Source organism: Actinomadura sp. NBRC 104412, assembly GCF_030269515.1.
GTDB lineage: Bacteria > Actinomycetota > Actinomycetes > Streptosporangiales > Streptosporangiaceae > Spirillospora.
Map to the genome: position 1 here is coordinate 1 of NZ_BSTM01000004.1, position 57,671 is coordinate 57,671.

Sequence of the window (57,671 nt, forward strand, 5' to 3'; positions counted from 1 at the left end):
TCGATACCCTGGCCACCGAGGTCTCCGTGTAGATGGTCTTCTTGGTCGTTGATCCATCTACCGGAGACCTCACTCATCTCCAGACACGACATGCCGACCCGGGACAAGACTTCTTAAACACGGCCTAGGTCGACGCGCAGTTCTACACCGCCGATGTGGTGGCCGCCTGCCGCCGGGCCGGAGCCTACTTTCCCATCACAACCAGGATGAACTCTTCCATCCGGCGGGCCATCGGCGATGAGGCGTGACGGCAGATCCACTACCCACCGACGTCATCGACCCCGACACCGGCGAGCTGGTCCATGACGTCCAGGTCGCCGAGATCAACACTTACACCACCCCGCTGACGCCCCCGCCCTCCGGCCACTTCAACGCCAAGGCGGACTGGCCTCGGCGGCGCGAACGGAGCCCCACGAACCCCGGCAGCGCAACTGAGAAGAAGGGCCGCTGCTCGGCCGGGGTGCAGCGGCACTTCACCGGCATCGCGGGTAAATCACCAACTGCCATGTCAGGTGTTCGCCTCCCATGTCGACCCCAACAAACAGCGGGTGCTCATCGACCGGGAGCTGTACCTGCGAGACCCCGATCACCCAAATGCGTCTATGGAACATTGATCCACCAAGCTGCTTCGTGGCCAATTTTTCGGAAAGAGCGGACATGGCCGGTAAAAGTTCATCACTTCCATGAGGAAATCAACGAAATTCCCCGGGTATTGCCACCATTCGATTCCATCGCTGACAACCACCGGCCAGTGCTCCGGTGACGAAGTCGACGTCAACCACATGCAAGAGTGACCTCCCCCGGTTACTGCCCATGGAAGCAGCCCACCGTATGGTAGACCATCAGGTAATCGTCAAATTCGAGGTAGCAGTATGTATCGAATAGACGCTTATAGTCTGCCGGTAGTTGGCAGTCCCAGCCGTGCCTCAACATCATCCCAGTCGGGTGGTGCGGCTGCGTGTTGGGCTGGCCCGATAAGCTGTTCAAGGTCTGCAATATGAGCCATGTCTCTCCACAAACCGCTCCTCCTCGGACACCACCGGTTCAAGCTTCGAGCTCGGCATCCCCACACCTATCGGCTGCCAACGAACTATTGACTCAGGACACTAGTTCGCCGGCGCAGCATCACCCAGATTCGACCTTGCTCGACGGCGGCTTTACCCAAATCGCTCGATCGGGAATTGATCGATTCGGTCGCTGCCGGGAAAATCTTTCGAGAAGATTGGGCATTGTACAGAGCCCCGCATCACATCCACAATGAAGTCAGCAAACCCTGCCGAATGCAACCACCATTCCACTCCGTCGCTAACAACTATCGGCCATTTCTCTGGAACGGGGTCGGCCATGAGCCACATACATACTTCACCACCCTCTGTCGCTCCCCACGGAATCAGTCCGCCCTGAGTGGGAAAGAAGGGAAAGGGCGGTTGCTCGCGGACGAAGTCTCCATAGTCATCGACGATGCTGATGCTACCCTGCTCCACCGCCAGCGCGTGCAGGGAGTCCAGCGCGCTGATTGCCCGTCGGCGACGCATTTCGACATCCAGCCCGGGATGATAGACCATCAGGTACTTGTCGAATTGCACGTAGCAGTACAGGTCAAAAAACCTCTTGTAGTCGATTGGAAATCGAAACCCCAGCCCTTCCTCTATTCCGTGCCAGTCGGGGGGCGCGGCCGGATGATTGGGTGGCCCGATAATACGCTCAAGGTCCGCAAAATCCGCCACAGGTCTCCACCCTCGCCCGCGAAAGCTTCCTGTTGATGACGCAGCGGTCCAGTTCGATGCCTGGTCTGCCGTCAGGATACCGCCCGCGTGCGATCAACCTGATCATATCCGGTTGAAGGTTACCTCGCCTATAAATAGGACGCGCCCAATTCACCTGCTGCCCAGCTCTGGCTGCAGTGACCACCTGCCTCTCAAGGCCACTCATGACCGGAAAGATCACCGGCTTCTGCATGCATGTCAACGTAGGCACGAAACGGTTGAGACGCTGGGCGACCGGGTGGACTGATCAGTCTGCGGACTGTTGGGCTACTTGTTTGGCCCAGCGGTAGTCGGCCTTGCCGGCTGGGGAGCGTTGCATCTCTTCCACGAATGCGTAGCTGCGCGGGACTTTGTAGCCGGACAGGTGCTTGCGGCAGTGGGCGTCCAGGTCCTTGGTGGACGGGGTCTCGCCGTGCGGCTGGATGACGGCGGCCACGCGGTGGCCGAAGCGTTCGTCTGGGATGCCGGTGACGACGGCGTCGAACACTGACGGATGGCCCTTCAGGACGGCCTCGACCTCCTCGGGGAAGACCTTCTCGCCCCCGGTGTTGATGGCCTGCGAGCCGCGCCCGTACACCGCGATGCTGCCGTCCTCGTCGACCGTGGCGATGTCGCCGGTGAGCAGCCAGCGCACCCCGTCCGCCGCCACGGGGAACGTCTTGGCCGTCTTCTCCGGGTCGTTGTAGTAGCCGCTGGCGATGTAGCCGGTGCGGGCGACCTGGCCGATGACCCCCGAGCCCGGCTTGACCGGCTGCAACGCGTCGTTCAGCACGGCCACGTCCTCGACGTCGGGCGCGAAGCGCAGGCCCTTCTCCGGCGTGGACCCGGCCACGGCCTCGGCCGTGGAGCCCGACTCGGTGGAGCCGAACCGGTCCATGATGATGACGTTCGGCAGCGCCGCCGCCAGGCGGTCGCGGACCGTGCCGGTGAGGATGGCGCCGGTCGAGGCCAGCGTGATCAGCGAGGACAGGTCGTAGGAGCCGCCCCGCTCCAGTTCCTCCACCATCGGGATCGCCATCGCGTCACCGGTGATGGTCATCGAGTTGACCTTCTCGCGCTCCACGGCGCGCCACACCTCGGCGGCGTCGAACCGGCGGACGTACACGAGGGTCGCGCCAATGAACCAGCCGATCCACGTGCCGAGCTGGGCCGCGCCGTGCATCAGCGGCGCGGCGGCCATCATCACGAGCGGACCCGAGTTGCGCGCGTTGTCCACCACGTCCTGGGGTACGCCGGGACGAGGCAGCGCCGGGTTCCAGAAGCCGAACAGCAGGTTCTTCAGGGTCCACATCACGCCCTTGGGCATGCCGGTGGTCCCGCCGGTGTAGATGATGTAGGTGTCGTCCTCGGACCGTGGACCGAAGCCCCGGGTGTCCGGCTGCCCCGCCAGGGCCTCCTCGTAGGTGACCGCGCCGGGGATCGACGACTCACCGCCCACCACGATGTAGTGGCGCAGGCCCGGCACCTCGGACACGGTCTCCGCCACCCGCTCGTCGAACTCGGCGTCGTACAGCAGGGCCACGCTGTCGGAGTCGCGGTACAGGTACAGCAGCTCGCTCCTGACGTACCGGTAGTTGACGTTGATCGGCACCGCCCGGATCTTCAGCACGGCCAGCAGCGCGATCGCGTACTCGACGCAGTTGTACATCTGCATGGCGACGTGCCGGCCGGGTTCCACGCCGACCGATTCCAGGTGGTGCGCGAGCCGGTTGGCCTCCGCGTCCAGCTCGGCGTAGGTGAGCCGCCGGTCGCCGCAGACCAGCGCGACACGGTCCCCGACCGCGTCGGCGACTCCCTCGAAGAGATCGGCGTGGTTGAACTCCATCGGAATCCGCCTCCGGAGATCAGGGGTGGGTTTCGGGGTCTTCCGTCAGGGCCGCTCCGAGCCGACGATCCACATCGCGAAGAACTGCGAGCCGCCGCCGTAGGCGTGGCCGAGCGCGCGGCGCGCACCGTCCACCTGGTGCTCCCCGGCGAGCCCGCGCACCTGGAGCGCCGCCTCGGCGAACCGGATCATCCCCGACGCGCCGATCGGGTTGGACGACAGCACGCCGCCCGAGGCGTTCCAGGGAATGTCCCCGTCCAGCGCGGTCGCGCCCGCCTCGGTCAGTTTCCAGCCCTCGCCCTCACCGCAGAACCCCAGGTTCTCCAGCCACATCGGCTCGTACCAGGAGAACGGCACGTACACCTCGGCGCAGTCCAGCTCGCGGCGCGGATCGGTGATGCCGGCCTGCCGGTACACGTCCGCCGCGCAGTCCTTGCCCGCCTGCGGGCTGACGGTGTCGCGTCCCGCGAAGGCGATCGGCTCGGAGCGCATCGCGGTGCCGTGCACCCACGCGGGCCTGTTCGGGGCCATGCGCGCCGCCTCCTCGGACGCCAGCACCATCGCGCAGGCGCCGTCGGAGGACGGGCACGTCTCCAGGTAGCGGATCGGCTCCCACAGCATCGGCGTCGACTCGACCATCTCGCGGGAGATACCGGGGATCTTCAGGTGCGCGTACGGGTTCTTCAGCGCGTTCCGCCGATCCTTGACCGCGACCAGCGTCCCGATGTGGTCGGGGGCGCCGGAGCGGCGCATGTACGCGCGGATGTACGGCGCGAAGTACCCGCCCGCCCCGACGACCAGGGACGTAGAGAACGGCGAGCCGACGGTCAGCGCCCAGGTGGCGTTGGACTCCGACTGCTTCTCCCACGCCACGGTCAGCACCCGGTCGTGCACCCCGCCCTGGATCAGCCCGGCCGCCACGATCGCGGTCGACCCGCCCACCGAGCCCGCCGTGTGCACCCGCATGATCGGCTTGCCGGCGGCGCCCAGCGCGTCGGCCAGGTACGCCTCGGGCATCATCACGCCCTCGAACAGGTCGGGCGCCTTCCCGATCACGACCGCGTCGATGTCGTTCCAGGTCAGACCGGCGTCGTCGAGCGCCCGTACCGCCGCCTCCCGCAGCAGCCCGGCCATCGACACGTCCAGCCGCTTGGTCTTGTAGGCGGTCTGCCCGACGCCGATGACCGCGCACGGGTTACCCATCAGTCTCCTCCCGAGAGGACGCAGACCAGGTTCTGCTGGAGGCACGGACCGCTCGAGGCGTGACCGAGCGTCCGGGTGGCCGAGCCGTCGTGGATTCGGGACGCGGCCTCGCCGATGCGGATCAGCCCGGCGGCCATCACCGGGTTGGCCGACAGCGCCCCGCCGGACGGGTTGACCGTGACGTCGTCGCCGAGCCCCAGCGCCTCCCGCAGGATCAGCTCCTCGTGCGTGAACTGCGCGTGCAGCTCGGCCACCTCGATGCCGGCGGCGCCCGCCTTCTCCGCGGCGAGCCGGGCCGCCTCCGAACGGGACAGGTCGCGGGCGCCCGGCGAGTGCGGCTCGCTGCGGTGGTCGATGCCGCGGATCCACGCGGGCCGTTCGCACAGCTCGCGCGCCCTGTCACCGGCCGCGAGCACCACCGCGGCGGCGCCGTCGGTGATCGGCGCGATGTCGTACGGGCGCAGCGGCGCGACGTCGTAGCCCTCGTCCGCGTCCGGTTCGGGCAGGTCGAGGGCGTACGGGTTGTCGCGTCCGGCGGCGCGGGACCTGGCCGCCACGGCGCGCAGGTCGTCCTCCTTGGCGCCCGACCGCTCCAGGTACGCGCGGGCCTGCAACGCGGCCAGCGACACCTGGTCGACGCCCAGCGGCGCCAGGTAGTACGGGTCGAGCTGCAACGTCATGATCTCGCGCAGCACGCCCTGCGAGGGCTTGCCGAACCCGTACACCAGCGCGGTGTCGACATCGCCGTGCAGCAGCCTCACCCACGCCTCGTACAGGGCCCAGGCCCCGTCCATCTCCACATGGCTCTCGGAGATGGGCGGCCAGGCCCCCACCGCGTCCAGTCCGGACACGAACGAGAACGGCGCCCCCGCCAGGTAGTCGTTGGAGCCCGAGCAGGTGAACCCGAACCGGGTCAGGCCCGTCCGCTCCTTGATCTCGGTGATCACCGGCGCCAGCAGCTCGACCTCCGACAGCCCGGAGTCCTCGGCGGTGTGCCGGGTCTGCGCGAACGCGACGACGGCGATGTCCGTCCGGGTCATCACACGTGGTCCTTGATCTGCTCGAAGGGGACGTCGGGCTCGTCGAGGGGCTCGAACCACTTGATGTTGGCCATGGACGCCTCCCACTCCTCGCGGGGACGCCAGGCCGCCTTCACCCGCATGCCCATTCGCACCTGGTCCGCCGGGATGCCCGCGACCAGGGCGAGCATCGGCATGCCCGCGCCGTCCAGCAGGACGTAGGCGGACACGAACGGCACCTCGGGGGCGCGCGGGTCGGGGAGGTTGTTGACCGCGAAGGTGGTGACCGTGCCGGTGTCGGGCAGCTCCACCTCCTCGGTGGTCGGCACGCCGTCCTTGGAGCACATGCCCTTCATCGGCACGATCACCTGCCCGCACACGCCGCACCGGTGACCGAGGATCCTGCCCTCGGCGATGCCCTCCAGGAACCGCTCCTGCGCCCGGCCGGCGCGCAGCCGGTACTCCACCCGGGCCGGCGCGTTGATCATGGTGACCTCGGGCAGGAAGCACTCGATGTCGCCGATCGCCCCCGTCCGCTCGGCCCGCCACTTGGGCCGGACCCGCAGCCCGGTCTTCAGGAAGCGGGGCGGCTTCGCGCCCTCCTCGAACACGCCGAGGTCGAGGGCGTGCAGCAGGGCGGTGTCCGCGCCGTCCGGGCGGACCAGCGCCCACGCGAACGGCCGGTCCAGCGGGTGGCCGCTCAGCGGCCGTCCCACCCACGACCAGGTCTGGACGGTGCCGGCCGGGCCGACCTCGACGAACTCCCCGGTGACCGCCTCGCCGGTGGCCGGGTCGTACTCGGTGGGCGGGACCAGCACCTTCCCGTCCCGTGTCCGCACCCCGACCAGGCGGCCGTCGCGCAGCTCGCTCAGGAACCGCCCGATCACCGGCCCCACCGAGCGGGTGTACCCGCCGGGGAACTCCAGGACGTGGGTGAGGGCGTCAGATGGCACGCTCGTGGTCCTTCCAGTACGGGTCGCGCAGCTTCCGTTTGAGGAGCTTGCCGTTGGGCTCGCGCGGCATCGCCTCGATGAAGTCGATCGACCGTGGCCACTTCATCTTCGCCAGCCGGCCCTCCAGCGACGACAGGATCTCGGCGGCCAGGTCCGGCCCCGGCTCGGCGCCCGCGGCCGGTTCCACGACGGCCTTGATCTGCTCGCCCCACTCCTCGTCGGGGATGCCGAACACGGCCACGTCCGCGACCTTGGGATGCATCACGATCTCGTTCTCGATCTCGGCCGGGTAGATGTTGGCCCCGCCCGAGATGATCATGTCGGCCTTGCGGTCGGACAGGAACAGGAAGCCGTCCTCGGTCAGGTAGCCGATGTCGCCGACCGTGAAGTAGTCCTTGAGCCGGTTCTTCTCCGTCTTCTCCCGGTCGCCCTTGTACTCGAACTCGACCCCGGCCATCTTCATGTAGATCGTGCCGGGCGTCCCCGCCGGGACGGGGTCGTTGTCCTCGTCCACGATGAGCAGCTCACTGATCGGCCACGCCTTGCCGACCGTGCCCGGATGCTCCCGCCAGTCCTGCGGGCTGGCGATCGTCCCGCCTCCCTCGGTGGCCGCGTAGTACTCCCAGATGCAGTCGCCCCACCAGTCGAGCATCTGCCACTTGAGCGGGACGGGGCAGGGCGCGGCGGCGTGGATCGCCCACTTCATGGACGACACGTCGTACCGCCTGCGCGTCTCCTCAGGGAGCGACACCAGCCGTTTGAAGTGGGTCGGCACCATGTGCGTGTTGGTGATGGAGTACTTCTCGATGGCACGGAGGCAGTCCTCGGCGTCCCACCGGTCCATGTAGACGAGGGTGTGGCCCATGTGCAGCGCCGTACCGCCGAACTGGGTGACGGCCGTGTGGTAGTTCGGCGACGTCACCAGGTGGGCCTGCGGGGGCTGCCCGGCGGGCGCCCCCGGCGGGATGCCGAACAGCGTCAGCAGGAAGCCCATCAGCTCGGCGCTGTCATCGGGGTCGATCCCGGCCAGCGCCCGCCGCACCCCCTTGGGACGGCCGGTCGTCCCGGACGTGTAGTGCATGGTGGCGCCGTTGCTGCGGTCCTCGGGGAGGGTGTCCGGCCGGCCGTCCACCAGTTCCTCGTACGACCGGAAGCCCTCGACCGCGCCGAACGCGAAGCGGCGGCGCGGGTCGATGCCCGACTCCTCGGCCGCCCGCGCGCCCTCCTGCGCGTACCGGTCGTGGACGAAGAACGCCTTGGCCTCGGAGTCGGCCACGATGTAGCCGATCTCGGGCCCGGTCAGATGCCAGTTGATCGGGGTGTAGTACCAGCCGGCCTGGAGCGCGGCCAGATACAGCACCAGCCCGTCCACCCCGTTGGGGACGAGGCCGCAGATCCCGTCCCCCTTCTCCACGCCGAGCGCGCGCAACCCGTGGACCAGGCGGTTGGCCCGCGAGAGCAGCGCGCCTGCGGTGTGCTCGGTCCCGTCCGGGTCGACGGCGGCGACCCACTCCGGATCGGCCTGCGCCAGCCGCCAAAAGCCCAACGACCCCATGGGTGTCTCCTCGGCGCTCGCGGTGCACCAGCAGGTGCCGGGGCCCAAAGTAGATCACGTTCTCGTTTTGCCGGGCAAGACCTGTTCGCGGCCGAGCACGATCACTAGAATCTGTTCTTGTTTTCATGCCCCCAGGGCGTCACCCGGAGGGGCCGGAGGAGGAGCGATGGCCGAACGGCTGCCCATCAGCACCGAGCACTGCACCGTCGAGCGGGACGGGCACGTCGTCGTCGTGACGCTGGACCGTCCCGAGGCGCGCAACGCCCTCAGCACGGCGATGCTGGTCGGGATGGCGGACGCGTGGGCCTACATCTCCGCGACGCCCGAGGTGCGCGTCGGCATCCTCACCGGCGCCGGCGGCCACTTCTGCGCGGGCGCGGACCTCAAGGCCATGGGCACGCCCTCGTCCGATCCCCGGGTCCGGGAACGCGCGGCCCAGATCCCCGACTTCCACTGGAAGGGCCTGCTGCGCGACGCGCGCCCGACCAAGCCGCTGATCGCGGCGATCGAGGGCTACGCCGTGGCGGGGGGCACCGAGCTGCTCGTCGGGACCGACCTGCGCGTCGTCGCCGAGGACGCGACCCTGGGCCTGTACGAGGCCAGGCGCGGCCTGTTCCCCATGGGCGGCTCGGCCATCCGTCTCCCCCGCCAGATCGGCTACGCGAACGCCATGGACCTCCTGCTGACCGCCCGCTCGGTCACCCCGTCCGAGGCCCTGGCCATGGGCCTGATCAACAAGATCGTCCCCAGCGGCGGGGCCCTGGCCGCCGCACGCGAGCTGGCCGACCAGATCGCGGCCTGCGGTCCCCTGGCCGTGCAGGCCATCCTGCGCACCTACCGCGAGACCGAGCATCTCCCCGAGGAGGAGGCCCTCAAGGTCTCCGACGAGATCGGCTGGCCGGTGATCGGCTCCGAGGACGCCAAGGAGGGCTCCCGCGCCTTCAAGGAGAAGCGCCCCGCCGTCTTCAAGGGCAAGTAAGGCGGGCGACGGACGCCCTGGCCGGACATCCGGCCAGGGCGTCAGGCCAGGGCGTCCGGCCAGGGGGCGCGGCCGCTACTCCGCCTCGGTGATGGCGTTCAGGCGCTCGATGGCCTCGACGTACTCCTCGATGAGGTCGTAGACGACCTGGGCGGCGGGCTTGACCTGGTTCATGGAGCCCACGATCTGGCCGACCGGGAAGGTGACCAGCTCGCCGTCCCCGGAGCGGGCGATCCGCGGCAGGGCGTCGGCGACCAGCATGAACTGCATCGGCATCGGGAGGGTCCCCGGTGACCGTTCGCTCTCCCACGCCTCCGTCCACGCGGTCTTGAGGAAGCGCGCGGGCTTGCCCGTCCAGGCGCGGGACCTGACGGTGTCGCGGGACGTCGCCTTCAGCAGCTTGGGGAGCGCGCGTTCGGGGGTGTCGGCCTCGTCCACGGTCAGCCAGATGGAGCCCGTCCACACGCCGTCGGCGCCGAGCGCGAGACCCGCGGCCATCTGGCGGCCGCGGCCGATGCCGCCGGCGGCCAGCACCAGGGTGTCCTCGCCGACCGCGTCCACGACCTCGGGGATGAGGACCATCGTGGACACGTCGCCGGTGTGGCCGCCGGCCTCGGTGCCCTGCGCGACGATGATGTCGACGCCCGCCTCGACCTGCTTGCGGGCGTGGCGGGCGTTGGAGGCCAGGCCCGCGACCTTGACGCCGTGCCCGTGCGCCTGCTCGACCACGTCGGCGGGCGGCGGGCCGAGCGCGCTGGCCAGCAGTGCGATCGGGTGCTTGAGCGCGATCTCCACCTGGGGGCGGGCGGTCTGGTCGGTCCAGCCGAGCAGCGCGCGCTGCGCCGACCCGGTGGACGGCTCGACGCCGTGCTCGGCCAGCAGCTCCTCCAGGAACCGCTTGTGCTCCTCGGGGATCATGCTTTGCAGCTTGCCGAGCATCTCCTCGGCGTCACCGAGGTCGGCGCCCTCGTACTTGGCGGGCATCACCACGTCGACGCCGTAGGGCTTGCCGCCGACGTGCTCGTCGATCCACTTGAGCTCGAGCTCCAGCTCCTCGGGGGAGAAGTACAGGGCGCCGAGGACGCCCATGCCGCCGGCGCGGCTCACCGCGGCGACGACATCGCGGCAGTGACTGAACGCGAAGAGGGGGTACTCGATGCCGAATTGCTCGGTGACTCGTGTCCGCACGCCTCGACCCTAGGCCGCCACCCGGAAAACTGCAACAGGTTCTATTCGGCTTGATGCGAGACCTTGCCGGGTCTGGATAACTGGGTAGAACACGTATCAACGATGTCGCGAGGACGCGGCGGGCGCGCCGAACCTGCCGTCCGAGCGGCGCGGCGCCGGCGGCCCGGACCGCGCGGAACGCCGGGACCCGAGCAGCCCCGCGATCACGCCCAGCAGGAGCAGCGCCAGGCCGAGCAAGAAGGTCCCGAACGGAACCCAGGAGCGCGCCGCCTCGATCTTCAGCGCGCCGGCGTTCGCGGTGTCCACCAGCGAACGCTCCGACTCGGGCATGGTGACCAGGTCCGCCGAGGCGACCGTCATCCTGCCCCGGCCGTCGGGCGTCCGCACGGTGCTGGAGATGTCCTGCCGCTGCCGGACGGGGATCCCGGTGCGCGGATCCACCCACATCGTGACGGTGATCGCGGAGTACCGGTCCACCTTCTGGTCCGGCAGCCGCGGGTCCATGCCCAGCATGCGGGCGGGCAGCCTGACCCCGATCGTGCTGGTCTTCGTCTCGGGGACGCGCTGGACGAAGCGGTAGGTCCGGACGCCCCTCACCTCGTCCTCACCCGAGTACCGCATCGGGACCGGCCGCCGGGTCGTCATGTCGAAGAACGGGTAGTCGCGCTTCCGCACGTCCGCGATCGGGAACAGCAGCCCGTACCCCGACATCCGCACGCTCGTGTCGCCGTCCACGTTCGCCCCGCAGCACCGCACCAACCGGGAGGTACGCCGGTCGAACGCGATCCGGAAGCCGGAGATCTGGAGTGGCCTGTCCGGGTTCGCGATGTCGACGACGGTCGTCGTGGAGTCCCAGACCGCGATGTCGTCGTTCCCGCCGTTGGCGCGCACGTCCCCGCGCACGATGGTGGTCGCCCGCAACGTCGCGCCCGACCTGGGCTTGAGCTCGGCCAAGTCGAAGTAGGTGGCGTTCCTGGCCTCCAGCCGGGTCGTCTGGAACCGGTTCAGCGGCGCCTTCACCACCTGCTCGGCCACGTAGAACCTGACCAGCGGGGCGAGGCTGAGGCAGAACGCGCCCAGGCAGACCACGATCAAGCCGACCGGTCGCCGCATGCCGAAGACCTCCGCGAAGGCGCCTCTTCGGCGGGTTACCCTACAGGACCGGCATTCCGCCTCTCTCACCCCGAAAGGGTTGCCGTGCCCTTTGCCGTCCGGTCCCGGCGGGCCCGCCGTCACCAGGCACGCCATCGGCGCCATCAGTGGCCGGCGCTGATGGCGGTGCTGCTGGCGACGTTCATGGACCTGGTGGACGTGACGATCGTCGGGGTGGCGCTGCGCGAGATCCAGACCGAGCTCGGCGCCTCGTACGCCGCCGGGCAGTGGTTCACCGCCGGGTACGCCCTGACGTTCGCGCTGCTGCTGGTGGCCGGCGGCCGGCTGGGCGACGTGCACGGGCGGCGCCGGGTCTTCATGCTCGGGGTGGCCGGGTTCACCGTGGCCTCCGCCCTGGCCGCGGCGGCGCCGTCCCCGGGCCTGCTGATCGCGGCGCGGGCGGCTCAGGGCGCGTGCGGCGGCGTGATGGTGCCGCAGGTCATGTCGATCATCGCGACGGAGTTCCGCGCCGGGCCGCAGCGCACGCTGGCGCTCTCCCTGTACGGGATCGTGCTGGGCGCGGGACAGGCGGGCGGGCCGGTGCTGGGCGGGCTGCTGCTCAGCGGCGACCTGCCCCTCGGCTGGCGGCTGATCTTCCTGGTCAACCTGCCGGTGGGCGCGATAGCGCTGGCGGGCGCCTGGCGCTGGATGCGCGAGTCCCGCGCCGACCGGCCGCCGCGGCTGGACGTCCCGGGCACGCTGCTGGTCACGCTGGGCGCGCTGCTGCTGGCCTATCCCCTCGTCCAGGGACGGGAGCTGGGCTGGCCCGCCTGGACGGTGGTGTCGATGGCCGCGGCGGTGCCCGTCCTGTACGCCTTCGCCCGCCTCCAGCGGCACCGCGCGCGCCGGGGGCTGGCCGTCCTGGTCCCGCCGTCGCTGTTCCGCATCCGGTCCTACACGGCCGGGCTGGCGCTGCTGTTCGTGCTGTTCTGCGGGGTGTCGGGCTACTTCATCGTGCTGACCTGGACGTTGCAGTTCGGGCTCGGCTGGTCGCCGCTGAAGGTCGCGCTGACCGGGCTGGCCTGGCCCGCGGGCATCGCCTGCACCGCGCAGCTCACCAACCGGTTCGGCCAGCCGAGGGCACGCGCGCTGGTCATGCTCGGGACGCCGATCATGGCGGCGGGCACCGTCGGGCTGGCCTGGTCCTGGGCCGCGAACGGCGCCGCGCTCGCGCCCCGCCACCTGGTGCCGTGGCTGGTCGGCGCCGGAATCGGGATGGGGCTGACCATCCCCATCCTGTCCAACCTGGTGCTCGGCGAGCTGCCCGCGGCGGACGCCGGGGCGGCCTCAGGCGTGCTCAACTCGGTGATCCAGCTCGGCAACGCGATGGGCGTGGCACTGGCGGGAGTGGTCTTCTTCGGCGGGGCGTCCGGGCTCGCGCCGCCGTCCGCGCCGGTCCCGGAGTACGCGGGCTGGGGCGCCCGCGCCCTGCTGTTCAGCGCCGCCGCTTTCGCCCTGGCCGCCCTGCTGGCGCCGCTGCTGCCGCGCCGCGTCGCGGGTACCGGCCCGTACGCGCCGCCTCCGGGCCGGCGCAGCGGACCGGGCAGCGAACCACGCAACAATCCGGGCAATGACGGAGACTATCGACTTATATCTACACGTCGATAATATCCGGCCTACCCATCGCGCCCGGCTCACCCCGAGCGGAGCGCACGACGCGCGTCAGTCCCGCGAGGTATGTCCACATGCCGACGGCCCCTCCCACCCTCCGCCTGGACGATCCGGCGCCGCGGCACAAGGCGACGCTGGCCCGCTCCATCAGACTGCTGAGGGCCTTTTGCAAGGAGCGGACCGACCCCGTCTTCTTCTACACCTTGCTCGCGCGGGACACGGTCGGGCAACTTTCCGCCTACACCGACCTGGACGGCGCCACGGTCATCGATGTGGGCGCGGGCGCGGGCTTCCTCGCGCGGGCGTTGCAGGACGCGGGCGCCCGCTGCACGTCCATCGACTCCGACCTTCAGGAGATCACCGCGTACGGCGAGCCGCCTCGCAACACCCTCGCGGCGAGCGCGCTGGCGCTGCCCTTCCGCACCTCGTCCGCCGATGTGTGCGTGTCCTCCAACGCCCTCGAACACGTACCGGACCCGTGGCGCATGGCCGGGGAGATGGTGCGGGTGGTCCGGCCCGGGGGCGTCGTCTACATCTCCTTCACCAACTGGCTGTCCCCCTGGGGAGGGCACGAGACCTCCCCCTGGCACTACCTGGGCGGGCATCGGGCCGCCCGCCGATACGAGCGCAGGTACGGACATCCGCCGAAGAACCGCTTCGGCGACGGCCTCTACGCCGTCTCCGTAGGCGACGCGCTGGCATGGGTTAGGTCCTGCCGCGAGGTGGAGGTGCTGGACGCAATCCCGCGTTACCACCCGCGCTGGGCAGAAGGCATCGTGCGCATCCCGGGGTTGCGGGAGATCGCCACGTGGAACCTGGCCCTCGTTCTGTGTAAGCGGCCGGGCGCACGAGATGCGTGACACCCTGCCCCAGATCTCCGGGCATCAGGACTCGCTCGACGGGATACGGGCCATCGCCGCCCTGTCGGTGCTGACCTACCACGTGTCCAGCGCGTCCGGAGTCCTCTACAGGCCCGGCAGCGCGGGGTGGCTCTTCAACGGCGGCCAGATCGGCGTCCCCGTCTTCTTCACCCTGTCCGGCCTCCTGCTGTACCGGCCATGGGCCGCCGCCATCCTGGACACACGGCGCGGCGGTCCGGGCACGCGCACGTACTTCCGCAAGCGCGCGCTGAGGATCCTGCCCGCCTACTGGGCTCTGGTCATCTGCTTCATGGTCACCGGGGGGCTCGGCCATATCGCCGACCCTGGGACATGGCTGTCACTGCTCACCCTCACCCACACGTACCTGCCCGACCCGTGGTGGGGCAGCCACCTGGGCCCCAAATACCTCGGCCAGATCTGGAGCCTCTCGGTCGAGGTCGCCTGGTACGTCACGCTGCCCGCCACGGCCTGGGCGCTGGCCTGGTACGCGCGGCGCGGCAAGCGCAAGGGGCCGGAGAGCGAGGTGGGCAAGCGCGCCCGGCGGCTGCTCATCGGCATCGCCGCCTACTCGGGGATCTCGTTCGCCTATCTGGTCCACATGTTCTTCCCCGAGGTGAACCCGCGGATCGGGCTGTGGCTGCCGCACCTGCTCGGCTGGTTCGGGACCGGGATGGCGCTGGCCGTGCTCACCGTCTGGGCACGGCTGGAGCCGGCGGGCCGGGTCGCGCGGCTGTGCCGGACCGTCGCCGCCTCCTGGGGCGCCTGCTGGACCGGCGCGGCGCTGGTGTACGTCATGGCCTCCACCCCGCTCACCGGCCCGCTGGACCTGGTGACGCTGGACGTGTTCTGGACCGCCCTGATGAACATCGTCCTGAACGGCCTGTGCGCGGCCTTGCTCGTCGCGCCCGTGGCCATGGCGCACGCGGGGCATGCCGAGCTGGGGGCGATCCTCGGCAACCCGGTGATGCGCTTCCTCGGACGGATCTCCTACAGCGTGTTCCTGTGGCAGATGTTCGTCATCGTCGGCTGGTACGAGTGGACCGGCCGTTCGTTCCGGGGGAATATGCTGACCGATCTTCCCCTGATGCTCGCGGCGACCATCGCAGTCGCGACCGTGAGCTACTACCTGGTGGAGCGGCCGGCTCAGCGGCTCGGCCGTTCCCGGCGGAAGGCTGGGACGGCCGGGAAGGCACGGAAGGCGCCGGACGCGGGCGGTCCACCGGCGGCCGTGCCCAGCGCAGCTCGATCGACGCTCCCGGATCTTCCCCACCGGCCCGATGCGGACGCCACAGCGCCGCCGCGACCCGAGCCAGGATGACCACGCCGAGCAACTGGGGCACGATGTCGCCAAGGTAGCCGGACGGCGTAAGCGGGTTGTCCAGCAGCCGCAGCTCGTAGCCGGTGGCCAGGCAGCCCGTACCGGCCACCAGCAGCACGGCGGGCACCCACGGGGAGGCCAGCGGCCGCCGCGCCCACGTCTCCCGCCTGCGGGCCCAGCCGTACACCAGCACCGTTGCCAGCGCGACGGCATGGCCGGGCACCCCGGCGACCCAGCCGCCCAGGCCCGCCGCCAGCGGGACCACGGCCCAGCCCGGCAAGGCCGCAGGGGCGCCGACGCCCGCCGACACGGGAGGCCGTGCCCGCGCCCGTCCCGGACGCCATGGCCGGACGGCCACGAGGAACAGCACCAGGACCAAGCCGAGCCCGATGGCGACCGTGGCGCGCTGCGCGATGTCCGGACGGTAGGTGAGCTCGACGGTCCCGGTGGTTCCGGCCGGGACGACCCAGCCCTGCTTCCAGCCGTCCAGGCGGACCGGCCGCAGTTCCTTACCGCCGACGCGCGCCTCCCACCCGGTGTTGAAGTTCTCGTTCACCACCAGGAAGGAGCGGCGCGAGGCGTCCACCCGGAGCGCGCGCTCGCCCGCGCCCCATCGCAGCACCTGGGCGGGCCGCAGCTCGTCCGCCGCGGACACCGAGGAGAACGTGGACGGCCGCTCCAGCACGGCCGTCTCGATGCGGAAGGGGTCGAACGGCCCGGAGGACAGCCTGTTGGCGCCCGCCGCGAGGCGGACGTCACGGCAGGCCCAGAAGGTGAGGGGGCGCCCCTCCAGCAGGTCGCCCATGGTGCCGGTGGCAGCGGTGGGCACCGTCTCCGAGCCGACGCGCACCTGGGGGCCGAAGCCGCAGTTCAGTTGGAACGGGAAGGCGCGGACGTCCGGGACCGGGCGCACGCCCGGCACCTCCAGCTCGCCGACCTGGATCGGGTTCAGCCTGCTACGGGGACGGAACCGCAGCCTGAGCCGGTCGGTGACCATCGGGGCGAAGGAGATCCGCCCGTCCGCGTCCGACACCACCTCGCGGGCCTGGCCGCGGACGCCCTCGACCAGCACCTCGACGGGACCGCCCGCGCCCGGCGGACGGGTCAGGGCGAGCCTGGAGAGCCTGACCGGCCGCCGCCACCGCACGGCCAGCGTGGGTTCGAGGTCGTCCGGCGAGGCGACCCAGACGGTGCCCTCGTCCCCGTCGAAGGCGGACCTGGCCTGGGCGGCGGGATGGGAGACGTTCGCGGAGGACGCGGCGACCCTGGTCGCCCCGCGGACCTGCGTGTAGCGCGCGATCAGCTTGGGGTCGGTCAGCACGGCCGTGCCCGACAGCTCGGTGCGGCCCGCCGTGGTGGCCGTGAAGATGCGGTCGAAACCGGTGTTCTCCTCGTCGCGTGTGCCGAGCGAGTCCGAGCAGACCCAGCGCTGTGCGCCCTTCATGCAGTCCGCCGCCGTGCCCGGGGCACGGCTCAGGATGTAGGAGGCGCCCGCGTTTCCGGCCTTCGGCGCGGGAAGCGTGTAGGTACGGGTCGGCTTGACGCCCCCGATCACCAGTTCCGCGATCGCCGCCCGGGTGAGCGCCCTGTCCGCGGGGGACACCGCTACGGCGGTGATGCGGATCCGTAGCCAGCGTGTCGTGCCGGCCGGGGACCGTAGCGGCTGCGGGTCGGTGACGGCCCGGACGGGCTGCTCGACGACCCCGCGCTCGGTCTCCACGGCGACACGGGTGACGGGTGGGCCGAGCCTGGGCTGGATGCCGAACTGCGCAGTGAGCCATGGGACGAAGCGCGGACGGTCGAAGTCGACCCTGAGCCACTGTCCCGTGGGGCCGAGCCATCCGCCGGTCTCCCACGCGGTGAACCCGTTGCCGTCCAGGGCCGCGAAGGGCACGGCATCGGGCTTGCGGGAGTTGGGGATCGCGTCGTCTCCCGCCGCCGACGAGGACGCGACCACGTTACGGATGCCGCCGCCATAGGTGACCGTGGTGGCGTAACGTTCCCAGCCCTCGGCCAGGATGTCGGTGGCGCGCGGACGCTCCTCCTCCGTGAGCGTCTGGGACCACTGCTGGAGTTCTCCGTACGAGCGGCGCACCAAACGCGGGGAGTCGGTCACCACGGGCGCGCCACCGAGTTCGGGGGCGTCGTCGTTGAGCAGGACGGGCCGTCGCGGCAGCACCCCGCCGTCGGCCATCGCCAGCAGCGACTCCGGCCCGCCGTACACCCGGACGGGGTCGTCCGCGTGCGCGAGCCCGGCGATCGGCCCCGCGCCCTCGACCTCGTACACCTCCAACGGCTGGTACTTCTGGTTCACCGCCGAGACCGCGTCGTCGATCCAGTCCCCGCCGAAGGGCTCGCCGAAGGCCGCGACCTTGCTGAGACCCGGGGAGGAGTCCAAGGCCTGGTGGATCCGCGCGGGCCACCCTCCGCGCAGCGTCTCCCTGCGGATGTCATTGCGGACGAGGACGTAGCGGACGCCCATGCGTGCCAGGAACTCGGCCAGGCCGGGCGAGCTCCTCCCGGCCCTGACCTGCTGCTCGATCGCGTCCAGGGCGCGCGTGTACCCGGGCGAGCCCTGCGGGACGAGCTGCCGCAGCCCCCAGCGCGCGGTCAGCATGGGCTGGACCAGGTCGTCCATGGGACGTCCCCACAGGTACTCGCCGAAGGGCGCCCCGGGGATCGCGAGCACCGCCTGCCGCCCGGCGCGGGCGTTCAGCCAGGTCGCGGCGTCCTTCCAGTAGCGGGGCACCTGGGTGAACTCGCCCGGCACCGCCAGGCCGTGCGCGACGGCGGTGACGCCGATCCCGCCGAGCGCCACCATCGCGGCCACGGGCGCGCTCAACAGCGCCCGGACGGTCCTGGGCCATCCCGAGGCCACGCCGCGCTTGCGCGCTGCCACGGTGAGCAGGTGCGCGAGCCCCAGCGCCAGCGGCAACCGCACCAGCGCGTCGAACTTGAACAGGTTGCGGAAGGGGGCGAGCGCCCCGTCCAGCAGGTCCCGCATCTGCGGGGCCAGCGGCCCCGGCACGTCGCTGATATGGCCGGCCGAGATGATGGCCACCCCGCACAGCAGCGAGAGCAGGAGGAACGTGCGTTCGGGCAGGGCCCGGTGCACCAGCCCCGCCAGGCCGATCCCCGCCACGACCGCGGTGCAGAGCATCGGGAGCGCTTCCAGCGACAGGGCGTGCCCGAGCGGCCACCACACCAGCCCGTCCACGACGAGGTAGTTGACCCAGCGCTCCGCGCTGCGCAGCACGTTGACGAGGCCCGTCGGCCCCGTGGTGGTCACCGCGCGCTCGGTGTAGGCGAGCCAGTTGTACCCGTACGTGCCGGTCAGCAGGAGGGGCACGATCCACCAGGAGGTCGCCACCGCCACCGCGGCCGACCACCACGCCAGCAGCCGCACCCGTCCCCGCGTCCTGCGCGGCCGTGTCAGCAGGTAGAGGAAGGGGACGACCAGCACCGCGACGGTCGCGCTGGCGTTGATCCCGCTACAGCAGGCGACCGCGATGCCGGAACGGGCCGCCGCCCGTACCCGGCCGTCGCCGCTTTCGACGGCCGTGACCAGAGTAACGAGCATCCACGGCAGCATCGCGACCGGCAGATACTCCGAGGACAGTTGCCCCATCGTCACCAGCGCATTCGGCGCCAGCGCGTACGCCGCCGCGCCCACCAGCCGGGTCTGGGGGCCGCCGACGCCCAGCCGCATCGCCAGCAGCCGGACGCCGAGGAACGCCGCGCACATCAGCAGCGCGAACCAGAACCGCTGGGTGATCCAGGCGGGCACGTCCAGCAGGTCGCCGAGCGCGTAGAACGGGCCCATCGGGAACAGGTAGCCGACCGCCTGGTTCTGCAACTGCCCGAACTGCTCGTGGTCCCAGGGATGCACGGCGCGGCCCAGGAACCCCAGCGGGTTCAGCGCCATGTCTATCTTGGTGTCGGCCAGGATCGCGCCGGGACGGGTGGAGAACGCCAGCGCGCCCAGCGCCAGGCAGCACACCACCGTCCGCAGCCGGTCGCGCAGCCGTGGATCGACGTCGGCCACGGCCACGGTCCCGGCATCGGGCTCAGCCTGTCCGACGGCCATTCTCGCGCGGGCTCCTTCCCCTGGTGGGCCGCTCAGCGGGGGACATCGCCGTCGCGCACGGCTTCCTCCACCCTCCGCGGCCCGGCGTCACCGTATCCCGGAACGGCCGCCGTGCCGTCCGGCGCCGGCCCGGCCGCCGCCACCGCCGCCGTGATCAGCCGGGACCATTCCGCCGCCGTGCGCGTCCAGTCGAACAGGCCCGCCCAGTCCCGGCACGCGGACGCGATCACCTGCCGCCGTTCCGGGTCCGCCAGCTCCTTGAGGGCGCGCGCGGTCACCTCCGCCAGCTCGCCGGGGCAGTCCGGGTCGTCGGCGGCGAGCCAGCCGGTCGTGCCGTCGCGGACGGCGTCGCGCAGCCCGTCCACGTTGTAGGCGACGGTCGGGACCCCCAGGGCCGCGGCCTCGATGACGCTCAGCCCCCACCCCTCGTACTGGGACGGGCTGAGGTGCAGGTCGGCGCGGGCGACCAGCGCGGCCTTGTCCTCCTCGGACACGAAGCCGTGGAAGACGACGACGCCCCCGAGCCCGCGGCGGGCGACCTCCGCGTCCAGCGCGGGGCGCTCGGGACCGTCGCCGATCACGTTCAGCCGTAACCCGGGATGCAGGTCCAGAAGATGCTCGGCCATGCCGAGCAGCCGTTCCACCCGCTTGTGCGCCACCAGCCGGGTGACGCACACCAGTTCCGGGTCGCCGGGCGGGGACTGGACCCGCCCCGACGGACGGGCGACCGTCGTGCCGTTGGGGACGATGTGGGCCACCCCCGTCCGGCCCAGCCGTTCCCGGACGGCCCTGAGGGTGGACGGGGAGACGCACACCAGCGTGTGCCGCCGGTAGACCAGGCGGCTCACCGGCCCCTCCACGACCCGGCCGATCCATGCCACCCAGCGCGGGAAGTACAGCCCGAACTGCTCGTCATGCACATGGTGGATCAGGCAGAAGACGGCGACACGCCTCGGAAGGGCCCAGGGTGTGAAGAAGGGGATGCCGTTCTGGCAGTCGATGACCGCGTCGAACGACCGGCGGCGCAGGACGCGGCAGGCGACCATCCAGAGGAACACCAGCGGGTACACGGTGAAACGGCCGCCGAGCCTGACGAAGTCGACGCCGTCCACGCGGTCGCGGCGACGCTGCCCGCGCCCGCGGGACGTCACGTACGTGACCTGGGCGCCCCTCGCCGCGAGCCGCCTCGCCACCTCCCACGCGTACCGCTCCGCACCTCCCGCGGCCGGATGCCAGAGATCGCGCCAGTTCACGACCGCCAGCCGGATCCCGTTCATGCCGCGTGGGGTGCCCACGGGGAACGCGACCTCGGGTTCCGGGTCAGCGGTTGCCGTAGTTGTAGAGGGGCTCGGTGACCTGGTCCTGCTGCGCGCTGCTCGCCAGTTGGACCACGCTGAACGACGCCGCGGTGGCGAGCAGGACACCGACCAGAGCTGCGATGGCGATCCGCATCAGGGGTCCCTTCGACGGGGGATACTGCCCAGTAATGCCGACACATTAGTGGCTCGCAGTACAATTGACCAGAAGATTGCGCCACTCATGACAATCCAGGCAGCAGTCACGGCAGCCACAGGCGGTCCGCTGTCCGGGACCACATCCGATGCCGTGATCCGGTACAGCAGCAGATCGTCCCCCCGCAGGACCGTGCCGGCACCCGGCAGCCGCCGCGGACCGGGGTCCGCCGCCGGGTCCCGGACGTCCACCACCACGTACCGCACGCCCGCCTCGCGCAGGGTCGCGGTCAGCGGCGCGCCCGACCTGATCGCCCCGTCCAGCCGCCGTGCCTTGGGGTCCTCGGACGGGACGGTGGCGTCGCCCACGCGGAGCGCGTCGTTCACGATCACCCGGCGGTGCAGGTAGCGGGGCAGCGGGTCCAGAACGCGGCGGCCATGGTTCCAGGGGTAGCTGCGGTAGTAGGCCCAGGGGAGGACGAGGACATCCCCTGCGACCGGGTCGGCGTCGATGATCTGCCGTGCCCGCGCCCAGTCGCCCGGGTAGTCCACGGACCGCAACTGGCCACCGGCGCCCCATGCCAGGGACGGCAACAGGGCGAAGGGTGCGAGCAGGGCCCCGTAGGCGACCGCCGAGTGCCCGGTTTCGAGCACCTTGTCCGCCGCCAGGGCCAGGCCCACCGCGACCACGACCGCCAGGGGCGCGACGAACTGTTGGCCGTCGCGGAGCACCGCAAACCCCGACCAGAGGTCGATCGCCCCTTCGAGCAGGGAGGGCACGACCGCGCCCAGGGAGGCTGCGGCGAACCCCGCCGCCGCCGCGATCGCCGCCCCACGCCACCATGGCGCCATGCGTTCGCTACGCCGGCCGTAGGCCCCGTACGCCAACAACGCGCTCAGCACCACCGCTCCCCAGAGTGCGGCGGTCACCGGTGCCCCGTACCCGATGGGGACCGTCTCGCCGTTCCACACACCACCCAGGAGAAGCAGACTGCCCAGCGTTCCGAACGGGGTGTCCGCGCGGGCGGCGAACGCCTCGACCGCCACCCCCTCTCCGGGCACTCCCCCAGGACGCAACAGTCCGGGCACCAGCCACGGCAGGCTCAGCACGGCGAGGACGGCGGGCACCTTGGCGACCCCAGCACGCCGTCCCCGGGTCACCGCCACGGCCAGCGCGGCGATGCCGGAGACGGTGAGCGGCCCGTAACCGCCGATCGCCGCCGGGATCAGGGCGCGAACCAGGCGGCGGCCACCGCCGTGTTCATCCGCGCGCGACGCGGCGGCCACCACCCAGGGCAGCGCCGCGTACCCCAAGAGCAGAGCCCACTGCCCCAGGAGCAGACGCTCGGCGACGAACGGGTTCCACGCGTAGCAGACACCCGCGACCAGCCTCGGCACCAGCCGCCGGGACGGCACCAGCGACGCCGCCGCCGTACACGCCATCACGAACACCGCGAGCAGCAGCAGCCGTTGCGCGACCCACGCGGGCACCACCGTGCCCAGGGCGGCCGCGACGGCGTCGCTGGGCACCTGGCGCGGCACCGACCCGGTCAGCCCGAACGTCATCGGCGTGAACGCCGGATCGGGGACGAACACCATGTCGTAGGACAGCAGGAAACCGGGCGCGAGCCCCGGTCCCAGCGCCGCCAGCCCGAGCCCGAACCCGGTGAGGGCGGCGGCGAGGTGCCGCGTCCGGCCGTCCATCAGGCATCGAGGCCCTCGGTCGGGTCAGGAGGCGACGATGCGCAGCCTGGCGAAGAACTGGTTGATGTCGGGCCACATCGTGCGGTGGGTGTTGGGCACGGAGGCGAACACCACCGCGGGCACCGGACGGCCGTTGTCGACCACCAGCGTCGCCACCACCTCACCGGTGGCGCGGACACCCGCCCGCTTGTAGGTCAGGTACGACGCGACCAGCCAGCCCTTGCGCCCGTCCACGGTCAGCGCCTGCGAGGCGAGCGGCGCCGACTTGTGGGGGAAGCCGTAGTACTGCGCCTCGATGTTCTTGGCCGCCAGGACCGCCACGGACTGCACGCTCTCCGGCCCGGTGTAGGAGCTCTGTAGGCCCGGGTTCAGCCTGCCGACGAGCAGTTGCCCGTACCAGAGCCCGCCGCCGGACCGCTCCGTCACCAGCACCTGCTGCCCGGACCAGCCGGACGTGCCGAGCTTGTTCGCCTTGGTCGGGAGCTGCCACGGCGCCGCCAGCCGCGGGTAGGCCAGCCCCGACATCGGGTCGGTCACCATGCCGACGAGCCTGCTGGGCCGCCCGGGGAACCGCCGCAGCGGCTTGTCCGGCGGCATCTCGACCTGCGGCTCCTGCGGCTCGCCCGCGCTCGCGGTCTGCCCCGAGGCGCCCTGCTTCTCGCCGCCGCCGTCGTCGCCGCGCTGCTGGAGCAGGTACACCGCGCCCGCCGCCAGAAGCGCCAGCACCAGCACGCCGACCCCGGCCAGCAGGGCGACCCGGCCACGGCCGCCGCCCTCGTCGAAGGAGTCGCCCGAGGAGCGGCCGAGCTTGGCGTCCGCCGCCTGCTCGTCGGCCATCCACTCCGGCATCTGCCAGTTGCCGCTGCTCGGCTTGCCCGGCTTCGGCGGCGCCGACGGGCCCGTGGGCGTCACACCGGCGTACTGCGGGTCGCCATCGCCGTCGAACAGCGAGTCGTCGAACTGCCGCTGCGCCGGCCGCCCCGCCTCGGGCTGCCCGAACTCCGGCCGCCCGGCAGCGGCGGGCTGCCAGGGCTCGGGCCCGGGACCGGACCCCTCCGGCGCGGGGGTCTCGCCCATGGGCGCGACCTTCACGTCCTCTCCGGCCGCGGAGGCATCGGATCGTCCTCCGGGCTCGGGCTTCTCCACCTCGGGCACGGTCACCCGGACGCTCTCCTCATGATCGGCGGGGTTGTCGCTCATGTCGGTCCCGCGCCCCGCACGCTCCCCCTCATCGGACATGCGGGCCACGTTACGGCAAGATCACTCATCCGGACGGCGCCGGTCATCACGGTCCGGGAACAGCTTGCCGACGGTCGCCGCCCGGCTCAACGGGCCACCTGCGGGTCCCCCTCGACCGCTGTGAGCTGCGCAGACTCGTCCCCGAGGCGTTCGCGGACGAGCAGCGTCCCGCCCGCCACCGCGCCCGGCATGGCCAGCACGGCGCCCAGCGGTATGAGGAACACCACGACCGTCGCGACGCCCAGTCCCAGGACGAGAGGACGGTTCCTCTTCATCAACGCGAACCTCTCCCGGCGCAGCACCCCGCGCCGCTCCAAGGCGACGGAGGTGAGCTCGCCCGCCAGGAGATACCCCGACACGAACGCCGCGGCCACCGGGACCACGGTCTGCCCGATCAGCGGGATGAAACCGCAGACGAAGAACGTGACGGCGAAGCACAGCGCCACCAGGCCCAGCAGCACCGCGTCCTCGACGGCCCGCCGGATCGACGTCAGCAGCGGCACGTCCGGCTCCGGCGGCGCGCCGCCCCGCGACTCCTCCACCTTCACCGAGATGCTCTCGTAGAACGGGTCGCCGACCAGCAGCGTCAGCGCGGTGAACGTGAGCACCGCCAGGAAGAGCGACGCCCCGAACACCGCGACGCCCGCCACCACCCTGGTCGCCTTCCGCACGCCGTCCGACCAGTCGTCGGCGAACGGGGTCAGCCAGCCCGCGACATCGTCCAGGTTCCAGGCCAGCACGCCGAGCGCCGTCCCGTACAGCACCAGCACGATCAGCGCGGGGATCAGCCCGAACAGCCACTGCGCGGGCCGCGCCGCGACCCAGCCGAGACCGCGGACGAGGTATCCGGCACCGTCGAAGAAGTCCCTGAGCGCTTGCCTCACGAGGCCAAGCTATCGCTCCCCAAGCCGACAAGAACGGCCGAACGCGCCCAGACCGCCGCGCGCAGCCCCGGGTCCTTCCGTGCGCCCACCACCGGCAGCAGCCGCGCCCCCGCCATCGACGGATGGAACCGCCCCGACTCGAAGCGCTCCTCGACCGCCAGCCTCACCGGCGTCCGCGCCCCCTGCGACGGGGTTCGGACGAGCGGCGTGCGCGCCATCACCCGCATCATCCGTTCCACCCCTGGGGCGTCCCGTCCCAGGCTCGTCGCCACCAGGCCGGGGCAGACCGCGTTCACGGCCACACCCTTGACACGCTCCGCCAATTCCTCGGCGAACAGGATGTTGAGCAGCTTGGACCGCGCGTACACCCGCATGGAGCCCAGCGCGCCGTACGTGCCCGGCTCGGCGAACCGCTCCACGTCCAGGCGTCCCGCCCTGCGGTGCATCTCGGAGGTCACGACCACCACGCGCGAGGGCGTCGCCTGCGTCAGCCGCTCCAGCAGCAGGTTGGTCAGCAGGAACGGGCCCAGATGGTTGGTCGCGATCATGCGGTCGTAGCCGTCCGCGCTCACCTTCGCCCGCAGATGGTGGACGCCCGCGTTGTTGACCAGGACGTCGATCCACTCGTACCGCTCGCGCAGCCGGTCGGCGACCTTCCGCACGTCGGCGAGCACCGACAGGTCCGCCTCGAACAGCTCGGCCTCGGCCCCCGGCGCGCTCGCCACGATGTCCTCCACCGCGGCCCGCGCCCGCACCGGATTCCTGCAAATGAGGCCGAGCCGGTAGCCGCGCCGGGCCAGCTCTCGGGCGATCTCCTTCCCGATCCCCGAACTGGCCCCGGTCACGACGGCGATCTTCTGCATGCCCTCACCCTCCCGCGCGCACCTCACGTTACGGAAGACCGGGGACCGAAGGCACGGCTCACCCCGGCGCGCACCAGAGCCGCGGCGGTACGCACCGGGGTCCCCTTCGGGGCTCTTCGGGGCGCCGCGGGCTCAGAAGACCTCGACGCCGAAGGTCTCCAAGGGCTCGGTCACCGGCTGGAAGAAGGTGACGCCGCCGATGTCGCAGTTGCCCGAACCGCCGGACGTCAGCCCCAGCGCGGTCGTCCCGCTGAACAGCGGCCCGCCGCTGTCACCGGGCTCCGCGCACACCGTCGTCTGGATCATGCCGGTCACGGTGCCCTCGGGGAAGTTCACGGTCGCGTTCACCGCGGTGACCTCTCCGGTGGAGACGCCCGTGGTGCTGCCGCTGCGCGCGACCCGCTGGCCGACCACGGCCTCGCCCGCCTCGGTGATATCGCGGGTCTGCCCGTTGTAGAGGTTGACCTCGCCCTCGTCCTCGGCGCCCGGCTCGGTCCGGACGAGCGCGAAGTCGTCCCCGGGGAAGCTGCTTTCCACGGTCGTGCCGAGGGCCTGCCGCCCCTGCTGGTCGGCCGTCCAGTTCAGCACGGCGTTGCCGCAGTGCCCCGCGGTGAGGAAGAAGTTCTCCCCGCCCCTGCGCACGTTGAACCCCAGCGAGCAGCGCGAGCTCCGCCCGAAGATCGCGTCCCCGCCGACGGCGAACGTGCGGAGCCGCCCCGGGATCCGCACCATCCGCACCGACGACCCCAGCCGCCGCGCCAGGCTTCGCGCCGAGGCCATCGGCGCGCCCTTGACGGTGTCGTCCGTCCAGACCACCACCTGCGAGGTCGCCGGGTCGATCGCCCAGCCCGTGCCCGGCACGTCGCCGAACGACTCGCGCAGGGTCCCCGTGATCCTGGTGAGGGTCGCGGGGTTCCGCCTCATCATCTTCGGCACCGCGCCCGCCGCCCGTACCGTCGCGGCGTCGGTGGCGTTGGTGACCGTGACGACCGTGCGCCCGCGCGAGTCGAGGTACGCTCCGGCCGTCCGGTTCCCGAGCCGGGCGACGAGATTCCCCACATCGTCCGGCGCGCCCCTCGACTTCTGCTGGACGCCTCCCGCCAGCTTGGCCTCCCGGTCGCCCTCCGCACGCTCCGGCTGCCCCACGACCAGCGCCCCCGCCACCAGTCCCGCGGATCCGGCGACCGCGGCGGTCGCCCATATCGCCCGGGTCCGCTTCGAACCGTCCCGACGCCTCATGCGCCCTCCCAAGCTCGGTGGAACCACCTACGCCTGGGACATACGGCGCCTCACCCGACCCGAGTTCAGCCCCGCGGCGGGACACCCGGCCACGCGGGGACAGGACAATGGCCCGGATCTCATAACTCGATACCGAACACGGAGGTCCTGATGAGCGATCCCACACCCCGCGAGGTCTTCCTCCGGCTCGTCCACGGCGTCGCCGAGGAACGTTACGGGGAACTGCCGGACCTCTACGCCGAGACCACCGACGTCCGGCACCCGATGGCGACGCCACCGGCCAGGCCGCTGACGAGCCGGGACGAGCTCCGGGAGCACTTCTCCGGAATGGAGCGCGCGTCGCTCCCCCGGAGGCGCGTCGTCGACGTCGTCGTCCACGAGACCACCGACCCCGAGGTGATCGTCGCCGAGTTCGGCTACGAGTTCCCGAACGGCGACGGCCCGGCGACCACGGTTCCCTGCGTGTTCGTCATGCGCGTCCGGAACGGCGAGATCGTCGAGTCGCGCGACTACATCGATCCTCTCCGCACCCGCCTGGCCCGCGACGACATCGGCGGCCTCGCCGCCGCCCTGCGCGCGACGCGAGGGTCCGGCGCCTGATCGCGCGGGGCCTGTATCGCAGGGGTCTGGATCGCGCAGAGGAAAAGGGCCGGCGCGCCGGGCGCCGGCCCTTCTCATCGGGTCAGGAGCGTCCGGCCTCGATCTCGGGCTCGTCCCCCTCGTTCTCCTGCCAGGGACGCTGGATGCAGTTGAGGTTGTTGTTGGTGTCGTCGACCCGCGAGTCGATGATCACCGGGGCCCAGACCCCGATGCAGTATTGCTTCGACACGTTCGTGAACTTGTCGTTGTCGTACTTCTTGGTGTTCTTCACGCTCTGGTTCGGAGGCTTCGGGGCCCCCTCGGCGGCCATCGCGGGCGCGGCGCCGAGCAGAACGCCTCCGACCGCCATGGTGAGCGCGCTCGCGGCGGCGAATCGCTGGAAATGCATTGGTTCCCCCTCGTGTGGTCTTGACGTCGATACCGGCAACCGCCGTTGACGCATGCCGGTTGATCGACATTGTCGACGGCGCGTCCATACCCGGATCTCGACGCCGATTCATCTGATGAACGTTTCTTGGCCAGGGAATCGACCGCGACCGAAGAACCCGCGGTTGCGCATTCGGGCCTCGTACGATTCCTGACCATCTGTTGGCCGTCATGGTCCCGTTTACGCGTACAGGCCGCGACGCCCCACGAAATGGGCTTATGGATTGACTTGTCAGTTTCGCCGGAATTGTCTGATCAGTAGTGCCGGCTCGACTCCTCTGTCGGCGTGCCGAGGGCCTGGGGTGGCGCCGCCACCCGTTCGACCTCGTCGGGGTAGGCGGTCCGCCTTCCGCGGATCCGGATGACCAGCGGTTTGCAGAACCAGAGCCAGCCCGCGAGGAGGGCCAGGCCGATGGCGGTGACCATCGCGAGCCGCCCGGTGAACATGAAGTCGACCACCACCATGATCCCGGTGGTCATCGACACGGCCAGCGCGAGCGATCCGACGATGCCGTACAGGTTCGACTGCCGGACCAGCGCCTCCTTTCTGCCCTGGCGGAACAGGATCCGATGCTGGGCCACGGGTGCGATGAAGAGGACGGACGCCACCGCGGCCCCGACCAGGGCGAGGTAGAACAGCCAGCGATCCTTGGCGGGAAGCCGGTCGTATCCGTGGGCGAAGGGAACGGTCAGGAGAAAGGCGAAGAGCACCTGGACTCCGGTCGCCGCGACCCGCAACCCCTGCAAGAGCTCGATGAAGTTGCGCACCGAGCGCTCGGCGGGGCTTTCATCTATGGGACTTCTGTGCAGCTTCGTCATATCAGGTATAACCGCAGCGAATTCACCGTGCTCGGGCCAGGTCCGATCATCGCCAGGAACTCGGAGATGTTTCCCCCCCTTGGTCCCGCCGCTTTTTCTTGCCTCCATCCTGATCCCCTGAGGATCATTTCATGAAACAATGATCCCCGGACTTTGCCTGTTGTTCACATTCGCGCGAACCGAACGGTCTCATCGGGGGAATTCGGAGATAGTGGCCGTCTCCGTCCATTTGGAAAAGGCCGGTGAATCGCGGCGGCTTGGACGGTTCAGCCGTCGTCCTCCTCCTCGACCCCCCGTGAGACGATCTCGCCCGTGGCCGCGTCGACCAGCAGCGTGTGCGCCCTGCCGTCGTTGTCGGTGATGTCGACGCCCCAGAACGACCCCGCCGACCGGTACTCGAAGTCCACCGAGGTCAGGGTCCCAGGCAGGACCTCGGAGGCGATCCGCGCCGCCTGGACGGCGGTGATCCGCGCCGAGCGCAGCGCCGCCGCCTGATCCGACGGTCCCGGCGTCAGGTCGCCGTCCCCCGCGCAGTCGCCGTCCTCGCCCGCCTCCGGGGGATCGAGGCGGTTGGCCAGTACGCGACGCTCGTCGGAGTCGACGTGCAGTTCCCGCATGGCGCCGTCCGCGGCCACGATGTCGACCTCCCACATCAGCACGCGCCCGTTGTAGTCCAGCTCCAGGCCCTCGATGTGGCCGCCGGGGACCGCCTCCAGCGCGGTCTCGGCGGCGTGTGCGACGCTGAGCCTGGCGGTGACCGGCCCCTCGTCATCGTCCGCCCCGGCGACCGAGGTGGCGACGGAGGTGCCGGCGACCCCGGCCAGCGCGCCCGCCGCGACCGCCGTCGCCAGCAGCGGCCCTCGTCCCGACAACGCCTTCCCCATGGCGAGTTTCATGCGGTCCTTCTCCCGTTGATCTGCATTCCACGGGGATTACACTAGGTATTCGAAACACTACTCAACGCAAGGACGGCGCAAAGGACCGGGGCAGGGCATGCGACTGCTGATCGTTGAGGACGAGAGACGCCTGGGAAGGTCGCTGGCGTGGGGCCTGGCCGCCGAGGGCTTCGCCGTGGACCTGGCCGGCGACGGGACCACCGGGCTGAACCGGGCGTTCGAGAACGACTACGACCTGATCGTCCTGGACATCATGCTGCCCGGCATGAACGGCTACCGGGTCTGCTCGGCCCTGCGCGCGGCGGGCAACGACACCCCGATCCTGATGCTCACCGCCAAGGACGGCGAGTACGACGAGGCCGAGGGGCTCGACACCGGCGCCGACGACTACATCACCAAGCCGTTCTCCTACGTGGTGCTGCTGGCCCGGATCCGCGCCATGCTGCGCCGCCGCACCCGCGGCGGCGCCCCCGTCATCGTCCTCGGCGATCTGGCCGTCGACCCCGCCGCCCGGCTGGTGCGGCGCGCGGACGTCGAGGTGGATCTGACCGCCAAGGAGTTCGCCGTCCTGGAACACCTGGCGGCCAACGCCGGCCGGGTGGTGTCGAAGACACAGATCATCGAGCATGTGTGGAACGGGGCGTACGAGGGCGACCCCAACATCGTCGAGGTCTACGTCAGCGCGCTGCGCCGCAAGCTGGACGCCCCGTTCGGGCGCAGGTCGATCACGACGGTGCGCGGCGCCGGTTACCGGCTGGCCGCCGACGGCGGCGCCCCGCGCCCGCGGGACGGGGACGTCTAGATGGTCCGCCTGTTCGGCTCGGTCCAGGCGCGTGCCACCGTGGGCGCGACCGCCGTCGTCAGCGCGGCTTTGGTCATCACGGGACTGGCCGTGGTGTCCCTGCTCCGGGTGCACCTCGCCGAGCACGCCGACCTCCAGGCGGAGATCACCGCCCGTGAGACCGCCGCCAAGCTCGCCACCGGCACCCCGTACGACCGTCTCGACCTGGACGACGCCGACGAACAGCCCGTCCAGGTCGTCGACCTGGCGGGACGCGTCCGCGCGAAAAGCGTGCAGTTGCAGGCCGTCGGCGGCACAGGCCGGCGCATGGTCAGGCCCGGCGCGGCGACGGCCACCACACCGCCCGGCGAGGACGACGACGACATCGACGACGAGGAGCCGCGGCGCGGCCAGGTCTCGGAGGAGGTCCGCCACATCACGGGCCGCGCCACCGTGGACGGCCGCACCTCCGACTACCGGTTCGCCGAGGTGGAGGTCACCACGCCCGCCGGGGAGACCGTCACCGTGTACGCGGGCGCGAGCCTCGCCATGACACGGGAGGCCGTCGCCACGGTGACCAGGACGATGCTCGCCGGTCTCCCCCTGCTGCTGGCCCTGGTGGCGGCCGTGACCTGGCTGGTCACCAGGCGGGCGCTGCGTCCCGTGGCGGCGATCCGCCACGAGCTGGAGGAGATCACCTCCTCCGGCGACCTGGCCCGGCGCGTCCCCGTGCCGAGGTCGCGCGACGAGGTGGCCGAGCTGGCCGGCACGACGAACCAGACCCTCGCCGCCCTGCAACGGTCGGTGGACCGGCAGCGCGCCTTCGTCGCCGACGCGGCCCACGAGCTGCGCAGCCCGATCGCCTCGCTGCGCACGCAACTGGAGGTGGCCACCGCCCACCCGGGGCTGCTGGAGCCGCCGGAACTGATCGACGATGTCGTACGGCTCCAGCACCTGACCGCCGACCTGCTGCTGCTCGCCCGCATCGACGCCGGCGACCACCCCGTCTCACCGGAGCCGGTGGACATCGCCGAACTCGTCCGGGAGGAGCTGGAGCACCGTCCCACCTCCGGTGACCTGGTCATCAAGGCCGAGGTGGCGGAGGCCCCCAAGGTCCACGGCAGCCGCAGCAGGCTCGCCCGCGTCCTGTCCAACCTGCTCGACAACGCCGAACGGCACGCGGCCGGCAGCGTCCGCGTATCACTGGACGGCCCGGACGGCGCGGTGGTGCTGCGGGTCGCCGACGACGGGACGGGTGTGCCGCCCGCCGACCGCGAGCGGATCTTCGAACGGTTCGTCCGCCTGGACGAGGCCCGCAGCCGCGACGACGGCGGCGCCGGACTCGGCCTGGCCATCGCCCGCGACCTGGTCCGGGCACTCGGCGGGGACCTCACCGTCGGCGAGGCCCCCGAAGGCGGAGCCCTCTTCGAGGTCCTGATCCCCGCCGACGCTCACATGTGGTAGTGGTAGCGGCGGTGCCACTTCCTCCGCACGGCCGACCGCGCCGTCAGTGGACCACCGGCCCGGTCGGCAGCGCCTTCACCAGCAGCCCGAGACACCCCGGGCAGATCGGATCGGCCCACGGCGGCTGCGCGGGCACCCCGCTCAGCCACCACACGGTCGCGTCGCCGTGGTACCGGGCCTGGTACAGGTCCTCCCACACGCGCAGACAGCGCAGGCATTGGAAGCGCCATTTCTCGGTGACCGTCTGAGCCTCGCGTACGCGCATGAGAAGACCTCGCGAACCAGATGAACAGGTGACGGATCTTCGAGCCCAGGAGGCCCGCAGGGCCCCCCTCGACGAGGCTGGACTTCATCGGCTTCCCCTCCCGACCTCGATGACGGCGGTCCTACGAACGGCTTCACCGTGACCGACGTACCTGAGGCCGACCTGAAGCACCCTGAAGCCCCCTTCAGGCCACACCAAACCCAACCAAACCCCCGGCGGGCGGCCTACCCGGCGCCGTCCTGGTCCCCGGGGGGCAGAGCCCGGTGTTCCTCACGCAACTGCTCGGCGAACTCGGCAACCCGCTTCTCCCTGGGGTAACGCTCCTCCAGGCGGCTGCGCAGCTCGTTGGCGCGCGGCAGCAGATCGCCGGACCGCCGCGCGGGCTCCAGCGCGGCACGGCCGTGCTCGACGGCGCTCTCCAGGTCGCCGCGCCGGGCCGTGACCAGCCCGAGGTCCAGGTTCACCATCGCGTACCGCATCGGCCACCGCACCGCGTCGTCCCGCCGGCACCGTGCGATGACCTCGCGGGCGTGTTCCTCGGCGGCGTCGTCCTGGCCGAGCATCGTGTAGATCGTCGAGCAGTAGAACTCGTACTTGTCGTGGTCGAACACGAAATGGTGTTCGGGGTGCGCTGGGCGCGGTAGCTGGTCGAGGATCTTCCGGCCGACCTTCAGCGCCTCGCGTGCGCGGGAGTCTTTCATGCGCGCGTATCCGCGCCCGGCCTGGAGGGTGAGCTGTACGGCGGCGTGCGTGGCGCCCGCGTGCCGGATCCCGGCCTCGCTGTAGGTCACCACGTCCTCGTAACGCTGCTCGACGAGGGCGAACCACGCGGCGATCTCCCAGGACCAGCCGGTGATCTCGCCGTGCCCGGCCTGTTCGCCGAGGCGGTGCGCGGTACGCCGCAGGCCCTCGGCGCTGGTCGTCTCGCCCGCGTCGTACAGGGTGCAGGCGAGCAGAACGGCGAGCCATCCGGCGCGGACCAGCAGTTCGCGGTGTTCGGCGAGCGTGACCCGGCCGTCCAGCATCCGTAGCACGGATTTCAGGTGGGTCTTGCCGCGCTCGCTCAGCTCGTCCGGGGCAACGGTCGGGTAGTCGCGGCACAGCCGGTCCACGACGACGTCAAGGAGGTCCAGGGCACCGGGGGCGAGGTCGCTGGAGTCCGCGCGTGCCGCGAGGTTGAGCAGCTCGACCTCGGCGGCGCCGAGGCGTGCGGGACGTGCCGAGGTGGCGTCAAAGTGCGCGACCAGCAAGCCGCCGGCGTCGAGCGCGGCATCCATCCGCCCGACGAGCTTCCGTGATGGGCGCTTGTGCCCGTTGAGGATCTTCGAGAGGTGCCCCTGGTCGCACGGCACCATGGCGGCCAGCTTGCGGACTCCGATCCGACGCTCGGCCATGAGCGCGCGGAGCTTGTCACCAAAGGTCATCGCCTCACCCGTTCGCCCGGGTTGACCTGTTGCCCGCGCTGTCCATGCCCCGTGGACAACGGACAACCCCTTCCACCGTAACCGCCGATGCGCTGGTCTTGGGGGCGTACGCGTCACGCCAGACACACAGGCGGCCCCGGACGGTGGGCGAACACCGCTCCCCGGGGCCTCGGCCGGAGGTGAGTCCGACCTATGCGAGATCCTACGACCCCCACCCCTCTTCCTGCGGCAACAGTCGTCGACGCCGAAACGATCGCCGAGGTCAAACGGTCGTTCCGGCAGCAGTACGACGTGCTGGCCTGGTACGGCCCGTTCACCGGCCACTGGTGGGCGATGGTCGGCCCGGCTCACCTTGTGGAGGCCGCGCAGCCCCGCGAGCTGGAGCGCGCGATCCGCCGCGCGTGGGGGTGGGAATGATCGACACCGGCCGCTTCGTGCTGCTCGGCGAGGACGCGGGGGCGGTGTCACTGGTCCCGCTGCACCGGCGGTGGCGCAGCACCTGCCCGCCCGAGCTGGTGTCCGGGCCGGTGGACGGCGCGGCGGTCCATCCCTGCCCATGACCCCGTAGCCGCTGGGCGTGAGCGGACGTCCCGGTCACGGTAAGGGGGCCGGCCCCATCTCCATCTGGCCGCGGCCCGCCCCCGTCCACGACTCCGCGGCCCCGCGGGTTGAAGGCGCGCACCCCGGGGCCGCGGGACGTGTACATGGGACGGTCGGTGGCGTCGGCCGAGGTGTTGGACGGGGGTCCCGGCTGAAGTGGGCGCGCATGCAGAAGCCGCTGACCAGATGTGCTCTGGTCAGCGGCTTCAGGGTTGGTGGAGGTGGCGGGAATCGAACCCGCGTCCTTCGGTGATGAGTCAGGGCTTCTCCGGGTGCAGCCTGCTGGTCGCTTTCTCAGCCCCGGCGCTCACGCAGGCAAGTCGCCGGCGGGCTCAGTCGCTGTGAGGTGTCCCTGCACGCCCCGCGACCGGGCGGGCAGGTGAGTCTCCTGATGATGCCAGGTCCCGGGGCGGAGACTCACCCGGGCTGACAGAGTTCGCGCTCGCCTCAGGCGGCGAGGGCGAACTCGGACTGCTTCTTGTTGGCAGTTATTGGTGTGCCGTCACGGGATTATCGAGGTCGCGACAGCAACCCTCGACCCGCTTCCCCTGGCTCCAACGACCGAAGTCGAAGCCGGTCACCCCCATGTTCAGTTGTCAACGCGGACGTTCTGGGACGCCCGCAGCAGACGTTACAAGGATAACGCTCCGGGTGCCAAGCGCATTCCCGGACAGGGTGACGCCCCGGTGAGCGGCTGTGTCAGCGCTCACCGGGGCCGACCGGCAGGGTCGGGCCGGTCCGGACGGCAGGGCCTCCCCCGAGACGAGGCCCTGGTCTCATCACGGCGACTGAGTCCGCAACCCCCCAAGCGGATCCTCAGTCACCTGTAAAGACGCTCGTAGGGCCGCGGGTGGTTGCTCCGGGGGCGTAAAGGGATCACAAAGGGGTCAGCGGGTGGTCCCGGTGAGGAAGAAGGAGGCGACCGCGGCGGCGTTGACCTTGCCCTCCACGGCGATGGCGAAGGCCAGGTCACCACGGGAGCCGACGAACCAGGAGACGGGCCTGCCGTCCTGATCGGCGATGGCGGCGACGCCGGAGACCCGGGCGCCCCCGGCGACGTTCGCGGACCTGGCGGTGCCCGCGGCGACCGAGCGGCGCATCAGCAGCTTCATGTCCGAGGTCGTGACGGGGTTGAGCGGCTGCGCCGCCACCTGCTGGGGGTCGCGGGGGTCGTTCAGCAGGTACGGGGGGCGCCAGGTGCCGTTCTCGGTGGCGCCCGCGACCAGGGCCATGGCCAGCGGGCTGACCCGCACCTTGCCCTGGCCGAGCATCAGGGCGGCCTTCTCGGCGTCGTTGGCGGGCCTGGGGACCGAGCCGGAGAACGCCGGGACGGACAGGCCCCAGTTCTTGCCGAGCCCCAGCCGTCCCGCCTCGGCCACCAGCGCGTCGGGGGTCAGGCGGTTGCTCAGGGACACCAGCGTCGTGGCGCAGGAGTACGCGAAGTTCCACTGGAGGGTGGCCCGCCCCCGCGACCCGCCGCCGGGGTTGGTGAAGGTCCGGCCCCCCACGGAGGCGGACGGGGGGCAGTCGGTCCGCGCGCTCTGGGCCATGCCGCTGTTCAGCAGCGCCTGGGCCGAGATGATGCTGAACGCCATGCCGGGCGCGTACCGGGCCTCCATGGCCCGGTTCTCGCCCTTGGTGAGGTGGTTGGCGACCGCCAGGATCTCCCCGGTGCTGGGACGTACCGCGACCATGGACGCGGGGACCCTCAGGGCGGAGAGGGCCATCTCGGCCCGCGGCTGGATCCTGCGGTCCAGGGTGGTGCGCACGGGCTGCGGGTCCTGGCCCGGCCAGGACCGCAGTTCCTGCCGCTCCGTGCCGTCGGGGTCCTGGGCGACCACCCGGACGGTGGGGATGCCCGCCAGCCGCCGCTGCTGGAGCAGTTGCAGGCCGGTGACGCCGATCGTGTCGCCGATCTGGTACGGGGCGCCGACCTGCTGGAGGCGGTCGGCGGTGGCGGGGCCGAGCCTGCCGACCAGTTCGGGCGCGAGCAGCGGCGCGATCGGCTCCCGGTCCTGCCGGAACTGGAGGCCCTGGATCTGGCGAAGCCTCAGGATCAGGGCGTTGTTGGCGGGCCGCTGGAGGGTGAGCAGCGGCAGGAACGCGTTGGGCGGCGCCGACCTGATCCGGCCGAGCAGCCGCTCGGAGTCCAACTGGCCCTCGTCCAGCCTGGTGGCCCGGACCATCTGCTTCACCGTCTGGTCCGGCTCGCGCAGCTGGCCCGGGTAGACGCCGACGATCACGGCCGGCACCTCGCGCAGCACCGACCGGGCCGCGGAGTCCTGGATGGGGGCGCGGGGCGGCACCTCGGTCACCACGGCGAGCCGCTGCCCCGGTTTGAGGCTGGGATGGATGATCGACGGGTCCCACACGACCTTCCAGACGCCATCGATGCGTTTGAGGCGCATGTGGCCCCTGTAGGTCCAGGGCTGCCCGTTCTCACCGAGGTCCACCTTGACCGCGAAGTCGGCCTCGGCGGTGTCGCCCTTGCGCACGATGGCCTGGCTTTCGGCGCGTTCGGCGCCCTCCTGGACGGGGGTGCCCAGGGCCAGCTTCAGCGAGGCGGCGTCGAGCTGGCCGCTCACGTCCTTCAGCGCCCTGGCGACGGCGGCCCGGTCGGCGCCGGTGGTCTTGGAGGCCGCGGCCTGGACGTTGCCGACCTGCCAGGCGATCAGGAAGTCGCGGATCGTCGGCAGCGCGGACGGCTCGGCGAAGCAGGCGGTCGCCCCGGCGATCACGAGGCCGGCACAGGACGCCATCGCGATCACCCGGCGGGCTCTGACGCGGACGCGCTCGCTCATCGGCCCCTCACCGTGCCTTGGAACGCGGCCGGATACGCCCGTCGCGGGTCATCTCGGGTTCTCACCGTCCCTTGAAGCGGGCGGCCGTGGCGCGCCGCATCTCGCGGTCGGCCTCGCGCTTGGCGATGGCCTGGCGCTTGTCGTAGGTCTTCTTACCACGGGCGAGGCCGATCTCGACCTTGGCCTTACCGTCCTTGAAGTACAGGGAGAGCGGCACCAGCGTCCACCCCGGCTCGGACGTCTTGGCGGTGATCCGCTGGATCTCCCGCTTGTGCAGCAGCAGCTTGCGGCGCCTGCGCGGGGCGTGGTTGGTCCAGGTGCCCTGGGTGTACTCGGGGATGTGGACGTTCTCCAGCCACACCTCGCCGTCCATGATGTGGGCGTAGCCGTCGGTCAGGGAGGCCCGCCCGGCGCGCAGCGCCTTGACCTCCGTGCCCATCAGCACCATGCCCGCTTCCCACGTGTCATCGATGTGGTAGTCGTAGCGGGCGCGTTTGTTCTGCGCGATGAGCTTGCGCCCTGTGTCCCGTGCCACTCGTCATCCGCCTCGATCAGCTTCGATCCGCCCCGTCAGCCCCGTCGTGTGTCCGCAGCGTGGCCAGCAGGCCGCGCAGCACCGACCGGCCGCGCCGCTCCACCACGCCGGGCGGGCGATCGGCGGGCACCGTCACGTCGGGGTCGATCCCCGCCCCTTCGAGGTTACGGCCGGACGGGGTCCGGTAGCGACCGACGGTGACCTCCACGGCGGAGCCGTCCGGCAGTTCGACCGGCTCCTGCACCGTCCCCTTACCGAAGGTACGCGATCCGACGATCACCGCGCGGTCGCGGTCGCGCAGGGATCCGGCGACGACCTCGGCGGCGCTGGCGGTGCCGCCGTCCACGAGCACCACCAGCGGGGTGAGCGGGTCACCCGGGCGGGTCACGGTCAGGGTACGGGGGGCCGCCCCGTCCCGCTCGTAGGTGACGACGGGGCCGGTGGACAGGAACACCGAGGCGGTCTCCACCGCCTCCTCCAGCAGCCCCCCGGGGTTGCCGCGCAGGTCGAGCAGGATGCCGCCGACCCCGTGGCCGCGGCCGGTCACGGCGTCGCGCACCTGGCGCCCCACGCCGCGGCTGAACGCGTCCACCCGGATGGTGCGGGTGCGGCCGTCCACGGAGGTCACGCTGACGTCGCCGGTCCGGACGGCTTCGCGGACGAGCTGGAAGCGCCGTTCCGCGCCGTCACGCGCGACGGTGAGCTCGACCCGGGTGCCGGGACGCCCGCGCAGCGCCATCGCGACCTGGGACGGATCCCAGCCCGCCACCGGGCGGCCTCCCACGGCCACGATCGCGTCGCCGCCGCGTACCCCGGCGCGCTCGGCCGCCGAGCTGGGCCGCACGCCCGCCACCAGCACCGCGTGCGCCTTGGCGTGCGGCCACCCGGTTCCTTCGCGGGCCGTGCCTTCTTGGACGTCCTCGCCGGCGAGCCACAGGCCGACGCCGCTGTAACGGCCGTCGAGGCGTCCCCGGAACTCCTCGTACTCGCTGGGGGAGTAGTAGCGCGCCCACCTGTCGCCCAGGCGGCGCAACATGGACTCGATCGCCGCGGGGCTCGGAGCGTTCCGGCCCGGTGAGGCCGCGAGGAACGCCTCCAGGCGCGCCGCGGTCCCGTCCTTCGGAACGGGACGTGCCGCGTTGGCGGACCGCCGTTCACCGGCCGAGATCGTACCCACCGCGTACGCGCAGACCAGGGCGATCGCGATCGCCCCCGCACGCGGTCCCCGACCGCTCAACCGGAACATGCGGTCAGTTTAGGGCGAGCCGCCCCGCTAGATCCGCAGATACCGCCGCAAGGTGAGGAACGAGGCGACCGCGCACAGCAGCACGCCGAAGCAGATCGAGACGATGATGACCCACACCACCGTGCCCCAGCCCAGCTTGCTGGCGAACTCGACGTTGCCGGCCAGCCGGTCGATCAGCAGCAGCTTGCTGAACACCAGCAGGACCGAGGAGAACATCCCGCCGATCAGCCCTGCGATCGCGCCCTCCAGGATGAACGGCATCTGGATATAGGTGTTGGACGCGCCCACCAGCCGCATGATCCCGGTCTCCCGGCGCCGGTTGAACGCCGACAGCCGGACGGTGTTGCCCACCAGCAGCACCGACGCGATCACCTGGACCAGCGCGATGAACAGCGCGGCCCATTGCAGGCCGTTGAGGATGTTGAAGAACTTCTTCAGGATCTCCTGCTCGTTGATCACCTGGTCCACGCCGGGACGCCCCAGCACGGCCTGCGAGACGGCCTTGTACTGCTCGGGGTTTTTCAGGCGGATCCGGTAGGAGTCGGGGATGTCCCCCTCCTTCGCGCTCTCCACGAAGCCGGGGGTGCTGGCGAAGCGATCCTTGAAGCGCGCGTACGCCTGCTGCTTGCTCTCGTACTCCACGTTGGCGACCTGCGGCAGCCGCTCCAGCTCCGCCTTGAGCTGGTCCTTCTGCTGCTGGGTCGCGTCCGTCTTCTGGCAGCTGGGGTTGGAGCTGGTCTTGGCGCACAGGAAGATCGAGACCTCGACCTTGTCGTACCAGTAGGTCTTGGAGGAGTTGACCTGCTGCCGGATGAGAAGGCCGGTGCCGAAGAGCGCCATGGCGATGGCGACCGTGATGACGAGGGAGACCGTCATCGTCAGGTTCCGGCGGAGACCGATCCAGATCTCCTGGACTACGAACTGTACGCGCATGCCTCGCTGTCCTTGTTCGCCTTAGCCCCGCGGGGAGGGTGGGTCCGGTGCAGGCTATGTCATACGTCGCGATGTCATACGCCCGTTCACGGACCTTCGGTTCAGATGCGTGATCTCAGTAGGCCTGGCCGTAGACGCCGCGGGACTGGTCGCGCACCACGCGGCCGTCCTCCAGCTCGACGACGCGCTTGCGGAACGCGTCGACGATGGCTGCGTCGTGGGTGGCCATGACCACGGTGGTGCCGGTCCGGTTGATACGGTCCAGCACCTTCATGATGCCGATCGAGGTCGCCGGGTCGATGTTCCCGGTGGGCTCGTCGGCCAGCAGGATCATGGGGCGGTTGACGAACGCGCGGGCGATCGCCACCCGCTGCTGCTCGCCGCCGGAGAGCTCGTCGGGCATCCGGTGCGCCTTGCCCTCCAGGCCGACCAGGTCGATGACCTCGGGAACGACCTTGGAGATGAAGCGCCGCGGCTTGCCGATCACCTCGAGGGCGAACGCGACGTTCTCGAACACGTTCTTGTTGGGGAGCAGGCGGAAGTCCTGGAACACGCAGCCGATCCTGCGGCGCAGGTGCGGCACCTTCCAGTTGCTGAGCCGGCTCAGGTCCTTGCCCGCCACGTGGACGTGCCCCTGGGAAGGACGCTCCTCCTTGAGGATCAGCCGGAGGAAGGTCGACTTCCCCGAACCGGACGGCCCCACCAGGAACAGGAACTCGCCCTTCTCGATGGCGACGTTCACGTGCATCAGGGCGGGCCGGTTCTGGGTCGGGTAGACCTTGGTGACGTTGTCGAAATGGATCATGGCTGCATCACGGTGGTTCAGCACCATTCTTGCGAAGGACCCGCGCGGTCTTGAACGGGAGGATCGCGGCTCTATCTGTTGTCGTCCCCAAACTGCGGACTGTAGTGTATTCGTGGCTTCCGGTGAGGCGACTGCTCTGGCGTCTCTGGTGACACTGACCTTCCGCTCGGCGACACTTGCCTGGTGACACGCGTCCGGTGACATCCGGGCGGCACCGCCTGGGGCGGCATCATACAGCTCACCGGACGGTGTGCCCCGGCCCATGGGACGGCCCGTACTGTGACGCCGAGCAGTGTAGAGGCCCTGTGCAGTGTAAAGGCGGGGGACGACCGCCTCGACCCGGCCCGGGCCTCGGCCTGCTCCAGGACTTTACAGCCAGGACATGCGGAATGCCGTCGATTCACGCTTAAAGTTCTCAGTGACAGGAACTTCCGGATGGAGAGAGACGGCCATATGAGCTGCGAACATCTGATCTGCGCCCGGTGCTCGGGTCCGGTGGTGGAGGGCCGCTGCCCCACCTGCCGGAACGCCCGGGACGAGATGCACCGGCACGGCCCGTCCGTTCCGCCCGCCGTCGTTCTCGCCGTCCTCGTCGCCCTCTTCTTCGCCGCCCTGGTGGTCCAGCGCGTCTATTGAGCCGCCGCCCAGCCGCCGCCCCGCCGCCCGTCGCCGCTTTCCCGCCCGTCGCTCCGCCCGTTTCAGCGGTTCAGTTGGGCGTCTTCTTCTCCTCAGGCGTGTCGGCACTGTGGACGCCGCCCGCCTCGGCGATCACCTCGGCCTTGGGCCGCGCCGGCGTGCGGCCCCGGTCGCCGTTCCCGCCGCCCCGGCCCTCCTTGGGACGGGCCGGATCGAACGCCGCGAACTGGAGCGTCTCGAAGACATGGACCTCGTCGCCCTCGACCGTCCCGTCCAGCAGATGCTCGGCCTCGGGCGGGATCGGGGGCTTGGCGGTCTCGTCCTCCTCGTCCTCGACCCCGGTGACGGTGTTGCGGAACAGGGAGTACAGCACCAGTCCCCCGCCGTTCTCGGTGCGCAACTGGAAGATCGGGTACGGGGTCGCGGTGATCACGGTGGTGCGCGTCAGCCCCTTGGCCCTGGCCCGCCGCCTCTCCTTGCGGGCCGTGGCGTAGTAGCCGGTGGTGAGGGGACCGGACTTCATGACCCGCGCGGCCACGCTGTCGGGGCCCTCGGAGGCCACGGTCGCCTGGATCCCGGGGACCTCGCGGGGGCGGATCAGCACGCTGGTGTCGGCCGTGTTCATCGGCTCGGCGTACCCGTAGGCGTCCACGACGACCTTGGGCTCCTTGGCCTTGGGCGTCAGCACGGTCCGCAGGCTCAGCGTCCAGCGCTCCCCGGGCGCCCGCAGGATGAACGCCATGAGGACGGTGCGCCTGCTCTTGGAGTCGCCCCTCTCCTGGCGCGGCACCGAGGCCACGAACCACTGCGGGTACACGTCGGGCTCCAGCTTCGGCACGTACAGCTTGGGGGTCCCGTAGTCGTACCGCTTCACGGGGTCGCCGTCGAACGCGGCCCTGCGGTACTCGGCGGCGGTCAGGGCGGACTCGCCGTCCGAGACCCAGGTCAGCGCCAGCCGCTCGTCGCCCGCCGCCCGGGCCACGTCGTCGTTGGCCAGGAACGCCCGGTACTCGCGCCGCGCCACCTCCAGCGTCAGCGGCACCGGCTCCGGCTTGGTGGTGGTCACCAGGGTGGTGGGACGCACCTCGGGCTCGCTGCCCCCGCAGGCGGAGGCGGCGACCGGGACGACCGCCAACGCGGCGACCAGCACCCAGGCCCGCCGAACCGTACCAGTGACCCTCATGGCCCCGTCTGAACCAACCTCTCCCCCGGCCCTGCACGGACGGATCGCACGCGCTGGACCCGTTCCGCCGTGGTGATCCGTGATTCTGCCATCGAAAGCGTATTGGTTCGGGTCTTCCGGCGGACCCGGCACCGGCGCGCTCGGGCAGTGCCAGGACAGCGATAGGCTCGAAGCGTGGCAGCCATGGATCCCGAAGAGCAGCTCAAGGAGCTCGGCGCGACGCTCTCCGGCATCGAGCAGGTGCTGGATCTGGACGGCATGCGGCGCGAGATCGCCGAGTTGCGCGAGCAGTCCGCCGACCCCGAGCTGTGGAGCGACCAGGAGCACGCGCAGGCCGTGACGCGCCGCCTGTCGTACCTGGAGAGCGAGCTGAACCGGGTCGAGGGGCTGCGCCAGCGCCTTGAGGACGCCGCCACCCTCTACGAGCTCGCCGGGGAGATGGACGACGAGGACACCCGCAAGGAGGCCGACGAGGAGCTGGTCACGCTGCACAAGGCGATCCAGCAGCTCGAGGTCCGCACGCTGATGTCCGGCGAGTACGACGAGCGCGAGGCGCTGGTCACCATCAACGCCCAGGCGGGCGGGGTGGACGCCGCCGACTGGGCCGAGCAGTTGCAGCGCATGTACCTGCGGTGGGCCGAGCGCCACAACTACCCCACCGAGATCTACGAGACCTCCTACGCCGAAGAGGCCGGGATCAAGTCCACCACCTTCGCGGTGAAGGCCCCCTACGCCTACGGGACGCTGCGCGGCGAGCACGGCACCCACCGGCTGGTCCGCATCTCCCCGTTCGACAACCAGGGCCGCCGCCAGACCTCCTTCGCCGGCCTGGACGTGGTGCCGGTCGTCGAGCAGAGCGACCACGTCGACATCGACGAGAACGACCTGCGCATCGACGTGTACCGCTCGTCCGGGCCCGGCGGCCAGGGCGTCAACACCACCGACTCGGCGGTGCGCATCACCCACCTCCCCACCGGGATCGTGGTCTCCTGCCAGAACGAGCGCAGCCAGTTGCAGAACCGCGCGACCGCGATGAGCGTCCTGCAGGCCAAGCTGCTGGAGCGCAAGCGGCAGGAGGAGGCGGAGAAGATGTCGCAGTTGCGCGGTGAGGGCACCAGTAGCTGGGGCACGCAGATCCGCAACTACGTGCTGCACCCGTACCAGATCGTCAAGGACCTGCGCACCGGCGTCGAGGTCGGCAATCCCGCGGCCGTCCTGGACGGCGACATCGACGAGTTCATCGAGGCCGAGATCCGCTGGATGCGCCAGCAGGAGGCGCAGGCCGGCTGAGCCGGATCCCGACGGGTGTCGGACGGTCCCGCCGCAGCGGTCGACAGTAACGGGACCGTCCGGCACCCGATCGCGGTTCATCCTCGCAGGGTGACCGCTCGGTCACCCTGCGAAAGACCTATTGTGGCGAATGTCGGCCATGGACGCCGGGTCTACAGCCCGCTGGCCGTCACCAGGGTGCGGATGGCGCCCAGGGCGACCGAGAGGGTGGCCAGGTCGAAGCTGTCGCTCTCCCAGATCTCCGAAAGGGTCTGCTGGGCGCGGTCGACCGCGGTGCGGTTCTTGTCCGCCCAGAAGGCCAGGCGGTCCTCCGGCCTGGCCCCCGGCTCGCTGGTGACCAGCACGTCGCGGGTGAGGGCCGCGTGCGCCGCGTACAGGTCGTCCCGTAGCGCCGAGCGCGCCATGGAGCGCCAGCGGTCGTCGCGCGGCAGCGCGATGATGCGCTCGCGGAGCCGGGACAGTTGCAGGCGCTCGGCCAGGACGAAGTAGACCTCGGCGACCTCCTCGACGGGACGGCCGATGTCGTGGGCGATCGCCACCAGGTCGAAGGTGGAGAACGCGGGCACCAGCATCGCGACCTGCTCGGCCAGCTCCCGCGGGACGCCGCGCTCGGCGAACTCGTCCCGCCGCTGCTCGAAGGCGGTCAGGTCGAGTCCCGTCAGCAGCTCGGGCAGCCGCCCGCCGAGGGTCACGGCGCCTTCGGCGAAGAAGTCGATGTTCTCCCGGATGTCGAACGGGGGCCGCCGGTTGTACAGCAGCCAGCGGGCGCCGCGCTCGGTCAGCTTGCGGGCCTCCAGCAGCATCCTGATCTGCGTGGACTCGTCCACCTGGTGGGCCAGGCCCTCCACGGACCGCCAGAACCGCGGCATGTCGAAGACCTCGCGGGCCACCAGGTAGGCGCGGGCGATGTCCGGGGCGGACGCCCCGGTCTCCTCGCTGATCCGGAAGCCGAAGGTGATCCCGCTGTTGTTGATCACGTCGTTCACCACCGCGGTGGTGATGATCTCGCGGCGCAGCGGGTGCCGGTCCATGTACGAGCGGAACCGTTCGCGCAGCGGGGACGGGAAGTAGCCCACCAGCCACGACTCCAGGTACGGGTCGTCGGGCAGGTTGGAGGCGATCAGCTGGGCGTCCAGGGTGAGCTTGCCGTAGGCCAGCAGGACGGAGAACTCCGGCCCGGTGAGCCCCAGCCCGGCCTGACGGCGCTCGGCCAGCGCCTTGTCGTCGGGCAGGAACTCCAGGCGCCGGTTGATGTCGCCGTCCCGCTCCAGCTTGCGCAGGTAGCGGGCGTGGACGTGCAGCATGGACGCGGCCTGCGCGCGGGCGGCGGCCAGCACGACGTTCTGCGCGTAGTTGTCGCGCAGCACCAGGTCGGCGACCTCGTCGGTCATCTCGTAGAGCAGGGTGTCGCGCTGCTTGCCGGTCAGCTCCCCGTCCCGGACGGCCTGGTCCAGCAGGATCTTGATGTTGACCTCGTGGTCGGAGGTGTCGACCCCGGCGGAGTTGTCGATGAAGTCGGTGTTGACCAGCCCGCCACCGCGCGAGAACTCGATCCGGGCGAGCTGGGTGAGGCCGAGGTTGCCGCCCTCGCCGATCACCTTGCAGCGCAGGTCGGAGGCGTTGGCGCGCACCGGGTCGTTGGCCTTGTCGCCCACGTCGGCGTTGTTCTCGGTGGACGCCTTGACGTAGGTGCCGATGCCACCGTTCCAGAGCAGGTCCACCGGGGCGCACAGGGCGGCGTGGATCAGCTCGTAGGGGGTCATCGCCGTGATGTCATCGTCGATCCCCAGCGCCGCCCGCATCTCCGGGGTGAGCCGGATGGACTTGGCGGTGCGCGGGAACACCCCGCCGCCCTTGGAGATCAGCGAGGCGTCGTAGTCCTCCCAGGAGCTGCGGGGCAGCTTGAAGAGGCGTTCCCGTTCGGCGAAGGAGCGGACCGGGTCGGGGTCGGGATCGATGAACACGTGCCGGTGGTCGAACGCGGTGACCAGTTTGATGTGCTTGGACAGCAGCATCCCGTTGCCGAAGACGTCGCCGGACATGTCGCCGATGCCGACCACCGTGAAGTCCTCGTTCTGGACGTCCTTGCCCAGCGAGCGGAACAGGTACTTGACCGACTCCCAGGCGCCGCGGGCGGTGATCCCCATCGCCTTGTGGTCGTAGCCGACCGAGCCGCCGGAGGCGAACGCGTCGCCCAGCCAGAACCCGTAGGACGCGGCGACCTCGTTGGCGATGTCGGAGAAGGTGGCGGTGCCCTTGTCGGCGGCGACCACCAGGTAGGTGTCGTCGCCGTCGTGCCTGACGACGTCGGGCGGCGGCACCACCTTGCCGTCCACCAGGTTGTCGGTGATGTCCAGCAGGCCGGAGATGAAGTCCTTGTAGCAGGCGATGCCCGCCCGCATGAACGCCTCGCGGTCGGCGGACGGGTCGGGAAGCTGCTTGCCGACGAACCCGCCCTTGGCCCCGGCGGGAACGATCACGGTGTTCTTCACCGCCTGGGCCTTGACCAGCCCGAGGATCTCGGTGCGGAAGTCCTCGCGCCGGTCGGACCAGCGCAGCCCGCCGCGGGCCACCGATCCGAACCGCAGGTGGACGCCCTCCACCCGGGGCGAGTACACGAAGACCTCGTACTTGGGCCGGGGCTCGGGCAGGTCGGGGATCAGCGACGGGTCGAACTTCAGCGACAGGTACGGCTTGCGCTGGTAGTAGTTGGTGCGCAGGGTCGCGTTGATCATCGACCGGTAGGCGCGCAGGATGCGGTCCTCGTCGAGGCTGGCGACCTCCTCCAGCCTGCCGTCCAGCTCCTCGGCGATCCCCGCGCTGCGCTCGGCCTCGCCGTCGGCCAGCGCCGGGTCGAGGCGGCTCTCCCACAGCCTGACCAGCAGCCGGGTGATGACGGGATTGCGCAGCAGCACCTGCTCGAAGTAGCGCTTGGAGAACGCGTTGCCGGTCTGCCGCAGGTAGAGCGCGTAGGCGCGCAGGATCATCGCCTGCCGCCAGGTGAGCCCCACATGCAGGACGAGCGCGTTGAACCCGTCGTTCTCGATCTGGCCCTGCCACAGCGCGGTGAACGCGTCCTGGAAGAGCTCCTTGGCGGTCTCGTCCGGGATGCCCTCCGGCGGCCGGTAGCGCAGCCCCAGGTCATAGATCCACGCCCGCTCCCGTTCGAGCGCCGCCTGGGAGGACGACCCCGCCGACCCGGCGGCGACCGCCTCGCCGCCCCTCGGCTCGGTGCGGGGCGCGCGCGGGACGATCTCGTACGGCCGCTCGTCGATCACCTCGACGCCCATGTTCTGCAGCAGCGGCAGGATCCGGGACAGCGAGATCGGCTCGCCCAGCCGGTAGATCTTCAGCCGCCGCTCGCCCGGCGCCGCGCCGTACGGCTCGTAGAGGTTGATCGAGGTGTCGTGGTCGGCGCCGAGCCCGTCCAGCCGCTTGAGGTCGGCGACGGCGGTACGGGCCGGGAAGTCGGCCTTGTAGCCCTCGGGGAACGCCTCCCCGTACCGGCGGGTGAGCAGGCCGGCCTGCTCCTCGCCGCACTGCTCGACGATGGCGTCGGCCAGGTCGTCGGCCCAGGAGCGGGTCGCCGCGGCCAGCCGGGTCTCCAGCTCGTCGGCGTCCACGTCCGGCAGCGGCCGGCCGCGCTCGCCGCGCACCACCACGTGCAGCCTGGCCAGGACCGACTCGGTCACGTTGGCGCTGTAGTCGACGCTGACGCCGTCGAACGCGCCGCGCAGGATCTCCTGGATGCGCAGCCGGACCTGGGTGGTGTAGCGGTCGCGCGGGAGGTAGACCATGCAGGACATGAACCGCCCGTACAGGTCCTTGCGCAGGAACAGCTTGAGCCGGCGGCGGTCGCGCAGCCGCAGCACGCCGATCGCGATGGGCAGCAGGTCGTCCACCGAGATCTGGAACAGCTCGTCGCGCGGGTAGCTCTCCAGTATCTCGATCAGATCCTGGCCGTCGTAGCTGTCGGCGGTGAACTCCGCGCGCTCCAGCACCTCGGCCAGCTTCTTCTTCAGCACCGGGACGTTGGCGATCGACTCGCTGTAGGCGTCGTGCGTGAACAGGCCCAGGAAGCGGCGCTCGCCCACCACCTCGCCCTTGGCGTCGAACTTCTTGACGCCGATGTAGTCCAGGTAGGTGGAACGGTGCACGGTCGACCGCGAGTTGGCCTTGGTCAGCACCAGCAGCCGCTTCTCCGTGGCCCTGGCCCTGACCTCGGGGGGCAGCGCGGCGAAGCTGTCGGACTCGCGTTTGTCGCTGCGCAGCAGGCCCAGGCCGGTGCCCGGCTCCGGCTTCAGCGCCGCACCGTCGTCGCTGAGGGTGTAGTCGCGGTAGCCGAGGAAGGTGAAGTGGCCGTCGGCCAGCCAGTCCAGCAGCTCGACGCCCTCGGCGAGCTCGGCCTCCGGCAGCGGCGGCGGCTCCTCCTGGATCCGCAGCGCGATCTCACCGGCCCGCGACCGCATCTTCTGCTCGTCCTCGACCGCGACCCGCACGTCGTGCAGCACGCGCAGCAGGTCGCGCTCCAGCTCGTCCAGGCGCGCCCGGTCACTGGTACGGTCCACCTCGATGTGGATCCACGACTCGTCGAGGTCGTGGTCGCTCGCCATCTTGTGCCGGAACGCCTTGAGCCTGCCGGTCACGTCCCGGTCCACCCCGAGCAGCGGGTGGACGATCAGGTGGGTGGTGAGCTGGTGCCGGTTCAGCTCCATGGTCACCGAGTCGACCAGGAACGGCATGTCGTCGGTGACCACCTGCACGACGGTGTGCCCGGGGTCCCAGCCGTGCTCCTCCAGCGTCGGCGTGAAGATCCTCACCTTGGCGCGGCCCTGCGGCCGCTCCTCGCCGAGGAGCCGGTGCGCCATGGCAGGCCCGCCGACGTCGGCCGGGTCGCGCGACAGCAGGTCCTCCGGCGCCACGTTGCGGTAGTAGAGCCGTAGGTACTCGACCGCCTCCGGCACCTCGCCGCGGCGCCCTCCCCGGCGCTGCGCGCATGTCTCCGCCGCCCGCCGGAGCAGGTCGTCCTTCGCCTGATCGAGCTTGCCGACCATCAACAACTCCCCTTGAAGCCCCTCGCCACCCCGTTGTGGCGCCGCTCACTGCGCAAGCGTAGCCATGAACCGACCCAAAGCCGACCGGGAGACATCGACCCGCGGGGGGTCAGCATCCTTCCTGCGGGGGCGGGTCGGGGCATTCGTCCGGAGGTGTCGGAGTCGTCTGCGTCGGCGTCACGCTCGGCTCCGGCTCGGGGCTGGACGGCTCGTCGCTCGGCGTCGGGGTCGCCGAGACGGACGGCGAGGGCGTCGGCGTCTCGGACGGCGGCCGGTAGGTCGGCATGGGCTGCCGCACCGGCGTCTCCTCGACGGGCATGGACGGCTCGATGCTGGGGGACGCGCTGACGGACGGGGGCGGCTGCCGCCAGTCGTTGACCGGATGCCCGGTCTTGCCGTCCTCGCCGCCGTTCAGGGCGATCACCATCGAGACGACCGCGATGGTGACGACCGACGCGGCCGCGCCGGCGACCGCGGCGGCCCGGCGCGGGCTCGACACCGCCTGGCGGAGCCTGCTCCCGCCGCCACCGGCGACCTCGCGGGGCTGCGTGTTCTGCACGGCCCACTCCGCCGAGGACGACGGGTGGGGGCCGACCACGTGCTCACCGGTGTCGCGGGACCGGACCGGCGGGTCGGGCCAGTCGCCGAACTCGGCGACCTCGGCGACCTCGCGCGAGTCCCAGGCATCGCCGCCGTCGTCCCGCGGCCCGACCTCGTACTCGCCGGACCCCGCGGTCTCGTCGAACTCCAGCCGGTGGCCGGTGCCGACCGCGGCGCGGGTGGACACGGCGGTGAACGCCTCGTCGTCGCCGAGCTCGGCGGCCAGCACGCTGCCGGCGGCCAGCATCGCCGTCGCGTCCGCCGCCTCACCGGCCCCCGCGGCGCCGGCGGTCTCGCGCAGGCCGGCGGCGGGTGTGGGCGCCGTCTGGTGGCCGAGCAGCCGCATCAGCAACTGCTGCGCGTCGGGACGGTTGGCCGGCTCCTTGTCCAGGCAGTCGACGACCAAGTCGCGCAGCGGCCCGTCCAGGTCGCCCAGCTCCGGCTCGTTGTGCAGGATCCGGTTGATGACGGCCGGGATCGTGTCCTGCCCGAACGGCGGCTCGCCCGTCGCGGCGAAGACCAGCGTGGCCGCCCAGCAGAACACGTCGGCCGGGGGCCCGATCTCGTCGCCCTGCAACTGCTCGGGCGCCATGTACGAGGGGGTGCCGATCACCTTGCTGGTCAGCGTGGTGGCGCCGCTGATCGCGCGGGCCACCCCGAAGTCGATCAGGCGCGGCCCGTCGGCGCCGATCAGCACGTTGTGCGGCTTGAAGTCGCGGTGGATGATCTCGGCCTGGTGGATCGCCGCCAGCGCCGTGGCGGTGCCGACCGCCAGCCGCTCCAGCGCGGCACCGCCCAGCGGCCCCTGCGAGAGCACCAGCTCGTTGAGGGACGGGCCGGGGACGTACTCGCTGACGATGTAGGGGCGGTCGCCGTCGGCATCGGCGTCCAGCACCTGCGCGGTGCAGAACGGCGCGACCTTCTTGGCCACCTCCAGCTCGCGCAGGAACCGGGCGCGCGCCTTGTCGTCGGAGGTCAGCTCGGAGTGCAACAGCTTGAGCGCGACCCGCGAGCCCCGCCCGTCCTCGGCGAGGAACACGGTGCCCTGGCCGCCCTCGCCGATGCGGCCGATCAGGGCGTACGGCCCAAGGCGCTCCGGATCACCGGAACGCAGCGCCGCAACCTCCATGCGTCAGACCGCCCTCTCTGGACCGACGGGACCGGGTCGCCGAGCCGGACCGATCCCGGTCGGCGCAGACCGATCCCCTGATTGTGGGACGCCCCAAACCCGGGGCGAGTTCACCGGACCCGAGAACCCATGCACCGGCCGAAGCCGCACATACCCGGTGACCGGGACATCATTCCATGCCTCTCGTGATCACCGAGGGAATTGAGCGGTTCGGATCTCACCGGCACCGAAGTGGCGTCAGGGGACGTAGTGATCGAGGACCTCGGGGTTGGCGAGCGAGTCGCGGTTGGCGGCCTTCTCGACCGGGGTCCCCTGGAGGATCCGGCGGACCGGCACCTCCAGCTTCTTACCCGACAGCGTACGCGGGACGCCCGGGACCTGGTGGATCTCGTCCGGGACGTGGCGTGGCGACAGCGCCGAGCGCAGCTCCCGCTTGAGCCGGCCGACCAGCTCCTCGGTCAGCTCCGCGCCCTCGGCGGGCTGGACGTACAGGACCAGCCGCCCCTCCTCACCCAGCCGTCCGGTGTCGATGACCAGGCTGTCGGCGATCTCGGGGAACGCCTCCACCACGCGGTAGAAGTCGGCGGTGCCCATCCGCACCCCGCCCCGGTTGAGCGTCGAGTCGGAACGCCCGTAGATCACGCAGCCGCCGTCCGGGCGGATCTTGATCCAGTCGCCGTGCCGCCACACGCCGGGGAACATCTCGAAGTACGACTCGCGGTAGCGCGCGCCATCGTCGTCGCGCCAGAAGAACACCGGCATCGACGGCATGGGCTCGGTGATGACCAGTTCCCCGACCTCGTCGATGACCGGCTTGCCGTCGTCCCCGTACGCCTCGACCTTGGCGCCCAGGCCGCGGCACTGGATGACGCCCGCGTACAGGGGCAGCAGCAGGGACGGGCCGACGAAGCCGGTGCACAGGTCGGTGCCGCCGGAGATGGAGCCGAGGAGCAGGTCCTTGCCGACCGCCTCGTACACCCAGGCGAACCCCTCCGGGGGCAGCGGCGACCCGGTGGAGCCGATGCCGCGCAGCCGCGACAGGTCATACTCTTCGCCTGGGCGTTCGTTCCGCTTGGCGCAGGCGGTGATGTAGGGCGCGCCCAAGCCCATGTAGGTGACGCCCGTGTCGGCGGCCACCTTCCACAGGTCGAGGGGTGCGCCGTCGTACAGGACGACGGTGGATCCCACCAGCAGGCCGCCGATGAGGTAGTTCCACATCATCCAGCCGGTGGTGGTGTACCAGAAGAAGACATCCCCGGGACCCAGGTCCTGATGGAAGGTGAGCGCCTTGAGGTGCTCAAAGACGATCCCGCCGTGCCCGTGCACGATCGGCTTGGGCAGCCCGGTCGTCCCCGACGAGTACACCACCCACAGCGGGTGGTCGAACGGGACGGGCTCGAACTCCAGCTCGTCCTGGCCGGGCTTGGGCAGGTCGGCCCAGCGCATGCCGACGCGGAGGCCGTCGGGGGCGGAGGCCGGGTCCAGGTACGGGACCAGGACGGTCGCGGCCAGCGTGGGCAGCGCCGCCTCGATCTCCGCGACGACCTCGCGCCGGTCGAACCGCTTGCCGTTGTAGCCGTAGCCGTCCACGGCGACCAGCACCTTGGGCTCGATCTGCGCGAACCGGTCGATCACCGAGGCCGAGCCGAAGTCGGGCGAGCAGGACGACCAGATCGCGCCGAGCGAGACGGTGGCCAGGAAGCAGATCAGCGCCTCGGGGATGCTGGGCAGGTAGGCCGCCACCCGGTCGCCCTTTCCGACGCCCAGCTCGGCCAGCCCGGCACGGACCTCCGCGACCTGGAGGCACAGCTCGCGGCCCGACAGGACGCGGTGCCCGCCCGCCTCGGAGCGGAAGATCACCGCGGTGCCGTCCGGGTCGGCCTGGGCGTGCCGCAGCGCGTTCGCGGCGTAGTTGAGGGTCGCGCCCGGGAACCATCGCAGCCCGTCCACCGGCGTGGGCCCGCCGGTGCGCACCGGGCCGTCGCCCCGCTCGCCCACGACCCCGAAGTACGACCAGAGCGCGTCCCAGAACGCGTCGATCTCGCTCACCGACCAGCGCCACAGCTCGTCATAGGACTCGGCCCGCACACCGCGCTCCCGCAGCCAGCGCATGAAGCGGGTCACCCGCGCGTTGGCGGCGACCTCCTCCGACGGCTCCCACAGCAGCGTGCCCTCGGCCACCTCGTGATCACGCGACATGATCGTCCTCCCGCCCTTCCAGCATCAATGCCGAGTCCTCCCGCCCTTCCAGCATCGAGCCGAGGATATGACGCGCGCCACCCGGGCAACTCCGGCGGGCTGTGCTTATTGCAGGCGCGAGCGGCGCTCCTCGCCTTGGCGGCTCGTCGCTTGTCGCGCCTGCGGCGATCGCTGCATCGCTCCGACTCGCCCAGGGGCTCGCTCCGCGATCAGATTCTCGCTCCGCTCGAATCTGCCTTCGGACGCGATCGCAACGCCTGGCCGCCGTTCGTGGCTGGGGCTGGGGTGAGTGCGGCTGTGCTTATTGCAGGCGTGAGCTGCGCTCGTGTTTATGGCAGGCGCGAGCTGCGCTCGTCGCTGGCGCTCCTCGCTTGTCGCGCCTGCGGCGATCGCTGCATCGCTCCGACTCGCCCAGGGGCTCGCTCCGCGATCAGATTCTCGCTCCGCTCGAATCTGCCTTCGGACGCGATCGCAACGCCTGGCCGCCGTTCGTGGCTGGGGCTGGGGTGAGTGCGGCTGTGGTTATTGCAGGCGTGAGCTGCGCTTTTCGCCTGGGGGCTCGCTTTGCGATCAGGGCTCGCGGGTTTGGGTCTGCCTTTGGGTGCGGCGGTTGGGTGAACGTTTGGGGCCACCGAGCGTGGTCAGTCAGCGGCTGGTGAGTTCCAGGACGGCGCGGACCACGGCGTCGGTGTCGGCCAGGGTCGGCAGGACCACGTCGGCCCCCGCGCCGCGCAGCTCCGCGGCGGTCGCGCTGCCGGTCGCCACCGCGATGATCGGCGACCGGGCGATGTGCGCGGCCTGCACGTCCCGTGGCGAGTCGGCGATGTAGACGGTCGCCGACTCCCCGTACTGGACGCCGTTCTTCGCGCCCGCCCTGCTGCGTGCCAGCTCCAGCAGCGCGGCCTTGCTGTAGACGCCGTTCTCGTAGCCGCCGACCTCCAGGTCGAGCCGGTCGGCCAGGCCGAGCTCGGTCACCTTCAGCACCGCGTTGGGCTCGATCGAGCCGGTCAGCACCGACTGCGCGGTGTCGGGCAGCCGTCCCAGCGCGTCCAGCGTCTCCCTGGCCCCGGCCAGCACCCGGCCGTGCGCCTTCAGGTCCGCGCGGCGCGTCGCGAACGCCTCGGCCAGCGCGCGCATGAAGGCGGGCAGATGGTCGTCGGTGGTGACCACGTCGTTGAACGCCAGCGTCTCGAAGATGATCTCCGACTCGGTGCGGCCGGGGGTGGGCGCCAGGCGCACCAGCGGGCGGCCGATGGTCCGCTGGAACGCCTCGGCGTAGACCTCCCGGGTGACCCGTCCGACGTCCACGAGCGTGTGATCGATGTTCCACAGCACCAGACGGTTCAGCGTCGTCATCCCGTTCCCATGCGCATCGGAGGGCGGCGCGGCGCGGCGCGGCCGTCGCGTCGCGTGCGGACATATCGTCGGCCCTGGCGCCCGCTTCCCGCAAGGCGACAGAGATGTGGCCGGTCAGCGCTCCATGTGGGGGTAGCGATGGTCGGTCGGCGGGACGAAGGTCTCCTTGATCGAGCGCATGCTGGTCCACCGGGTCAGGTTGGCGATCGACCCGGCCTTGTCGTTGGTGCCGCTGGCGCGGGCGCCGCCGAACGGCTGCTGGCCGACGATGGAGCCGGTGGGCTTGTCGTTGATGTAGAAGTTGCCCGCCGCGAACCGCAGCCGCTCGGTGGCGTCGGCGATCGCCGCCCGGTCCCGCGCGACGATCGCGCCGGTCAGCGCGTACTCGGCGGCGCCCTCCATCTGGTCCAGCATGGCGTCGTACTCGCCGTCCTCGTAGACGTGCACGCCCAGGATGGGGCCGAAGTACTCCCTGACGAAGAGCTCGTCCTCGGGATCGTCGCACTCCAGCACGGTCGGCTGGACGAACCAGCCCTCGGAGTCGTCCAGCGTCCCGCCCGTCAGCACCTTCATGGTGTCGACGGCGCGGGCCCGTTCCAGCGCCTGCCGGTGCTTGGCGAACGCCCGGTCGTCGATCACCGCCCCCATGAAGAGGGACAGGTCGGCGGCGACGTTGCCCATGGGGAGGGCCTTGACCTCGTCGCAGAAGTCGTCCCGCATGCGGTTCCAGATCGAGCGCGGCACGTACGCGCGGGACACGGCCGAGCACTTCTGCCCCTGGTACTCGAACGCGCCCCTGATCAGCGCGGTCTTCAGCACCGCGATGTCGGCGGAGGGGTGGGCGACCACGAAATCCTTGCCGCCGGTTTCGCCGATTAGGCGCGGATAGCCTTTGTAGCCGGAGATGTTCTCGCCCACCGTCCGCCACAGGTGCTGGAACGTGGTGGTGCTCCCGGTGAAGTGGATCCCGGCCAGGTCCGGATGGCGCAGCGCCACCTCCGACACCGCGCGGCCGTCCCCGGTCACCAGGTTGATGACGCCGGGCGGCAGGCCCGCCTCCTCCAGCAGCCGCATCGTGTGGTGCGCGGCGAGCTGCTGGGTGGGCGACGGCTTCCAGAGCACCACGTTGCCCATCAGCGCCGGCGCGGTCGGCAGGTTGCCCGCGATCGCGGTGAAGTTGAACGGGGTGATGGCGACGACGAAGCCCTCCAGCGGGCGGTAGTCCATCCGGTTCCACACCCCGGGAGACGAGATCGGCTGGTCGGCCAGCAGCCGCCGCGCGTAGGAGACGTTGAACCGCCAGAAGTCGATCAGCTCGCAGGCGGCGTCGATCTCGGCCTGGTGGACGGACTTGGACTGGCCCAGGATGGTGGCGGCGTTGATCGTGGCCCGCCATGGCCCCGACAGCAGCTCGGCGGCCCGCAGCAGGATCGCCGCCCTGTCCTCGAACGGCATCGCGCGCCATCCCGGCGCCGCCGCGCGGGCCGCCTCGATCGCGGCCAGCACGTCCCGCTCGGTGGCGTTGCCCATCCGCCCGAGCACGCGCCTGCGGTCGTGCGGCTGGACGACCTCGATCGGCTCGCCGCCGCCGAGCCTGCGCTCGCCGCCGATCGTCATGGTCAGCTCGGTCTGCCCGCCGCCCAGTTCCTTGATCCTCGCCTCCAGGGCGGCCCGTTCGGGGCTGCCGGGCGCGTACGACTTGACCGGCTCGTTCGCCGGTTCGGGCACGGTGACTACGGCGTCCATCTTCGCTCCCTGGATGTTCCGGCCGGCACGCCAGAGATACCCACGGGAGGACGCCCCGAAATCAGGGGACCAGGTGCTCCAGCTCCTGGGTGGCGTACCAGAGCAGCTCGTGCCCCTCGGCGCCGTCGACGGTGAAGCGGGCGTCCTCGTCGCCCTTGTCGGCGGCCGGCACGGCCTGGACGGCGGCCCGGACGTCGGCGACGGCGGACTCGTCGTCCACATGGCCGGAGGCGATCGCGCGCCACGGGATCGGCTCGGTCACCTGGACGAGGGCCCGGGTCTGCTCGTCGAACCGGTCGCCGGACCCGGCGCGGACCAGCTCGTCGGGGACCTCGGCGGCCAGGACGACCCGCCGCGCGGGGGTCTCCGGCTCGGCGGCCAGCAGCCGCAGCGAGGCGCGGGCGGCGGCGGTCATCGCCGCGTACTCCAGCTCCTCGAGATCGCCCGACGCGTACCACTCGCGCAGCGCGGGCGTCACCGCGTACGCGGCGAGCGGCGCGGGCCCGACCTCCTTGTCCGCCAGGACGCGGGCGAGGCCGGTGAGCGTGGACGGGACATAGACGCGCATGACGCTCGGCAGTCTGCCAGATCACCGCACCGGCCGGTGCGCAGGCCGTCCCCTGGGCGGGTCAGACGGGCAGCCCCATGGCCCGCAGGCCGGTGAGGGTCGTGTCCACGCCGGTGTGGTGGATGGCCCGCATGCCCACGGCGCGGGCAGCGGCGATGTTGTGCTCGATGTCGTCGATGAACACGCACTGCTCGGCGGGCAGCCCCACCAGGTCGAGGGCGTGCCGGAAGATGCGCTCGTCCGGTTTGCGCATGCCGACCTCCGCGGAGATCACCACGGCGTCGAACAGTTCGGCGAACAGGTCGCGCGGGTAGTCGTTGCCCCAGGAGTTGGACAGCAGCGCGGTGCGCAGCCCCGCGGCGCGTGCGGTGCGCAACGCCTCGTACATGGGCTCGACCGGGGCGAACGCGCCGAACATCCGGTTGATCAGGCCCTCGGCCGCGACCGGGCCGCCGTCCACGGTCACCAGCTCGGCGGCCAGCAGCCGCTCGAACTCGGCGACCTGGAGGCTGCCGTCCTCCAGCCCGTGCACGGGGTTGGAGCCGCCGCTGCCGTAGGCGCCGGCGACCCACGCGCGCATCACCGTCCGGTAGCGCTCGGGGTCGATCCGCTCGGCGGCCAGCCAGACGGCGATCGCCTCGTTCAGCGGGGAGGTCAGCACGCCGCCCCAGTCGGTGATGACTGCTTTGACGTGGTTGGCCGGGGATTGGGGGGATTCGACGCTCACGGGCTGATGGTAAGCGATGCCCGTTCCCGGGCGGCACCGGAGGCCGTGATCACGCAACCGGCGGCGGTGGCGACTGCATGATCACGCGCGTACCCCCCGGTGGGTCCGGTCGGCGTCAGGCCGACCTGAGCCGCTGCAGCGCCTCCCTGACGCCGCCGTCGGTCTCCTCCAGGACGACCGTCGCGCGCGCGGCCGGGACCTCGCCGAGCAGCGAGACCAGCGCCACGCGGGTGTCCCCCCCGGCCTCGACCAGCGCGTTCTCACAGGTCACGGCGTCCATCCCGGTCGCCTCGGTGAGAATGCGGACCAGCCGGGCGCGCAGCTTGGAGTTGAGCGCGTTCACGCTCACCATCAGGTTGGAGTAGGTGCGGCCCATCCTGATCATCAGCGTGGTGGAGAAGGAGTTGAGCACCAGCTTGGTGGCGGTGCCCGCCTTCATCCGGGTGGATCCGCTGATCACCTCGGGCCCGGTGGCCAGCGCGATGTGCACCTCCACCTCGTCCCCGTGCGGCGTGCGCGGGTTACAGCTGATCAGCGCGGTTCGCGCGCCGACCGCCGTGGACGCCCGCAGCGCCCCCAGCACGTAGGGGGTGCGCCCGCTGGCCGCGATGCCGATGGCGATATCGCCCGGCTGCACCTCGGCGGCGTCCCTGGCGCCGAGGTCCAGGTCG

At 71.1% G+C, this 57,671-nt stretch carries 45 protein-coding genes, 1 other RNA gene and 1 pseudogene (1 of these 47 running past the window's edge); 11 read left to right on the forward strand and 36 right to left on the reverse strand.

What is annotated here, in order from left to right:
- Positions 1-1,157 precede the first annotated feature (1,157 nt).
- The 6 genes from QSK21_RS06275 to QSK21_RS06300 all read right to left on the reverse strand — a co-directional run bounded on the left by QSK21_RS06275 (position 1,158) and on the right by QSK21_RS06300 (position 8,321).
- The gene (locus QSK21_RS06275) at positions 1,158-1,727 is read right to left on the reverse strand and encodes an SMI1/KNR4 family protein (protein ID WP_285694306.1); all 570 of its coding nucleotides are present in this window, start codon (positions 1,725-1,727) and stop codon (positions 1,158-1,160) included.
- Positions 1,728-2,013: 286 nt separating this feature from the next.
- Positions 2,014-3,591, reverse strand: coding sequence for an acyl-CoA synthetase (locus QSK21_RS06280; protein WP_285694307.1), 1,578 nt, complete (start codon positions 3,589-3,591; stop codon positions 2,014-2,016).
- A 45-nt stretch (positions 3,592-3,636) separates the two neighbouring features.
- Positions 3,637-4,794, reverse strand: a complete 1,158-nt coding sequence (locus tag QSK21_RS06285; protein WP_285694308.1) for a thiolase family protein — start codon at positions 4,792-4,794, stop codon at positions 3,637-3,639.
- Positions 4,794-5,834: a thiolase family protein gene (locus QSK21_RS06290; RefSeq protein WP_285694309.1), complete on the reverse strand. Its 1,041-nt coding sequence runs from the start codon at positions 5,832-5,834 to the stop codon at positions 4,794-4,796. The genes QSK21_RS06285 and QSK21_RS06290 overlap by 1 nt, the downstream gene beginning before the upstream one ends.
- Positions 5,834-6,766: a Zn-ribbon domain-containing OB-fold protein gene (locus tag QSK21_RS06295; protein WP_285694310.1), complete on the reverse strand. Its 933-nt coding sequence runs from the start codon at positions 6,764-6,766 to the stop codon at positions 5,834-5,836. Before QSK21_RS06295 ends, QSK21_RS06290 begins: the two co-directional genes overlap by 1 nt.
- Complete coding sequence (locus tag QSK21_RS06300; protein ID WP_285694311.1) at positions 6,756-8,321, reverse strand: acyl-CoA synthetase; 1,566 nt, start codon at positions 8,319-8,321, stop codon at positions 6,756-6,758. Before QSK21_RS06300 ends, QSK21_RS06295 begins: the two co-directional genes overlap by 11 nt.
- Before the next feature lie 166 nt (positions 8,322-8,487).
- Between QSK21_RS06300 and QSK21_RS06305 the strand changes: the two genes are divergently transcribed.
- Positions 8,488-9,300 (forward strand): crotonase/enoyl-CoA hydratase family protein, encoded by an 813-nt coding sequence (locus QSK21_RS06305; RefSeq protein WP_285694312.1) that lies wholly within the window; start codon positions 8,488-8,490, stop codon positions 9,298-9,300.
- A 75-nt stretch (positions 9,301-9,375) separates the two neighbouring features.
- Here QSK21_RS06305 and QSK21_RS06310 read toward each other — a convergent pair whose 3' ends face one another.
- Together QSK21_RS06310 and pgfA are read right to left on the reverse strand one after the other, a co-directional pair.
- Entirely contained in the window at positions 9,376-10,488 is a 1,113-nt protein-coding gene (locus QSK21_RS06310; protein ID WP_285694313.1) for an NAD(P)H-dependent flavin oxidoreductase, read from the reverse strand.
- Positions 10,489-10,584: 96 nt separating this feature from the next.
- A complete protein-coding gene (gene pgfA / locus QSK21_RS06315; protein ID WP_285694314.1) occupies positions 10,585-11,601 on the reverse strand; it encodes a cell envelope lipid trafficking protein PgfA in 1,017 nt (338 codons plus the stop codon).
- Between the two features lie 84 nt (positions 11,602-11,685).
- Here pgfA and QSK21_RS06320 point away from each other — a divergent pair, with 84 nt between their 5' ends.
- The 3 genes from QSK21_RS06320 (at position 11,686) to QSK21_RS06330 (ending at position 15,450) form a co-directional block, all read left to right on the forward strand.
- Positions 11,686-13,248 carry an MFS transporter gene (locus tag QSK21_RS06320; RefSeq protein WP_285694315.1) on the forward strand — a complete coding sequence of 521 codons (1,563 nt, stop codon included), beginning with the start codon at positions 11,686-11,688 and terminating at the stop codon, positions 13,246-13,248.
- 77 nt (positions 13,249-13,325) lie between these two features.
- On the forward strand, positions 13,326-14,111 hold the full coding sequence (locus tag QSK21_RS06325) for a class I SAM-dependent methyltransferase (RefSeq protein WP_285694316.1): 786 nt from the start codon (positions 13,326-13,328) through the stop codon (positions 14,109-14,111).
- A complete protein-coding gene (locus tag QSK21_RS06330) occupies positions 14,104-15,450 on the forward strand; it encodes an acyltransferase family protein (RefSeq protein WP_285694317.1) in 1,347 nt (448 codons plus the stop codon). Before QSK21_RS06325 ends, QSK21_RS06330 begins: the two co-directional genes overlap by 8 nt.
- Before the next feature lie 976 nt (positions 15,451-16,426).
- Here the strand turns inward: QSK21_RS06330 and QSK21_RS06335 are convergent.
- The 8 genes and pseudogenes from QSK21_RS06335 to QSK21_RS06370 form a co-directional block, all read right to left on the reverse strand.
- Positions 16,427-19,537: pseudogene (locus tag QSK21_RS06335) on the reverse strand (alpha-(1->3)-arabinofuranosyltransferase domain-containing protein); the annotation flags it as partial.
- A gap of 32 nt (positions 19,538-19,569) precedes the next feature.
- A complete protein-coding gene (locus QSK21_RS06340) occupies positions 19,570-20,814 on the reverse strand; it encodes a glycosyltransferase family 4 protein (RefSeq protein ID WP_285694318.1) in 1,245 nt (414 codons plus the stop codon).
- Positions 20,815-20,857: 43 nt separating this feature from the next.
- Positions 20,858-20,989: a hypothetical protein gene (locus QSK21_RS06345; RefSeq protein ID WP_285694319.1), complete on the reverse strand. Its 132-nt coding sequence runs from the start codon at positions 20,987-20,989 to the stop codon at positions 20,858-20,860.
- Positions 20,989-22,692 (reverse strand): MmpA family trehalose lipid delivery protein, encoded by a 1,704-nt coding sequence (locus QSK21_RS06350; RefSeq protein WP_285694320.1) that lies wholly within the window; start codon positions 22,690-22,692, stop codon positions 20,989-20,991. Before QSK21_RS06350 ends, QSK21_RS06345 begins: the two co-directional genes overlap by 1 nt.
- A gap of 24 nt (positions 22,693-22,716) precedes the next feature.
- Positions 22,717-23,931: a hypothetical protein gene (locus QSK21_RS06355; RefSeq protein ID WP_285694322.1), complete on the reverse strand. Its 1,215-nt coding sequence runs from the start codon at positions 23,929-23,931 to the stop codon at positions 22,717-22,719.
- Positions 23,932-24,017: 86 nt separating this feature from the next.
- The gene (locus tag QSK21_RS06360; protein ID WP_285694324.1) at positions 24,018-24,815 is read right to left on the reverse strand and encodes an EI24 domain-containing protein; all 798 of its coding nucleotides are present in this window, start codon (positions 24,813-24,815) and stop codon (positions 24,018-24,020) included.
- Complete coding sequence (locus QSK21_RS06365; RefSeq protein WP_285694325.1) at positions 24,812-25,678, reverse strand: SDR family NAD(P)-dependent oxidoreductase; 867 nt, start codon at positions 25,676-25,678, stop codon at positions 24,812-24,814. Before QSK21_RS06365 ends, QSK21_RS06360 begins: the two co-directional genes overlap by 4 nt.
- Positions 25,679-25,810: 132 nt before the next feature.
- Positions 25,811-26,917: a S1 family peptidase gene (locus tag QSK21_RS06370; RefSeq protein WP_285694326.1), complete on the reverse strand. Its 1,107-nt coding sequence runs from the start codon at positions 26,915-26,917 to the stop codon at positions 25,811-25,813.
- A 150-nt stretch (positions 26,918-27,067) separates the two neighbouring features.
- Here QSK21_RS06370 and QSK21_RS06375 point away from each other — a divergent pair, with 150 nt between their 5' ends.
- Positions 27,068-27,517: a nuclear transport factor 2 family protein gene (locus tag QSK21_RS06375; RefSeq protein ID WP_285694328.1), complete on the forward strand. Its 450-nt coding sequence runs from the start codon at positions 27,068-27,070 to the stop codon at positions 27,515-27,517.
- Between the two features lie 82 nt (positions 27,518-27,599).
- On the opposite strand, the gene QSK21_RS06380 is transcribed toward QSK21_RS06375, so the two are convergent.
- From QSK21_RS06380 to QSK21_RS06390, 3 genes are all read right to left on the reverse strand, one after another.
- Positions 27,600-27,905 carry a hypothetical protein gene (locus tag QSK21_RS06380; RefSeq protein WP_285694329.1) on the reverse strand — a complete coding sequence of 102 codons (306 nt, stop codon included), beginning with the start codon at positions 27,903-27,905 and terminating at the stop codon, positions 27,600-27,602.
- 293 nt (positions 27,906-28,198) lie between these two features.
- The gene (locus tag QSK21_RS06385; protein WP_285694330.1) at positions 28,199-28,762 is read right to left on the reverse strand and encodes a DUF6328 family protein; all 564 of its coding nucleotides are present in this window, start codon (positions 28,760-28,762) and stop codon (positions 28,199-28,201) included.
- 266 nt (positions 28,763-29,028) lie between these two features.
- Positions 29,029-29,658, reverse strand: a complete 630-nt coding sequence (locus tag QSK21_RS06390; protein WP_285694331.1) for a PepSY domain-containing protein — start codon at positions 29,656-29,658, stop codon at positions 29,029-29,031.
- Between the two features lie 97 nt (positions 29,659-29,755).
- Between QSK21_RS06390 and QSK21_RS06395 the strand changes: the two genes are divergently transcribed.
- Positions 29,756-30,460, forward strand: coding sequence for a response regulator transcription factor (locus tag QSK21_RS06395; protein ID WP_285694333.1), 705 nt, complete (start codon positions 29,756-29,758; stop codon positions 30,458-30,460).
- Complete coding sequence (locus QSK21_RS06400; RefSeq protein WP_285694334.1) at positions 30,461-31,903, forward strand: sensor histidine kinase; 1,443 nt, start codon at positions 30,461-30,463, stop codon at positions 31,901-31,903.
- A 43-nt stretch (positions 31,904-31,946) separates the two neighbouring features.
- Here QSK21_RS06400 and QSK21_RS06405 read toward each other — a convergent pair whose 3' ends face one another.
- Entirely contained in the window at positions 31,947-32,168 is a 222-nt protein-coding gene (locus QSK21_RS06405) for a hypothetical protein (protein ID WP_285694336.1), read from the reverse strand.
- Between the two features lie 224 nt (positions 32,169-32,392).
- Positions 32,393-33,592 carry a helix-turn-helix domain-containing protein gene (locus tag QSK21_RS06410; RefSeq protein WP_285694337.1) on the reverse strand — a complete coding sequence of 400 codons (1,200 nt, stop codon included), beginning with the start codon at positions 33,590-33,592 and terminating at the stop codon, positions 32,393-32,395.
- Positions 33,593-33,784: 192 nt separating this feature from the next.
- Between QSK21_RS06410 and QSK21_RS06415 the strand changes: the two genes are divergently transcribed.
- Together QSK21_RS06415 and QSK21_RS06420 are read left to right on the forward strand one after the other, a co-directional pair.
- Positions 33,785-34,009: a hypothetical protein gene (locus QSK21_RS06415; RefSeq protein WP_285694339.1), complete on the forward strand. Its 225-nt coding sequence runs from the start codon at positions 33,785-33,787 to the stop codon at positions 34,007-34,009.
- Entirely contained in the window at positions 34,006-34,152 is a 147-nt protein-coding gene (locus QSK21_RS06420; RefSeq protein WP_285694340.1) for a hypothetical protein, read from the forward strand. The genes QSK21_RS06415 and QSK21_RS06420 overlap by 4 nt, the downstream gene beginning before the upstream one ends.
- 253 nt (positions 34,153-34,405) lie before the next feature.
- Here QSK21_RS06420 and ssrA read toward each other — a convergent pair.
- The 6 genes from ssrA to ftsE all read right to left on the reverse strand — a co-directional run bounded on the left by ssrA (position 34,406) and on the right by ftsE (position 40,512).
- Positions 34,406-34,777: a transfer-messenger RNA gene (ssrA, locus tag QSK21_RS06425) on the reverse strand.
- A 302-nt stretch (positions 34,778-35,079) separates the two neighbouring features.
- Positions 35,080-36,993 (reverse strand): penicillin-binding transpeptidase domain-containing protein, encoded by a 1,914-nt coding sequence (locus QSK21_RS06430; RefSeq protein WP_285694342.1) that lies wholly within the window; start codon positions 36,991-36,993, stop codon positions 35,080-35,082.
- 61 nt (positions 36,994-37,054) lie between these two features.
- Positions 37,055-37,528: an SsrA-binding protein SmpB gene (gene smpB / locus QSK21_RS06435; protein WP_285694343.1), complete on the reverse strand. Its 474-nt coding sequence runs from the start codon at positions 37,526-37,528 to the stop codon at positions 37,055-37,057.
- A gap of 16 nt (positions 37,529-37,544) precedes the next feature.
- Entirely contained in the window at positions 37,545-38,774 is a 1,230-nt protein-coding gene (locus tag QSK21_RS06440; protein WP_285694344.1) for a S41 family peptidase, read from the reverse strand.
- Positions 38,775-38,801: 27 nt separating this feature from the next.
- The gene (gene ftsX, locus QSK21_RS06445) at positions 38,802-39,707 is read right to left on the reverse strand and encodes a permease-like cell division protein FtsX (RefSeq protein ID WP_285694345.1); all 906 of its coding nucleotides are present in this window, start codon (positions 39,705-39,707) and stop codon (positions 38,802-38,804) included.
- A 115-nt stretch (positions 39,708-39,822) separates the two neighbouring features.
- On the reverse strand, positions 39,823-40,512 hold the full coding sequence (gene ftsE, locus QSK21_RS06450; RefSeq protein ID WP_285694346.1) for a cell division ATP-binding protein FtsE: 690 nt from the start codon (positions 40,510-40,512) through the stop codon (positions 39,823-39,825).
- Between the two features lie 453 nt (positions 40,513-40,965).
- On the opposite strand from ftsE, the gene QSK21_RS06455 reads away from it, so the two are divergent.
- On the forward strand, positions 40,966-41,148 hold the full coding sequence (locus tag QSK21_RS06455) for a hypothetical protein (RefSeq protein ID WP_285694347.1): 183 nt from the start codon (positions 40,966-40,968) through the stop codon (positions 41,146-41,148).
- A 70-nt stretch (positions 41,149-41,218) separates the two neighbouring features.
- Here QSK21_RS06455 and QSK21_RS06460 read toward each other — a convergent pair whose 3' ends face one another.
- Complete coding sequence (locus tag QSK21_RS06460; protein WP_285694348.1) at positions 41,219-42,331, reverse strand: DUF8094 domain-containing protein; 1,113 nt, start codon at positions 42,329-42,331, stop codon at positions 41,219-41,221.
- 174 nt (positions 42,332-42,505) lie between these two features.
- Between QSK21_RS06460 and prfB the strand changes: the two genes are divergently transcribed.
- Entirely contained in the window at positions 42,506-43,621 is a 1,116-nt protein-coding gene (gene prfB / locus QSK21_RS06465) for a peptide chain release factor 2 (RefSeq protein ID WP_285694350.1), read from the forward strand.
- Between the two features lie 152 nt (positions 43,622-43,773).
- On the opposite strand, the gene QSK21_RS06470 is transcribed toward prfB, so the two are convergent.
- The 8 genes from QSK21_RS06470 to QSK21_RS06505 all read right to left on the reverse strand — a co-directional run.
- Complete coding sequence (locus tag QSK21_RS06470; protein ID WP_285694352.1) at positions 43,774-48,675, reverse strand: NAD-glutamate dehydrogenase; 4,902 nt, start codon at positions 48,673-48,675, stop codon at positions 43,774-43,776.
- A gap of 109 nt (positions 48,676-48,784) precedes the next feature.
- Positions 48,785-50,404 (reverse strand): serine/threonine protein kinase, encoded by a 1,620-nt coding sequence (locus QSK21_RS06475; protein ID WP_285694355.1) that lies wholly within the window; start codon positions 50,402-50,404, stop codon positions 48,785-48,787.
- Positions 50,405-50,641: 237 nt separating this feature from the next.
- On the reverse strand, positions 50,642-52,603 hold the full coding sequence (locus QSK21_RS06480; protein WP_285694356.1) for an acetoacetate--CoA ligase: 1,962 nt from the start codon (positions 52,601-52,603) through the stop codon (positions 50,642-50,644).
- 645 nt (positions 52,604-53,248) lie between these two features.
- A complete protein-coding gene (locus QSK21_RS06485; RefSeq protein ID WP_285694357.1) occupies positions 53,249-53,959 on the reverse strand; it encodes an HAD family hydrolase in 711 nt (236 codons plus the stop codon).
- 114 nt (positions 53,960-54,073) lie between these two features.
- A complete protein-coding gene (gene pruA, locus QSK21_RS06490) occupies positions 54,074-55,705 on the reverse strand; it encodes an L-glutamate gamma-semialdehyde dehydrogenase (protein ID WP_285694358.1) in 1,632 nt (543 codons plus the stop codon).
- A gap of 61 nt (positions 55,706-55,766) precedes the next feature.
- Positions 55,767-56,273, reverse strand: a complete 507-nt coding sequence (locus tag QSK21_RS06495; protein ID WP_285694361.1) for a DUF6912 family protein — start codon at positions 56,271-56,273, stop codon at positions 55,767-55,769.
- 61 nt (positions 56,274-56,334) lie between these two features.
- Positions 56,335-57,000 (reverse strand): HAD family hydrolase, encoded by a 666-nt coding sequence (locus QSK21_RS06500; RefSeq protein ID WP_285694363.1) that lies wholly within the window; start codon positions 56,998-57,000, stop codon positions 56,335-56,337.
- A gap of 115 nt (positions 57,001-57,115) precedes the next feature.
- A protein-coding gene (locus tag QSK21_RS06505; RefSeq protein ID WP_285694365.1) for an N-acetylmuramic acid 6-phosphate etherase crosses the window boundary here: on the reverse strand, positions 57,116-57,671 show its 3' portion. The gene runs 341 nt beyond the window's last position; 556 of the gene's 897 nt are visible here — the last part of the coding sequence; the start codon falls outside the window, past its right edge; the stop codon is at positions 57,116-57,118.

Excerpts from the sequence above, each read along its gene's own strand:
- QSK21_RS06280 (WP_285694307.1), bottom strand. The coding sequence starts at position 3,591 with ATGGAGTTCAACCACGCCGATCTCTTCGAGGGAGTCGCCGACGCGGTC.
- QSK21_RS06285 (WP_285694308.1), bottom strand. The coding sequence starts at position 4,794 with ATGGGTAACCCGTGCGCGGTCATCGGCGTCGGGCAGACCGCCTACAAG.
- QSK21_RS06290 (WP_285694309.1), bottom strand. The coding sequence starts at position 5,834 with ATGACCCGGACGGACATCGCCGTCGTCGCGTTCGCGCAGACCCGGCAC.
- QSK21_RS06300 (WP_285694311.1), bottom strand. The coding sequence starts at position 8,321 with ATGGGGTCGTTGGGCTTTTGGCGGCTGGCGCAGGCCGATCCGGAGTGG.
- QSK21_RS06305 (WP_285694312.1), top strand. The coding sequence starts at position 8,488 with ATGGCCGAACGGCTGCCCATCAGCACCGAGCACTGCACCGTCGAGCGG.
- pgfA (WP_285694314.1), bottom strand. The coding sequence starts at position 11,601 with ATGCGGCGACCGGTCGGCTTGATCGTGGTCTGCCTGGGCGCGTTCTGC.
- QSK21_RS06325 (WP_285694316.1), top strand. The coding sequence starts at position 13,326 with ATGCCGACGGCCCCTCCCACCCTCCGCCTGGACGATCCGGCGCCGCGG.
- QSK21_RS06330 (WP_285694317.1), top strand. The coding sequence starts at position 14,104 with ATGCGTGACACCCTGCCCCAGATCTCCGGGCATCAGGACTCGCTCGAC.
- QSK21_RS06340 (WP_285694318.1), bottom strand. The coding sequence starts at position 20,814 with ATGAACGGGATCCGGCTGGCGGTCGTGAACTGGCGCGATCTCTGGCAT.
- QSK21_RS06345 (WP_285694319.1), bottom strand. The coding sequence starts at position 20,989 with ATGCGGATCGCCATCGCAGCTCTGGTCGGTGTCCTGCTCGCCACCGCG.
- QSK21_RS06350 (WP_285694320.1), bottom strand. The coding sequence starts at position 22,692 with ATGGACGGCCGGACGCGGCACCTCGCCGCCGCCCTCACCGGGTTCGGG.
- QSK21_RS06355 (WP_285694322.1), bottom strand. The coding sequence starts at position 23,931 with ATGTCCGATGAGGGGGAGCGTGCGGGGCGCGGGACCGACATGAGCGAC.
- QSK21_RS06365 (WP_285694325.1), bottom strand. The coding sequence starts at position 25,678 with ATGCAGAAGATCGCCGTCGTGACCGGGGCCAGTTCGGGGATCGGGAAG.
- QSK21_RS06370 (WP_285694326.1), bottom strand. The coding sequence starts at position 26,917 with ATGAGGCGTCGGGACGGTTCGAAGCGGACCCGGGCGATATGGGCGACC.
- QSK21_RS06375 (WP_285694328.1), top strand. The coding sequence starts at position 27,068 with ATGAGCGATCCCACACCCCGCGAGGTCTTCCTCCGGCTCGTCCACGGC.
- QSK21_RS06380 (WP_285694329.1), bottom strand. The coding sequence starts at position 27,905 with ATGCATTTCCAGCGATTCGCCGCCGCGAGCGCGCTCACCATGGCGGTC.
- QSK21_RS06385 (WP_285694330.1), bottom strand. The coding sequence starts at position 28,762 with ATGACGAAGCTGCACAGAAGTCCCATAGATGAAAGCCCCGCCGAGCGC.
- QSK21_RS06390 (WP_285694331.1), bottom strand. The coding sequence starts at position 29,658 with ATGAAACTCGCCATGGGGAAGGCGTTGTCGGGACGAGGGCCGCTGCTG.
- QSK21_RS06395 (WP_285694333.1), top strand. The coding sequence starts at position 29,756 with ATGCGACTGCTGATCGTTGAGGACGAGAGACGCCTGGGAAGGTCGCTG.
- QSK21_RS06400 (WP_285694334.1), top strand. The coding sequence starts at position 30,461 with ATGGTCCGCCTGTTCGGCTCGGTCCAGGCGCGTGCCACCGTGGGCGCG.
- QSK21_RS06405 (WP_285694336.1), bottom strand. The coding sequence starts at position 32,168 with ATGCGCGTACGCGAGGCTCAGACGGTCACCGAGAAATGGCGCTTCCAA.
- QSK21_RS06410 (WP_285694337.1), bottom strand. The coding sequence starts at position 33,592 with ATGACCTTTGGTGACAAGCTCCGCGCGCTCATGGCCGAGCGTCGGATC.
- QSK21_RS06415 (WP_285694339.1), top strand. The coding sequence starts at position 33,785 with ATGCGAGATCCTACGACCCCCACCCCTCTTCCTGCGGCAACAGTCGTC.
- QSK21_RS06420 (WP_285694340.1), top strand. The coding sequence starts at position 34,006 with ATGATCGACACCGGCCGCTTCGTGCTGCTCGGCGAGGACGCGGGGGCG.
- QSK21_RS06430 (WP_285694342.1), bottom strand. The coding sequence starts at position 36,993 with ATGAGCGAGCGCGTCCGCGTCAGAGCCCGCCGGGTGATCGCGATGGCG.
- QSK21_RS06440 (WP_285694344.1), bottom strand. The coding sequence starts at position 38,774 with ATGTTCCGGTTGAGCGGTCGGGGACCGCGTGCGGGGGCGATCGCGATC.
- ftsX (WP_285694345.1), bottom strand. The coding sequence starts at position 39,707 with ATGCGCGTACAGTTCGTAGTCCAGGAGATCTGGATCGGTCTCCGCCGG.
- ftsE (WP_285694346.1), bottom strand. The coding sequence starts at position 40,512 with ATGATCCATTTCGACAACGTCACCAAGGTCTACCCGACCCAGAACCGG.
- QSK21_RS06455 (WP_285694347.1), top strand. The coding sequence starts at position 40,966 with ATGAGCTGCGAACATCTGATCTGCGCCCGGTGCTCGGGTCCGGTGGTG.
- QSK21_RS06460 (WP_285694348.1), bottom strand. The coding sequence starts at position 42,331 with ATGAGGGTCACTGGTACGGTTCGGCGGGCCTGGGTGCTGGTCGCCGCG.
- QSK21_RS06470 (WP_285694352.1), bottom strand. The coding sequence starts at position 48,675 with ATGGTCGGCAAGCTCGATCAGGCGAAGGACGACCTGCTCCGGCGGGCG.
- QSK21_RS06475 (WP_285694355.1), bottom strand. The coding sequence starts at position 50,404 with ATGGAGGTTGCGGCGCTGCGTTCCGGTGATCCGGAGCGCCTTGGGCCG.
- QSK21_RS06480 (WP_285694356.1), bottom strand. The coding sequence starts at position 52,603 with ATGTCGCGTGATCACGAGGTGGCCGAGGGCACGCTGCTGTGGGAGCCG.
- QSK21_RS06485 (WP_285694357.1), bottom strand. The coding sequence starts at position 53,959 with ATGACGACGCTGAACCGTCTGGTGCTGTGGAACATCGATCACACGCTC.
- pruA (WP_285694358.1), bottom strand. The coding sequence starts at position 55,705 with ATGGACGCCGTAGTCACCGTGCCCGAACCGGCGAACGAGCCGGTCAAG.
- QSK21_RS06495 (WP_285694361.1), bottom strand. The coding sequence starts at position 56,273 with ATGCGCGTCTATGTCCCGTCCACGCTCACCGGCCTCGCCCGCGTCCTG.